The following is a 56,137-nucleotide window of genomic DNA, read 5'->3' as shown; positions in this document are numbered from 1 at the left end:
AGGCCGACCTGGTCACGCACGGCCTCACCTGGTGAGGTTGGCGGCGCCGCCGGACCGCACGGCGTGCAGGGCCGCTCCGATCAGCGGAGCTCGCTCGGAGCCGGCCGCGATCTCGATGCGCGGCAGCCCGTTGCCCAGGGCGCCGGCCCGGAAGGCCGGCTCGAAGAGGTCCCAGGAAGCCGACATCGATCCGCCGATGACCAGCAGGTCGGCGCGGAACCCGGCCGTGCACCGGCCGACCACCCGCCCGAGCGCGGTCATCGCGGCATCCAGCACGCCGCGGGCGAGTCGCGAGCCGGCCCGCGCCTGATCGGCGATTTCGCGCACGTCGGCGGCCGGATCACCGCCCGCGGCGGTGAAGGCGCGGCGCATCGCCCGCCGCGACACGACGTCCTCGAGCGGCTCGCCGCCGATCGAGAGCCGATGGATCCGCCCACCGGGCGGGACACCCGGATCGACCACCTGACCGTCGACCAGCCACGCCGACCCGATGCCGGTGCCCAAGGTGATGCCGACGCACCGCCCGGCGCCGACCGCCGCGCCCGCGGCCCACTCACCGAGCAGGAACGCATCGGCGTCGTTGAGGAATGCCGGCCGGCCGCGCAGCCGGGAGCGCAGCGCGTCACCGACGTCCACCCCGCGCAGCGCCGTGAACTTGCCGACGCCTTCGAACAGGCCGATCCCGCGGGTGTAGTCGAACGGGTCGGGCATGGCGATGCCCCAAGTCGCGCCGGCTCGCGCGCGCAAGGCGTTGCCGGCCCGGAAGAAGCGTTGGATCAGGGCATCGGCCGAGGCATCCGCATCGAGTGAGTACCGGGTGCTGCTCTCGACGCGCCAGTCGCTCGGGTCGACCGCGGCGGCGGTGACGTGCGTGCCGCCGATCTCGAGGACGGGGATCGCGGCGGCCATCGGTCTGTTCTACCCGACCGGCGAACACCGCCCGCGGCCGTGTGTGGCGGCCCAGCGGGCGGACACGCCGCGGCGGCGCCCGCTACGTCGCCACGCACGAGGACGACGCGACGCGCTACTGGCTGAGCTTGTACTCGCGCAGCAGGCCCCGGCTGATGATCGTCTTCTGGATCTCCGACGTGCCCTCGCCGATGAGCAGGAACGGCGCCTCACGCATGAGCCGCTCGATCTCGTACTCCTTGGAGTAGCCGTAGCCGCCGTGGATCCGGAACGACTCCTGCGTGACCTCGGCGCAGTACTCCGACGCGAGGTACTTGGCCATGCCGGCCTCGACGTCGTTGCGTTCCCCGGCGTCCTTCAGACGCGCCGCGTTGACCATCATCAGGTGCGCGGCCTCGACCTTGGTCGCCATCTCGGCCAGCTTGAACGCGATGGCCTGGTGGTCGGCGATCTGCTTGCCGAACGTCTTGCGCTGCTGGGCGTACTGGACGGCCAGTTCGAAGGCGCGGATCGAGATGCCACAGGCGCGGGCGGCGACGTTGACGCGGCCAACCTCGACGCCGTCCATCATTTGATAGAAACCGCGTCCGCGGCCGGGCTCGCCGCCGAGGATCGCGTCAGCGGTCAGCCGGACGCCGTCGAGCACCATCTCGGTCGTCTCGACGCCCTTGTAACCCATCTTGTCGATCTTGCCGGGGATCGTGAGCCCGGGACGGGTCTCGCCGAAGCCCGGCTCCTTCTCGATGAGGAAGGTGGTCATGTTCTTGTAGACCGAATCGCCGCCCAGCTCGTCCTTCACCAGGGTGGCGACGACGCCGGCCCGCGCGCCGTTGGTCAGCCACATCTTCTGGCCGTTCAGGACGTACTCGTCGCCCTCCTTCGTCGCGCGCGACTTGATCGCGGCCACGTCCGAGCCGCACTCCGGCTCGGACATCGAGAAGGCGCCACGGGTCTCGCCCGTCGCCATCTTCGGCAGGAGGCGTTGCTTCTGCTCGTCGGTGCCGTGCTGGGTGATCATGTAGGCGACGATGAAGTGTGTGTTGATCACGCCCGAGATCGACATCCAGCCCCGGGCGATCTGCTCCACGACGAGCGCGTAGGTGAGCAGGGATTCGCCGAGGCCGCCGTACTCCTCGCCGATGGTGAGCCCGAACAGGCCCATCTCCTTCATGCCCTCGACGATCGCCTCGGGGAACTCGTCCTTGTGCTCGAGCTCCGTGGCGTAGGGGATGATCTCCTTGTCCACGAACGTCTTCACCGCGGACAGGATCTCGGTCTGGACGTCGGTCAGTCCGGCGGTCTGGGCGAGGCGAGCCATAGTGGATGTCCTTCTCGACCGGGCACGCGCGGCTACGGGCGCGTGTCGTGGAGGTGTCGTCGCAGCGTCTACGAGTATCCCCCGGCCGCGGGGCCCCTGCCGCGCGGGAGCCGTGAAATGACTCTCAGCACAGCCGCGGCGGACGGCCCGGATTCGCCCGACCCGCACTATGCGTGCCACGCAGGTATCGATATCAGCGGTCTGCTCCGCCCTACCGTTCCGCTCGATGCCCAGAGGAATCGGTGGCAGGATCGCCGGCCATGGACATCGGCGGCCAGGTCGCGGACGGGTTCGAGGCGGTACGCGACACCTTCGCTGCGAACTTCGATCAACAGGACGACATCGGCGCGGCCTGCTGCGTCTACCTCGGCGGTGAAGCGGTGGTCGACATCTGGCGCGGGACGACGCTCCCCAGCGGCGATGTTCCATACGGGCCGCGGACCCTGCAGATGGTGCCCTCGGCGACAAAGGGCGCTACGGCTGGCTCGTCGGGGAGGTCCTCGCCCGGGTTGCCGGCGTCTCCCCCGGTCAGCTGCTCGCCGACGAAGTCGCGAGGCCGCTCGGCCTGGACCTGCACGTGGGCCTGCCGGAGGACGAACACGGCCGGGTCAGCCCGCTGAATCGCGCGCCGCTCCCCGCCGACGGCAGGCCCGACGAACTCACCGCCCGGCTGGTCGACCCGACCAGCCTCGCCCACCGGGCGTTCTTCGTCGATGCCGGCCTGCTGTGGTGGCCCAACGACGCGCGGCTCTGGAGCGCCGAACTGCCCCGGTAACGGCATGGGCACCGCGCATGCGCTCGCCCGTATGTACGCCGCCTGCCCGCAGGAGATCGACGGCGTCCGATGCTCGAGGTGGGGACGCTCGCAGCGGCAACGGCCGAACAGGTGCACGGGGTCGACGCGGTGGCCGGCTACGAGACCAGATACGCGCTCGGGTTCCAGCTGCCGTTCCCGTACCGCCCGATGGCCGGCCGGGGATCGTTCGGCCACTACGGGCTGGGTGGATCGGTCGGCTTCGCGAACACCCGCTACGACTTTGCCTTCGGCTATTCGGTGAACCAGATGGGTCCCGGCGCCCGGCCGACGCCCGGTCGGTGGCCCTGGTCAAAGCCCTGCTCAGCTGCCTGGACTGACGGCGGCCTTCGGAGCAGTCGCGCGGTCGAGGAACTCGCCGACGAACCGCCACGTCGTGTCCCGCGCGTCCGGACCGGTCAGCACCCCGAGGTGGCTACCGGGCGCGGTTTCGAAGCGGATCGACCGCACCCCGGTCAGCACGTCGCAGGCCTTCTGCACACATGCCACCGGCGCGATGACGTCGTTCGTGCCGGCGACGACGAGAACGTCGGGCCGCACGTCGGCAAGCTGCAGCACGCGGCCGCCACCGAGGTCGAGCTCACCGGAGTTCAGCGAATTCTCTTGCACGATCTTGTTGTACAGCTGAGTGTAGAAGCGTCCGGGGTAGCCGGGCATCGCGCCGATGAACCGGTCCACCGCTTCCATCCTGCCCAGACGGTCCTGATCATGCAGGTTGCGCAGAACGAACAGCGGCTTGGTCACCTCTCGCTGCAGCGCAGTCGACCTGAAGCTCGCCCGCACCGCCCACGACGGCAGGCCGCCTGCGGCGCGGAAGGTGGTCGTCAGCAACCGACCGCCGGTGAGCCGGCCGATCGTCCGCAGCGGCGCGAGATACGGGATCTTGCTGTAGTCGATGGGCGTGCCGACCGCGGCGATCGAGCGCAGCGGCAGGTCGTCGTGCGCGGCGGCCGTCAGCAGGGTGAGCGTGCCGCCGAGGCTCCACGTGACAACGTCAACCGGACGGCCGCTGTGGCGCGCGGACACGCGACGGAGCGTGGCCGGCAGGATGCGGTCGATCCAGTCCTCGAAACCCATGGTGCGGTCGGCGAACGTGATCTCACCGAAGTCGACGACGTACACGGGGCGGCCGGTGGCGACGAGGAACGCGGCCAGGCTCTGGTTCTCGCGCAGGTCGAAGCAGGTGATGTGCACCGCGAGAGGCGGCACGAGCAGGATCGGGTCGCCGGCGGGGTCGACAGTGTCGTAGCGGCGCAGCACAGCGTGCGGCTCGTCATGCACCACACGCGACGGCGTCGGCACGTGCGGCTCGACGCCGCCGCCGACATAGTGCGACCACGCGTTGCCGGCAGCGTGCGCGGCCGTGCCGACGACCCGCTGGACGGCTGATACGGGTTGAGTCATCGCCACCACCTCATCGGTCGCCTTCCCACCTGGCGTGGTTGATTTCCGGCGGGGAAATCAACCCCACCGGGGGGAAGCGCAGGAATGTCAGCCTTCGGGGGGTGTGAACTCCGAGGTCCGCTGCATACCCGCAGCGCGGCCCTTGCCCGAGATCACGAGCGCCATCTTGCGCGACGCCTCGTCGATCATCTCGTCGCCGAGCATCGCCGAGCCCTTCGCGCCGCCGGCCTCCGACGTGTAGTACTCGTATGCGTCGAGGATCAGCTCGGCGTGGTCGTAGTCCTCCTGCGACGGCGCGAAGACCTCGTTGGCGATACCCACCTGGTCGGGGTGCAGCACCCACTTGCCGTCGAAGCCGAGTGCGGCACTGCGCGCCGCGACCCGGCGGTAGCCCTCGGAGTCGCGGATCTGCAGGTACGGGCCGTCGATCGCCTGCTTGTCGTTGGCCCGGGCGGCCATCAGGATCGACATCAGGATGTGGTGGTACGCGTCGCCGACGTCGTAGCCCTGCGGCTGCTCGCCGACGACGAGCGACTTCATGTTGATGCTGGCCATGAAGTCGGCCGGGCCGAAGATCAGGGTCTCGACGCGCGGGCTGGCCTTGGCGATGGCGTCGATGGCGATCAGGCCCTGCGCGTTCTCGATCTGCGCCTCGATGCCGATCCGGCCGACCTCGAAGCCCATCGTCTTCTCGATCTGGGTCAGCAGGATGTCGAGCGCGACGACCTGCTCGGGGTTCTGCACCTTGGGCAGCATGATGCAGTCGAGGTTGGGGCCGGCGCCCTCGACGACCTCGATCACGTCGCGGTAGGTCCAGTGCGTAGTCCAGTCGTTCACCCGGACGACCCGGATCTTGTCGCCCCAACCGCCCTCGTTCAGGGCGGCGACGATGTTCTTGCGGGCACCGGGCTTGGCCAGCGGGGCGCAGGCGTCCTCGAGGTCCAGGAACACCTGGTCGGCGTCGAGACCCTTCGCCTTCTCCAGGAAGCGGGGGTTGCTGCCGGGGACGGCCAGACACGAACGGCGGGGGCGCAGGGTTTCCGTCATGCGGGCAGCATGCCCACCGGCCGGACAAAGAGCCAAACCGGTGTCGGAGGATTCACACTGACGCCGTACACACCGTTTACCCTGCTGACGTGAGAGTTGGCGGTTCGAGGTGAGCACCGGGGACCGGGTCTTTCTCGCCCGACTCGCCGGTATCGACGTCTTCGACCCCGGCGGCGACCAGCTGGGCCGGGTGCGCGATGCCGTCACAATGCTGCGCATCGACCGGCAGGCGCCGCGGGTGCTCGGCCTCGTGGTCGAACTGGCGCACCGGCATCGCATCTTCGTGCCGATGGGCCGCGTGGTGCGCATCGAGCCGAAACAGGTCGTGCTGTCGTCCGGCACGGTCAACATGAAGCGCTTCGAGCGGCGCTCGAACGAGGTGTTGGTCCTGGCCGAGCTGCTCGACCGCACGGTCACCGTCCGGGAGAACGGGCAGCGGGTCAACGTGGTCGACGCGGCGATCGAGCAGAACCGCGCCCGCGACTGGGTCATCAGCCGATTGGCCGTGCGCACGCAGGGCGGCGGGCGGCTGCCGCGCCGGCGCGGCCAGCTCTTCCAGGTCGAGTGGAACGAGGTCGACGGTCTCGCCCTGACCGAGCAGCACCAGGGCGCCGAAGCGCTGCTGGCCACCCTGGTCGACCTCCGGGCGGCCGACGTCGCCACCGCCCTGCAGGACATGCCGGCCAAGCGCCGCGCCGAGGTCGCGGCCGCGCTCGACGACGAGCGCCTCGCCGACGTCCTGCAGGAGATGGAGGAGGACGACCAGGTCGAGCTCCTCCGGTCGCTGGCCGACGAGCGGGCCGCCGACGTCCTCGAGGCGATGGACGACGACGACGCGGCCGACCTGCTCGGTGAGATGCCGACCGCCGATCAGGAGCGGCTGCTCGAGCTGATGGAGCCCGAGGAGGCCGCCCCGGTCCGTCGCCTGATGACCTACGCCGACTACACGGCGGGCGGTCTGATGACCTCGGAGCCGGTGATCATGACGCCCGACGCCACGGTGGCCGAGGCGCTCGCGCGGGTGCGCAATCCCGAGCTGTCGCCGGCCGTCGCCGCGCAGGTGTACGTCGTGCGCCCGCCGCAGGCGACGCCGACCGGGCGCTTCCTCGGGACGGCGCACCTGCAGCGCCTCCTGCGCGAGCCGCCGTCCGCACTGGTCAGCGGGCTCTGCGAGAACGACACCGGCACCCTGCGTCCGGATACGCCGATCGACGATGTGACCCGGCACCTGGCCACGTACAACCTCGTGGCCGCTCCGGTGGTGGACGACCACGACCGGTTGCTCGGCGCCGTGTCGGTCGACGACGTGCTCGACCACCTGCTGCCTGAGGGCTGGCGCGACTCGGATCGGTCCGAGGCCAATGGCTGACAACCGCGAGCGCCTGGACCAGCCGCGGGTCGAGCGACGGGGCTTCCGGCCCCGCGTCGACGCCGAGGCCTTCGGTCAGCTGACCGAGAAGATCGCCCGCTTCCTCGGCACCGGTCGCTTCCTCGTCGTCCAGACCACGATCATCGTGGTGTGGGTCGTGGGGAACGAGATCCCCGGCTTCCCCCACCCGGACCAGTACCCGTTCCTGTTCCTGACCCTCGCCCTGTCGTTGCAGGCCTCTTATGCGGCGCCATTGATTCTGCTGGCCCAGAACCGGCAGGACGACCGCGACCGGGTCAACCTCGAGGCCGACCGCGAAGAGGCCCGGGAGTCCAAGGCAGACCTCGACTATCTCGCCCGCGAGATCGCGGCCATCCGGATGGCGCTGGGCGAGGTCGCCACGCGTGACTTCCTGCGCTCCGAACTCGCGCGGGCCGAAGCCGCCCGCGAGAAGGACGCCGCCGACGCCGAGGATGCCGACGCCGGCTGAGCTGCAGGGAGCAGCCGCGGGCGGGCGCGGACGCCGCAGGCGGGGGTGGTGGCGCGGTGGAAAGGCCGCCCTGATCTCCGGCTCCGGTGTGCTGTTCGGACCGGTCGGGGTCTGCTCGCACATTTGCATCACTTCTGCCGGCCGGTCCTGCTGGCCGGTCCAGGCTGGGCGGTCGCGCGGCCGGTCCAGCCCGGGCGGTCGATCAGCCGGCGCGCCACGTCGGATCGCGGCCCAGCAGCAGCAGCGTCTCGTCGAGCGCCGACCTACCCGCGCCGATCGGGAGCGCGTGCGCGAACGCGGCGCCGGGCCGGTCCCGCTCGCCGCCGTCGGGTACCTGTCGGGCCACGACCAGCGCCGCCGCGACGACGTCGTCGTCCACCTCCGGCCGCCGGCCCAGCGACACGGCGACGTCCCACGCGTGCACGACGTTGTCGACCAGCTGGAAGCCGACGGCGAGCTGCGCCGGCACCGGCTCGTCGTGGATCTCGGGCAGGTGCACCGGCGCAGCGGGGTCCTCGACCGCCGCGAAGGCGGTGAGCAACTCGTCGCAGGCACTTGCGTAGGCCTCGACCGGTTTCTCGGCCCGGGTCGGCGCCCAGTCGGCCACCGCGGTCCGCGCCCCCGTCACGGCCCGGGCGAACCCGCACTGCTGCACGGTCATGTGCGCGAGCAGATCAGCAAGGTCCCAGCCGGCGCAGGGCGTTCTGGCCGAAAGGTCGACCCGGCCGTCCAGAGCCGCGAGCGTGGCCTGCACGGCGCGGCGATGCAGGTCGAGCGGGACGGTCATCGTATTAATAGGCATGGGCTTACTATCTGCACATTTAGACAGTCTGTCAAACGGTATCGTTCCCCGCGTGGACGACCGGCCCGATCTCGCCGCCATGGTGGCGCCGCTCAGCCAGCTCCTGCTCGACATGGAGGCGCCGATCCTGCGCGCGCACGGCGTGACGATGTGGGCCTACGTCGTGCTGTCCCGACTCGGGAAGGAACCGCTGCGCGGTCAAGGGGTGCTCGCGGAGGCGATCGGCGCCGACAAGACGCGGATCATCGACATCCTCGACGACCTCCAGGAGCGCGGGCTGATCCGCCGGGAACCCGACCCGGCCGACCGGCGGGCGCGGCTCCTCGCGCTGACCCCGGCCGGCCGCCGCCTGCGCGACCAGGTTCGCCGGGCCATCCGCCGCGAGGAGGAACGAATGCTCAAGTCGCTGCCGGCCGAAGAGCGGGCGGTCTTCCTCCGGGCCCTGCACCGGCTCTCGGACGAGGCCACGAGGGCGCAGCGCCCGTAACTCGAACGGAACCGGCCGCGAGTTTCAGACCAGCGGAAGGACGCGGTGGCGGACCGGATTGGACAGCGCGATCACGGTCGACGTGCGGACGATTTCGGGATACTCGGTCACCCGGTCGAGGACGTGCTGCAGGTCGTCGTTCGACTGCGCCACCACCCGGCACAGCATGTCCCCCGGTCCGGTGATCGTGTGCACCTCGAGCACCTCGGGGATCGAGCGCAGGTGCGCGAGCACCGCCTGTCCCCGTCCCTGCCTGATCTCGAGGGTGGCGAAGGCCGTCACCGTGTACCCGAGCGCCAGCGGATCGAGCGTCGGCGCGAACGTCGCGATCACCCCGCGCTCGACCAGCCGGTCCAGGCGCGCCTGCACCGTCCCGCGCGCCACGCCGAGGCGGCGCGACAGCTCAAGCACGCCGGCTCGCGGCGACTCGTCCAACTCGCGCAGCAGGCGAGCGTCCAGATCGTCCACGCGCCGCGCGTTCTCTGCCCTCGACACCGCATCAGCCTGGCATGCTTTGCGCCGTGATGTCCTCTCCGGGCCCGGCGTTCGCCGGGCTGATCGCGGCCGCCGCTCTGCTCCTCGCCGGCTGCACGTCGACCACGGACGGATCCGGCACGCCGGCATCGTCGGGGTCAGGGAACTCCTCGCACGACTTCCCGAGCGCTTCGGTTTCCGGCCCGACCGCCGCTTCGTCACCGGCCGGCCCGGCGTCGGGCTCCGGCACGCTCTCAGCGAGCACGCATCCCGTCCCGTCGAAACCGTTGAAGACCGTGACGGTGCACGCGCCGTCGGGCACGAACTACGTCCTGAAGATCTGGGCCGACGTCAACGACGCCAGCTGCTTCGACCACGCCTACGGGAAGCCGATGGTCACCTTCCTGATCAAGCACCCCTGCCAAGGCCTCGAGCGGTATCTCGGGACGACGACGGTGAAGGGCAACCCGGTCGGGTTCGCCGAATCGGTGACCGGATTCCCCGGAACCGCGAGCGACCCGTACGCCTACTCCAACGCCTTCACCCGGTTGGAGAACGCCGACGGCACCGGCAGCATCAGCGACCTCATGCGCGAGGGCTACCGGTTGCCGCTCGGGCCGCCGGCCGTCCCCGCCTCCGAGGCCTTCCGCGTCATCAGCCAGGACAACGGCGTCACAGTGTGGGACATGTGGTACCTCGCCGACACGACGCCTCAGAACGATCCCGCGCTGCTCCAGATGGCCGAGGACATCTTCGTGCAGTTCTGATCGGTGGCGGCCAGTTGCGCCCGCGACGTAGCGTCGTCAGCGTGAATCAACCCGCCATCGCCACTCTGGGCGAGCTCCGCGCGTCCGGCTCCGTCCGGCGTTCGGTCAAGACCGAGATCCGCCAGAACCTCATCACCCGCCTCGCCGCCGGTCAGCCCACTCTGCCCGGCATCGTCGGTTTCGACGACACCGTCGTGCCCGAGATCGAGCGCGCGCTGCTCGCCGGCCACGACATCGTCCTGCTGGGTGAGCGTGGCCAGGGCAAAACCCGCCTCATCCGGACCCTCCTGGGGTTGCTGGACGAATGGACGCCGGTCGTGGCCGGCTGCGAGATCAACGACCACCCCTACGCGCCGATCTGCGGCCGCTGCCGTCAGCTCGTCGACCAGGAGGGCGACCGGACCCCGGTCGCGTGGAAGCACCGCACCGACCGGTTCGGTGAGAAGCTCGCCACCCCGGACACCAGCGTGGGCGACCTGATCGGCGACATCGACCCGATCAAGGTCGCGCAGGGCCGCACCCTGGGTGACCCGGAAACCGTCCACTACGGGCTGGTGCCGCGCACGAACCGCGGGATCTTCGCAATCAACGAGCTGCCCGACCTGGCCGAGCGGATCCAGGTGGCGCTGCTCAACGTGCTCGAGGAGCGCGACATCCAGGTGCGCGGCTACCAGCTGCGGCTGCCGCTCGACCTGCTGGTGGTCGCCAGCGCGAACCCCGAGGACTACACCAACCGCGGCCGCATCATCACGCCGCTCAAGGACCGCTTCGGCGCCGAGGTGCGCACGCACTACCCGCTCGAGCTGACCGACGAGCTGGCCCTCATCGCGCAGGAGTCGAGCATCCTGTGGAGCGACACCGACCACGCCGCTCCGCTCGTCCCGTCGCACCTGCTCGAGGTCGTGGCCCGGTTCGCCCGGGCCGTCCGCGACGCTCCGCAGGTCGACCAGCGTTCGGGTGTCTCGGCCCGTTTCGCGATCGCAGCGGTCGAGACGGTCGCCGCGGCCGCCGTTCGCCGCGCCGCCGTCGTGCACGAGGACGCCGCCGTCGCCCGGGTCTGCGACCTGCCGGCGATCGTCCCGGCCTCGCGCGGCAAGGTCGAGTTCGACGACGCCAACGAGGGGCGCGAGTTCGAGGTGCTCGAGCACCTGCTGCGGCGCGCGATCGTCGAGACCTACCGGTCGCGGCTGGCCGGCATGGACCTGCGTCCGCTGCAGGAGCGCTTCGACGGCGGGCTGACCGTCACCACCGGTGACACGGTCGGAGCGCAGGAGCTGCTCACGCAGCTCGGCCCGGTGCCGGTGCTTTCCAACCTGCTCGACCGGCTCGAACCCGACGGTGTCGGCGAGGGGCCGGCCGCAGTCGGCGTCGCGGCGTCGGTCATCGAGTTCGCCCTCGAAGCGCTGTACCTGAACCGGCGGCTGGCCAAGGACTCCGACGGCGCCCGGACCGTGTACGGAGCATGAGCAGATTAAACGCGGCCCGGTCGCCGCTGATCAGTTCCCGCTCGGGCGTGCCGGAGCACGCCTTGGGGGGACTTGATCACGCGGCGGGAGCTGATCAAGCGGTGGGACGGACGCGATGAGCGTCCGTTACGGTGCGTGGCACGGCGGCCCCGACCCGCTCGAGCCGCCCTACGACATCCGCGACGCGCTGGACGAGGTCGGCGACGACGTCCTGGCCGGCATGTCACCGCGCGCGGCGCTGAACCGGCTGCTGCGCCGCGGCGCACCGGGGCGCGAAGGCCTCGACGCACTTCGCCGCAAGGCCCGCGAGCGCGCGCGGGAGCTGCGCCGCAGCGGCCGACTCGACGGCACGCTCGACCAGGTCCGCGAGCTGCTCGACCAGGCCCTGGAAGAGGAGCGAAGGGCGCTTTTCCCGATCCCCGACGACTCGGCCCGCATGGCCGAGGCCGAGCTCGACTCGCTCCCGAACGACACCTCGCGCGCCGTCCGCCAGCTGGCCGATTACCAGTGGCGCTCGCCCGAGGCCAGGCAGACCTACGACAAGATCCAGGACCTCTTGCGCAGCGAGGTGCTCGACGCGCAGTTCAACGGCATGCGCGACGCCCTGCAAAACGCGTCGCCCGAGGACCTCGAGCGCATCCGGCAGATGATGAGCGCCCTCAACGACATGCTCGACGCCGACGCCCGTGGCGAGCACACGCCTGAGGACTTCGCGCAGTTCATGCAGCAGTACGGCGACTTCTTCCCGGAGAACCCGGCCAACCTCGAAGAGCTCATCGACACGCTGGCCCGCCGCGCCGCCGCGGCCCAGCAGCTGATGGACTCGCTGACCGCGGAGCAGCGCGAGGAGCTCGGCAACCTGATGGCCAACGCGCTCGGCCAGGCCGGCCTGGCCGACGAGATGGCGCGCCTGCAGCAGGGGCTGCGCTCGGCCCGTCCCGACCTGCGCTGGGGCGGGCGCAGCCGGATGGACGGCGAGCAGGGCATGGGCTACTCCGACGCCACCGGTGCGCTGGCCGAGCTCGCCGACCTCGACCAGCTCGACGAGCTGCTCGGCCAGGACTACCCCGGAGCCAGCCTCGACGACATCGACGAGGAGTTGATCGAGCGGGCACTGGGCCGCAGCGCCGTCGAGGACATGTCGCAGTTGCGCCGGATCGAACGCGAGCTGCGCGAGCAGGGCTACGTGCAGAAGGGCGGCGACGGGCTGCGGTTGACCCCGCGGGCGCTGCGCCGGCTGGGTAGCACCGCGCTGCGTCGGGTCTTCGATCTGGTCGAGTCGCGCGGCCGCGGTGCGCACGACGTCCGCGACGCCGGCGCGGCCGGCGAGGTCACCGGCGCCAGCCGCGAGTGGCGCTTCGGCGACGAGCAGCCGCTCGACGTCGTCCGTACCGTCCGCAACGCCGTGCTGCGCAGCTCCGGCACGGCGCTGTCGCTCGAGGCGCAGGACTTCGAGGTGGTCGAGACGGAACGCCGGTCGTCGGCCGCGATCGCACTACTCGTCGACATGTCCTACTCGATGGAGCTGCGGGGCACGTGGGGCGAGGCGAAGACGACCGCGCTCGCCCTGCACTCGCTCGTCACGACGAAATACCCGCAGGACGCGATCGAGATCATCGGGTTCAGCGACTACGCCCGTGTGATGTCGCCGAGCGCGCTGGTCGACCACGACTGGGACCGGGTGCAGGGCACCAACCTGCAGCACGGCCTGATGCTCGCCCGGCGCCACCTCGACAAGCACCGCGGCGCCGAGCCGGTGATCCTGGTGATCACCGATGGTGAGCCGACGGCCCACCTCGCCGCCGACGGGTTCGCCGACTTCGCGTGGCCACCGACCCGCGAGACGCTGGCGGCGACGCTGGCCGAGGTCGAGCGCTGCACCCGCACCGGAGCGACCATCAACGTCTTCATGCTCGACGACGACCCGCGGCTCGTCGAGTTCATGCAAGAGGTCGGACGGCGCAACGGCGGCCGGGTGTTCCAGCCGAAACGGGGCGCCCTGGGCGAGTTCGTGGTCGCGGACTACCTGTCCAGCCGGCGGGGTCGTCGCCGTGCGGCCGGCTGACCCCGCGCACCCGGCTCCGGTCCCCGGACCGTCCCGGATCGCCGGCCGTGGACTGTTCGCGAGCGCGTCGATCGGGGCCGGTGCGCCGGTGCTGCGGCTCCCGGCCGCCGAGGTCCCCAAGGAGCTGAACCACAGCTGCGAGCCCACCCTCGGCTGGGGCGACGACGCCACCCTCGTGGCCGTCCGCGATGTCGCCGCCGGCGAAGAGCTCACCGTCGACTACGCCACCGCGATCGACGATCCGGAGTTCGTCATGATGTGCCACTGCGAGACCTACCGGTGCCGCCAGGTCATCGAGGGCACCGACTGGCGGATCCCCCAACTCCAACTGCGCTATGCCGGTTTCTGGCTCCCACGGCTGCAAGGGCGCATCGACGCCGCTCGGTAGCCTTCCGATCATGCTCAAGCTGCTGCTCGCCGCCCATCTCGTCCTCGCGGTCTTCGCGATCGGCCCGCTGGTGCACGCGGCCACCACCGCCGCTCGCGGGATCCGCCAGGGCGACGGCGCCGCCACCGCGTCCTCGTCGCGCGTACTGCGGATCTACTCCTACGTCTCGGTCCTCGTCGTTCTGGCCGGCGGGGCCTTGATGAGCCAGAAGGAGGACGGCGAGAAGGTGGGCGAGATCGACGACACGTGGATCTGGCTGTCGATCCTGCTGTGGGCGGTCGCCGTCGGCCTCGTGCTCGGCGTCGTGGTGCCCACGCTGGACAAGGCCACCAAGGGCATCCGAGAGCAGGCTTCGGTCGTCACGCTGACCGGCCGGGTCGCCGCCGCCGGCGGCATCGTCGCGTTGATCATGCTCGTCATCGTCGTGCTGATGGTCTACCGCCCGGGCGGATGACGGTCGCGGTTCGCGTGGTCGACGGCGCAGCGACCCGGGAGCTGCGCCGGGCCGTGCTGCGTCCGACCTGGCCGGTCGGCTCGTTGATGCACGGCGACGACAACCCGCAGGCGGTGCACCTGGCCGGGGTGGACGAGGACGACCGGGTGATCGGCTCGTGCGTCCTGCTGCCACGGCCCTACCCGGCCCGCCCGGAGCAGGATGCGACCTGGCAGCTGCGCGGGATGGCCACCGTGGCCGATCTGCGCGGCCAGGGGGTCGGCGCGTCCGTCGTCGCGCGAGGCCTCGCCGAGATCGCGCATCGGGGCGGTCGCCTGGTGTGGTGCGAGGCGCGGGTGGGTGCCGTCGCCTTCTACCGCCGGCACGGCTTCGTCGTGGACGGCCCGGAATTCGAGCACGCCGAAACGGGCATCCCGCATTTCCCGATGTCCCGCGCGGTTCCCGGTCGAGTGGGAACCTGAACCCGAGGCCATCGCGTCACACAGGTGCAGGCCGGACGGTCGGGAGGGCGTGTGCGGGACGAGGCCGGCTTCCGCGCGTTCGTCGAGGCGAACGGCGCGACGCTTCTCCACGCCGCCCGCCTGCTGACTGGAGACCACCACCGCGGCGAGGATCTCGTGCAGACAGCACTCATCAAGGTGTATTCGAAGTGGGGACGCATCGACGCTCCGCTGCCCTACGCGCGCAAGGCGCTGGTCAATGCCCACATCGACCAGACCCGCCGCAAGTGGTGGGGCGAGCGGCCGACGGAGGTGCTGCCCGAATCGGCACCGGCCGCGGACCGCAGCGACACGACCGCGTCCGAGTCCCGCGACGAGCTCCGGCGCATGCTCGCCGGCCTCGCACCCAAGGACCGCGCGGTGATCGTTCTGCGCTACTACTGCGACCTGTCCGAGCAGGACACGGCCGCCGCCCTCGGCCTGCCGGTCGGCACCGTCAAGAGCAGCTGCGCCCGGTCGCTGGCGAAGCTGCGCGTCGAGGCGACGAGTGGAGCGGCGTCATGAGCGAGCGTCAGCGAGCGAATCATCAGCACAGTGTCGGCGGAGTCACTCGCCGAGCGAAGCGAGGCCCGACATGAGTCCGACTGAACATGATCTTCGGGCCGCGCTCAGCGACGGCGAGGGCGACGGTCCCGATCCCGACCGCGTGATCGCGCTGGCCCAGGCCCACCAGGCCCGGCGTCGCATGCAGGTCGTGTCCACCGCGGTCGCCGTCGTGGTCGTCGCCGGCGCGGGCACGGGCATCGTGACGCTGGCGCGAAGCGGCAGTGACCACACGACGAGCGCGGGGTCGGCCGCGCGGTCGCACTCCAACGAGCGCTATTCCGACACCGCCGCGGCCGCAGCGGGCAGCGTGGTGGCGCCGTCCGCCGCCAACGGCGGCGCCGGCAAGGCGGTCGCAGCGGTCGGCTGCCCGGCGACAGTGCCCCGCTATGTCCTGCCCGGTGGTGGCAGCCCGGGGCAGTTCGGCGCCAACGAACCCCTCTTCAGCCAACCGGTGACGTCGGTGATCGTCTGCTCCTACGACGTGACGCCCGCCCCGTCGAGCGCCACCTTGGCGCCGGCCCGGATCGCATTGAGCGGCGCCTACGCGCGGCGACTCGCCGCGAGCCTCAACGACGCCGCGGCCTCACCCCCCACCCCCTGCCCGAAGCGGGACCTGACCGCCACGGCCCACGACTACGCGATCATCGGGCTCGCGGCGAACGGCACCCCGCTGCGCACCGTCACCGTGACCCGCTCGGCCAGCGCCTGTGCCGACTCGCAAGTCACCAACGGCACGGCCGTCCGCTACAACTGGGCGCCGCCGAGTGACCTGATGCCGATCCTGGCTCAGCTGAGCCCGACCCCGAAGATGCACGGGTCGCCGAGCTCGTCGTGATGCGCCTCAGAGCCCGCGCAGCCGGCGGGGACCGGTGTCGGCCCGGGCCGTCGGGGGCGCGACCCGCGCGGTGACCTCGGTGACGTGCGCGCCGATCGGGGTGGCCATCGCGGTGAGGCGGCACTCGGCGATCTCCGGCAGCGCGTCCCCCAGGGTGGACAGCCGCAGCGCCAGATCGGCCAACGCCGCCGTGTCGTAGGGCTCGCTGCCCCGGTAGCCGGTCAGCAGCGGGGACGCCCGCGGCGTGCGGATCAGGGCCTCGGCGTCCTCGCCGGTCAACGGCGCGGCGGCGTAGGCGATGTCGCCCAGCAACTCGACGGCCACGCCGGCCACACCGAACGAGACGAGCGCGCCGAACGAGCGCTCGTCGAAGACCGCGAGCTCGACCTCGACGGTGTGGGTCGGCCGTTCGAACGACAGCACGACGCCGAGGGCGGCGAGCAGGCAGCCCGCCTCGTCGGTGGTCAGATCGCGGCCCTCGGGTGCGTCGGCGAGGACGGTGTGCACGACGGAACGGGCCGCCTCGAGGTCGACGTCGGGCACGTGCGGCACGATGCCCAGCGGCGTCGAGCGCCACTTCGCGTAACGCACGGCACGAGCCAGCGCCCGCACCGCCCGCTCGGGCGACGGGTAGGACGGCACCGATCCGCGGGCCGGCGCGTCCGGGCCACCGGCCGCCAGCGCCGCCGGCACGCCTTCGAACCCAAGGAAGGTCGAGAGCACCGGCTTGGCGCTGGTGGCCGCGACCGTGCGCACGGCCAGGGCCACCTCGTCGCCGGCCGCCCGCTGCAAGGGCGGGACGAAGACAACGGTGACCGCGTCGACCTCGGGATCCTCGACCGCGCTGCGCAGCGCCGCCTCGAACTCCGCAGCCCCGCCCTCGACACCGGTGTCGTCCAACCGCGTCAGCCGCAGCCCTTCGGCCGCGCACGCGTTGGCGACCAGCACGCCGATCGCCGTCGAGTTGCCCACTACGGCAACCCGGTCACCGGCCGGCAGCGGCTGGGTCGAGAGCAGCAGCGCGATGTCGAACATGCCGCTCACCGTCTCGACCCGGATGATGCCCGACGCCTCGAACAAGGCCCGGGCGCTCACGTCGGGGACCGCGACCGAGGTCTGTTGCAACCCGGGCACCGGAGCCGCCGCGGTACCGCTCTTGACCGCGATGATCGGTTTGGTGCGGCCGAGCCGGCGGCTCAGCCGGGCGAACTTGCGCGGGTTGCCGAAACTCTCGAGATACATGAGGACGACGTCGGTGCACTCGTCGGTCTCCCAATACTGCAGCAGGTCGTTGCCCGACACGTCGGCCCGGTTGCCGGCCGACACGAACGTCGAGACGCCCAGCCCGCGCCGGGCCGCCTCGCCCAGGATCGTCACACCCAGTGCGCCTGACTGCGAGAAGAACCCGACCCGCCCGGCCAGCGGTGGCAGGGGCGCCAGGGACGCGTTCAACCGCACGCCCGGCTCGGTGTTGACGATGCCGAGGCAGTTCGGCCCGACGACCCGCATGCCGTGTCCGCGAGCCGCGGCGACGAGGTCGCGCTGGGCGGCCCGGCCGGCGTCGCGCTGGCCGGCGGCGCCGCGCTCGCCGAAACCGCCGGAGATGACGATGAGCCCGCGAACACCGCGCTCGCCACACTGCTCGACGACGCCGGGAACCGACGCGGCGGGGACGGCGACCACCACCAGGTCGATCTCATCCGGCACGTCGAGCACGGTCGGGTAGGCCCGCACGCCGCCGATGTGGCGGGCATCCGGGTGGACGGGATACAGGGGGCCGTCGAAGCCCATGCGCAGCAGGTTCACGAAGACCGCGTGGCCGAGCTTGCCCTCGTCGTTGCTGGCACCGACCACCGCGACCGAGCGGGGGTGCAGCAGCCGGGCGATGGACCGGGCCTCGGCCCGCTGCTCGCGCTCGCGCATCACCGTCTCGGTCAGCGCCGTCTCGTCCACGTCGAAGGTCAGGTTCACCTCGCCGTACTCCACATGCCGGGTCACCGCGTATCCGGCGTCGCGGAAGACCCTGATCATCCCGACGTTCTCGGCCAGGACGACGGCCTGGAAGCGGCGGATGCCGATCTCTCGCGCCGCCGCCGCGAGGTGCTCCAAGAGCACCGAACCGATCCCGCGCCCCTGGTGGCGGTCGGCGACGACGAAGGCGACCTCGGCCTCGTCCGTGCCGCGGTGCCGCTCGTACCGGCCGACGGCGATGATCTCGCCGGCGAGCTCGACGACGAACGCGACCCGGTCGTGGTGGTCGACGTGGGTGAACCGGTACAGATCTCGCTCGGGGATGCGCGGGTAGGCCGAGAAGTAGCGCAGATACCTGGTGCGCTGCGACAGGCCGGCGTGGAAGGCGACCAGGGCGTCGGCGTCGCTCGGGCGGATGGGGCGCAGATGGACCGTGCCGCCGTCGGCGGCGACCACGTCGGCCTCCCAGTGTCGGAGCGCCTCGACGTCGGCTACGTCGTCCGTCCCGGTCTCGGCCTCGCTAGTCACGCGGGTCGTCCGGATCGAGGCCGAGCAGCGGGAAGACGGCCCGCCGGGTCGCGCCGATCGCGCCGTCCAGCCAGCCCTCGCCGCCGGGTTCCCAGGCCCGTACCTCGGGCACCGGCCGCTCGCCCATCGTGGCCGGCAGCTCGCCACGGACGCCGCGGCTGCGCAGGTGCTCGATCCAGCCGGGCGGGATCGCGGCATCGGCCGGAACGGTCCGCCCGGTGGCCTCGGCCAGCAGGTGCGTCCAGGTGCGCGGTACGCAACGGATCAGGCCGTACCCGCCGCCGCCGAACGCCACCCACTTGCCGCCGGTGATCTCGTGGGCCAGCCTGTGCAGTTCGGTGATGGCGGTGCGCTGCCCGTCCACGGTGAGCTCGAGGTTGGCGAGCGGGTCCTCGTGGTGGGTGTCGCAGCCGCACTGCGTCACCAGCACGTCGGGCCCGAAGGCGCGAACGGCGCTCGGGACGACGGCCCGGAACGCCCGCAGCCACCCGACGTCGTCGGTACCCGGCGGCAGGGCGACGTTGACCGCGGTGCCCTCCGCGGTGCCGCTGCCGATCTCCGACGCCAGGCCGGTGCCAGGGAACAGCGTGCGCGGATCCTGGTGCAGGCTGATCGTCAGCACCCGAGGATCGTCGTAGAACGCCGCTTGCACGCCGTCGCCGTGGTGGACGTCGATGTCGACGTAAGCGACTTTCTTCGCCCCGGCCGCGAGCAGGGTGCGGATCGCCAGGACGACGTCGTTGAAGATGCAGAACCCGGAGGCATAGCCCTGCATGGCGTGGTGCAGGCCGCCGGCGATGTTGACCGCGTGGTCGACCTCGCCGTTCCACATGCGCAGCGCCGCCTGGGCCGAGCCACCGGCGACCAGGGCCGACGCCTCGTACATGCCGGGGAAGACCGGGTCGTCGCTCGTGCCGAGCCCGAAGCCGCTGAACGTCGGGTCATCGCTCGCCCGGCGCACGGCCGCGAGGTAGTCGGCGTCGTGCACGGTCAGCAGCTGCACCTCGTCCGCCGGAACCGGGGCGGTGACGTCGAGCCGATCGAGGACGCCCAGCTCGCGGGCCAATCGGATCGTCAGGTCGAGTCGCACCGGGTTGAGCGGGTGGTCGCCGAAGTCGTAGGCGAGGTAGCGCTCGTCCCAGATGGCACCGGTGCGGCAATCCATGCCTCGACCGTACTGAGCGAAATGGCGGCGCGCGCGACGCGGCCGGGGCATACCGTGGCGCCGTGTTGAAACCCGACTACCCGATCGAGACCGAGCGGCTGCTGCTGCGCCCGCTCGACCCGGCCAACGACATCGACGCGCTGCACGCCTACCAGTCGCGCGAGGACGTCTGCCGCTACATCCCCTATCCGCCCCTGACCCGCGAGCAGGTGGCCGAGCGCCTCGCCGATCCCAAACGGAGGTCGCAGACCATCGAGGAGCCGGGCCAGTTCGTCAACCTCGCCGTCGTCGTCCGCGAGACCGGGACCGTGGTCGGCGACGTCATTCTCATCTACACCAGCGCCGAGCACCGCACCGCAGAGATCGGCTATGCGTTCAACCCCGCCCACTACGGGCACGGGTACGCGACCGAGAGCGGCCGCGCGCTCCTGCGGCTTGCCTTCGAGGACATGGACCTGCATCGCGTCATCGGCCGGATCGACGTGCGTAACGTCCCCTCGGCGGCCGTGCTGCGCCGGCTCGGCATGCGCCAGGAGGCCGTGCTCGTCGAGAATGAGTGGTTCAAGGGGGAATGGTCGACCGAGGTCGACTTCGCCATCCTCGCCTCCGAGTGGCGTAGAACGGTTGCATGATCTCGGTCGGGTTGGCGCGACGATTGCGCGATGCCGGGCTGCGCTGGGACCCGGTTCCCGGTGACCGTTTCGTCGTAGCCGACCGGGACATGGACGACGAGGTTTTCACCCTGTCGGACATGACCGTCGACGTGCACAAGCATGCAACCGGGTCCGTCATCGGCTTCAACGGAACGGTCGAGTGGGCACTGGACTCGGTCGAGGCGCAGGACACCGTCTGGCTGCCCAGCGAGACCCAACTGCGGGAACGGCTCGGCGCGACGTTTCGCCGGCTGAGCCCGGGCCCTGCTGGCTGGCGGGTCGACCTCGAGGTCGTCGGCCGGGCGACGCACACCGAGCACCCGGACGCGGCCGAGGCCTACGGGCTGGCGCTGCTGAGGTTGATCACCGGCGACTGAACACCGGCCGCTCGCGCATAAGATCGCCGTTAGCGCGGCGTGGGGTCCGGGTAGGAAATCGGCATCGCCGCCGTCAGGGTGGCGCGCTGGAGGAGGTCCCCGTGATCGCTCTCGGTGTCATCTTGTTGCTGATCGGCTTCATCGCCAAGATCGCAATCCTGTGGACGCTCGGGATCATCGTTCTGGTGGTCGGTCTGATCCTCGTCCTGCTCGGCTCGACCGGGCGGGCCGTGGGCGGCCGACGGCACTGGTACTAGGCCGATATCTGCCCTATGACCCTCGCTTCCCACCGTCCCACGCCGAGCCGCGAGAACGGCTCGGCGTCGGACGGCCGACCCGTCAGCGACTTCCACCTCGTCGAGGCGCGGACGGCTGGCGGCTCACCGTCAACGTCACCGACCGGTTGCGGCAACTCTTGTGCGCTGCGCCGCGCCGCACCGCGCCGCGCCGGACGGCGCGGGCGCGGCGCCGGCCGACTTCACGGTGCACGTCGAGGCCAACCCGCTGCCCGGTGACCCGTTCGCCGTCACCATCGCGGCGTTGTCTGACCATGGCTGAGTCTCGGGACGGCTGAATCGCCGCAGTCAGAAATCGGCAGCGAGTCGATCGGCCTCGTCGAGCTGATCGCGGGAGCCCAGCACCTCCCACCGCTGCAGCACGAGCGGCACATTGCCCTCGCGCCAGAGCCGGTCGTGCAGCGGCTGCAGGTCGAAGCCAGGTCGCAGCCGGGCGGCCGCGATCAGGTCCAGGATCTGCAGCTTGCCGATCTGGTAGCTCGACCCCTGGCCCGGATTGCCGGCGAAGAACGGCGCTTCCTGTTCGGCCGTACCGCGGTCCATTGGCACCATGTCGGCGAGCGTGTCGGCGGCCTCGTCCAGCGTCTGCTCTCCGATCCCCAGCGCAACGTCGACCTCGACGCGCAACGCCCGTAGGCGCATGGCATTGGCCACGAACTCGGCCGCCGCAGGAGCACCGTCGAAGAGCCCCGACACCAGCATCAACTCCTCGTTGTAGAAGGCGAGGCCCTCCATCGGGGTGGAGTCGTAGTAGCGGCGCCGCACCGGATCGGGGTGTGCCCAGCCGAGCGCCAGTTGCTGCGCGTGCACCCCCTCGTGCACGATGCTCGCCCGCGGGTCGCCCATCTCGGCCCGCCGGAAGTAGGAGTCGTCGGTACCGAGCGCCGGCACGTAGTGCACCGCGTCGTGATGACGGCGGCCCTCGTCCGCCGCGTAATGCGTGACGCCGAGCCGGTGCAGCGGCACGAGGTAGGGCGGCAGAGCCGCGAACCGGTAGTGCCGCAGGTCGTCGGGCTGGCTCAGCAACCCGTGCTCGACGTAGAACCGGCGCACCGCCAGTTCGTCCCGCTCGGCGCCGGCCAGGAAGTCGGCGAGGTCGCTCGGCAACGGCGGCGCGGCCGGCGTACGCAGCTGCAACGCCGCCTCGGTCGCCACGGCCCGGTTCCATTCCTGCGCGGCCATCGTCCGCAGCTGCGCCGCGCCATAGGGCAGCAGCGCCACCCGGTGCAGGAAGTACCCGAACGCGTCGGCGCCCACGGCGGCCGGAGCCACGAAGGTGGCCATCGCGGTCTGCAGCCAATGCCGGTAGTCGGCGACGGCTTCGGCGGCCGGCGCGGTGGCCGCCGCCAGCTCCGTCGCCGGTTCGGCGGGTAGGTACGGCTGCAGCGCGGCCATCGCGGTATCGAGATCGGTGGCCAGCCCGTCGAGCACCCTGACGGCATACGTCGCGAACGCCTTTGCCGCCGTGGCGGCCAGGTTCGCCCGCGCCTGCGCAAGGATCGCCGGTACCCGGCGCAGGTGCGCGACGATCGCGGCGGCTCGCGCCTCGTCGAACGGCGGCGGTTCGAGCAAGAGGTTGAAGATCGGGACGAGGCTCTGGTCGAGGTAGAACCGCGGGTCCCGGGCCCAGCCGCGCACCAGTTCCAGCTCCCACCGGGCTCGGGCGACCGCGCTGCCGAGCAGCCGTCCGTTCACCTGCAGGTGAACCGGCTGCGTCGACAGGTCGAGCGCGGCGTACTCGTCGGCGAACGCGGCGGCGACCGCGCGCCGTTGGGCGACCGACTCCGGCGACCAATCCGCCGTCCATCCGAGCGGGCGGATCACCCGGGTGATGTCGTCGTAGGAGTCCGGCTGGTTCGCCGTCCGCCACGTCCAGAATCGTTCCGCCAGTTCCTCGAGCGCCATACCGCTCAGCGTGCCGTGTCAGGCGAGAACTTATGCCAGCGCCGAGGTCAGGTCGTCGATGAGGTCCTCGACGTTCTCGATGCCGACCGAAAGGCGCACGAGGTCGTTGGGCACCTCCAGCGGTGAGCCGGCGACGCTCGAGTGCGTCATCCGGCCCGGGTGCTCGATCAGCGACTCCACGCCGCCCAGCGATTCGCCGAGCGTGAAGACCGACACCAAGCCGCACACCTTGAGCGCGGTCTCCTCGCCGCCGCGCAGCGTGAATGACACCATGCCACCGAAGCCGCGCATCTGGCGGGCCGCGAGGTCGTGACCCGGGTGCGACGGCAGGCCCGGATAAAGGACGCGGTCGACGGCCGGATGCCCGACCAGGAACTCGGCGATGCGTTCGGCGTTGGCGCAGTGCCGATCCATCCGCACGCCGAGGGTCTTGATGCCGCGCAGGACCAGCCAGGCGTCGAACGGGCCGGCCACCGCACCCATCGCGTTCTGGTGGAACGCGAGTTGCTCGCCCAGCTCGGCGTCGGCGGCGACGAGCGCGCCGCCGACGACGTCGGAGTGCCCGCCGAGGTACTTCGTCGTCGAGTGCACGACGACGTCGGCGCCGAGCGCGATCGGCTGCTGCAGATAGGGCGAGGCGAAGGTGTTGTCGACGACGAGGTGCGCGCCGGCCCCGTGCGCGATGTCGGCCAGCCCGGCGATGTCGGCGATGCCGAGCAGCGGGTTCGTCGGGGTTTCGCACCAGACGACCTTGGTGTTCGGACGGACGGCCGACCGCACCGCGTCCAGATCGTCCAGCGGGACCGACGTGTACTCGACGCCCCAGTTGGCCAGCACCCGGGCGACGAGGCGGAACGTGCCGCCGTAGGCATCGCCCGGCAGCAGCACATGGTCCCCCGGCCGGCAGGCGGTGCGGAAATAGGCGTCCTCGGCGGCCAGGCCGCTGGCGAACGCGCGCCCGCGGGCGCCAACCTCCAGCGCCGCCATCGCCTCCTCCAGAGCGGCGCGCGTCGGGTTGGCGCTGCGGCTGTACTCGTAGCCGCTGCGCAGGCCCCCGACGCCGTCCTGCTTGTAGGTCGAGGTCTGATAGATGGGGATGGCCACCGCTCCCGTGCGCGGATCCGGATCCTGGCCGGCGTGGATGGCGAGCGTGTCGAAGCCTGTCATGGTCCCGACGCTACCGAGGGAAGGCTCAGCCGGTGTCGCGGATGCGCAGCATCCCGGTCAGCGTGGCGATGTAGGCCGAGCCGTCCGGGCCGAGGTAGATCGCCGCGTAGTGGTTGTTGTAACCGGGGCCGGTGCCGGCGAGCCGGCTGAACGCCGTCCGGCCCGTCCGGAGATCGATCGCGGTGAAGTACCAGGCGTCGACCAGCAGCGCGGCCGGCTTGGTGTAGACGTAGAGCAGCCCGGTCGCGAGCGACGCCTTGGGCACCGACGTGGGCGCGACCTCGGTGCTCGTCCACGCCGTGCTGCAGTGACCGTCGGTGACGTCGACGCGGGCGACGCCGGGCGAGGTCGTGGCGCCGAGCAGCGTCGACGTCGGGTCCTTGTAGCCGTAGTTGTTCTCGACGATCAGCGACGAGCCGACCGCCACGAGCGAGTTCTCGGTGTCGCTGGCGCCGGCCGCGAAGACGGGCTGCCCGCAGACGAGCGCGCCGCCGCTCATCTTGCCGCGCTGGTAGACGAGCACGTTCATCCGCGGGTCGGCATTGTCGGTGATGGCCACCAGGTCCGGCCCCACGAGCGTCGGTGTCGTGCCCGAGCCTTGAGCCAGTTGGCCGGTCTTCTGTTGCGAGCCGCGGTCGTAGGGCCGGCGCCAGGTGATGACCGGCGCACCGTTCGCGTCGGCGTCGAGGCGGTACAGCGCGTGGTCGGACACGACGAAGACGCCGCCCGTCTCGTCCACCGCGAAGGAGTTGTCGATGATCTCCCCCGGGAAGCTGACCGTCCGCACCACACCGGTGTCCGGGTCGACCGCGCCGACCGTGCCGCCGCCGGTCTCGAACCAGATCCGCCCGCTCCAGTCGGGCATGAGGGCGATCAGGCAGTCGTCGGACGGCACGGCGGCGGTGAGGTCGTAGGACCGCTGCTGGACGAACGCCGCGCCGGTGTCAGCGACGACGTCGATGTGCCGGTCGGTGGTCGTGACGACGGCGCGGTCCTGCTCGTCGAGGTAGAAGTACGTGCCGCCGCACAGGTCGCTGAGCGGGCTGACGCCGAGCCTGAGCTGGCGGCCGGGCAGGCTCTGGGTGGCGATCACGTCCAGCGTGGTCGGGTCGAGCAGACGCAGCACCGGGCCGCCGAGATTGCCGCAGAGCGCGACGATGCGCCCCGCGCGGTCGAAGGCCTCGGTCGCGCACTCCTCGACGCCGTAGAACGCCGACGTCACGACCGGGCGGCGGCCAACTGGACCAGGCCCGGCGTAGGCGTCGCTCGCGTAGGCGTCGTCGTGCATGTTGCTGCGCCCGTTGGGCGCCAGGTGGGGGTGCTGCGGAACCGCGAACGACGCGATGGGTTGGGCCGTCGCGGGGCACCGACGTAGGTGGGCAGCAGCAATGGGCCGGGCACCGACGGGATCGGGATCGCCGCGCCGGCCGACGCCGCGGCCGCCGCCGTTCCCGCTGACAACCCGAGCAGGGCTGCGAAGAATGCGAGCAGGACCCGACTGCGCCTGTAACCCATTGGTTACATGTAGTCGCTTGACTACAGTCCGTCAAATGGGAGCGAGGTCGATCGCGCCACGCGGCCGCGAGGCAGTGATGGCCGCGGTCCAGGCGGCCGCGGTCGACCTGCTGGCCGAGCGCGGCCCGCGGGACATGACCGTCCGCGAGGTGGCCGGCCGGGCCGGCGTCAACCACGCCCTCGTCCACCGGCACTTCGGAACCAAGGACGCGCTGATCCGGACCGTCGTCGCCGAGCAGTCGCGTGAGCTGGCCACCCGCGCGGCCGCCCTGCCGCGGCCCGACGAGACAGCGGTCCTCGCGCTGCTGTCCGAGCACGCGGCGTACTGGCGGGTGCTCGCCCGCATCGTCCTCGACGCCCCGGCCATGCTCGCCGACCTGGAGCTACCGGCCGCGGCCGCCACGCTCGGACTGGTCACCGGCGGCGCCGCAGCGGACGAGGAGACCAGGGTCGGGGCTGCGGTCGCCGCGTCCACGACGCTGGGCTGGCTCGTCTTCGGGCCGCATCTGGCCACCGTGCTCGGCCTGACTGAGCCGAGCGCGTACGACGAGCGGATCGGCCAGGCGGTACGCGCGGCAGTGTCCCGCCCTCGCTCACGTTGATCAGTTCCCGCTCCGGCGTGCCTCAGCACGCCCACGCGGGAACTGATCAGGCCGCGCCGGTCACGACGCGGCGAGGTGCCCCAACAGGTCCTGGCGGGTCAGCACGCCGGCCGGCTTGCCGTCGACGTGCACGAGCAGCGCATCCGCCGCACCCAGGGCCGCGACCGCCTGCGACACCGGCTCACCGGACCCGATGATCGGCAGCGGCTCCGACATGTGCGGCTCGACGGCATCGGCGAGCGAGGCCGTCCCCGCGAACAGCTCGTCGAGCAGCAACCGCTCCGACACCGAGCCGACGACCTCGCCGGCGGTCACCGGCGGCTCGGCCCGCACGATGGGCATCTGCGAGACGCCGTACTCGCGCAGGATGTTGATCGCCTCGCGGATCGTCTCGTTCGGGTGGCCGTGGACGAGCGACGGCGTTTCGCCCGACTTCGAGCGCAGCACGTCGCCCACCGTCGTCTCGGCCGAACCGCCGACGAAGCCGTAGTCGGCCATCCAGGTGTCGTTGAAGATCTTGGACAGGTAGCCGCGGCCGCCGTCGGGCAACAGCACGACGATGACGTCGTCCGGGCCGCCGCGGCGGGCAACGTCCAGCGCGGCGACGACGGCCATCCCGCACGAACCGCCGACGAGCAGTCCCTCCTCGCGGGCCAGGCGGCGGGTCATCTCGAACGACGCGGCGTCGGACACCGGGATGACCTCGTCGCAGATCTGCGGGTCGTAGGTGGTCGGCCAGAAGTCCTCGCCGACGCCCTCGACGAGGTAGGGACGGCCCGTCCCACCGGAGTAGACCGAGCCCTCGGGGTCGGCGCCGATGATCCGCACCGGCCCGCGCTCCTTGAGGTAGCGGCCGGTGCCGCTGATCGTGCCGCCGGTGCCGACGCCGGCGACGAAGTGCGTGATCCGGCCGTCGGTCTGGTCCCAGAGCTCGGGGCCGGTCGTCTCGTAGTGCGAGCGCGGATTGTTCTCATTGGCGTACTGGTTGGGCTTCCAGCCACCGGGCCGTTCGCGGGCCAGCCGGTCGGACACGTTGTAGTAGGAGCGGGGGTCCTCGGGCGCGACCGCGGTCGGGCAGACCACCACCTCGGCGCCATAGGCGCGCAGGGTGTCGATCTTGTCGCCGCTCACCTTGTCCGGACAGACGAACACGCAGTGGTAACCGCGTTGCTGGGCCACGATGGCCAGGCCGACGCCGGTGTTGCCCGACGTGGGTTCGACGATCGTCCCGCCCGATTTCAACTCGCCGGACGCCTCGGCGGCCTCGATCATCCGGACGGCGATGCGGTCCTTCACCGAACCGCCCGGGTTGAAGTACTCGATCTTGGCGAGGACGGTCGGGGCCAGGCCCTCGGTCACTCGGTTCAACCGGACCAGCGGGGTGTTGCCGATCAGGTCGACCAGGGATTCGCTGTAGCGCATGCCGCGACCCTATCCAGGGTGCGCCCCGATAACCTCACGCCGTGACCCTGCGCTGGCCCCATCGCATCGCGTTGTACGCGGGCGGCGGGCTGGGCGGGCTGGCCGTCGCGGGATTCGCCGGCCTGGCCGGGCTGCTGTGGGGCGAGACCAAGTTGGCGCACCGGCGCATCCCGGTCGCGAAGGACCCGCCGCCGGCGTCCAACGACACGATCTGGGCTGCCGCCGGAGTCAGCCGCACCCGACCACCGATCCGCATCGCGCTGCTCGGGGACTCGACCGCCGCCGGCTACGGCGTCTACCGCGACCGCGACACCCCGGGCGCCCAGCTGGCCATCGGCATCTCCGAGGCGGCGCGCCGGCCGGTGCACCTGACCAACGTGGCCGTCGTCGGCGCCGAGTCGCCCGACCTGGCGGCGCAGGTCGACGCGCTCGGGCGCGTCCGTCCCGAACTGGCCGTCGTCATCATCGGAGCGAACGACGTCACCGAGGGGACGAAGCCGGCGGTGGCCGCGCGTCACCTCGAGCGCACGGTCGAGCGGTTGCGCGCGTTGGGCGCCGACGTCGTCGTGGGTACCTGCCCCGACCTCGGCACGATCCGCCCGCTGGCGCAGCCGCTGCGGGCCTACGCCCGCCGCCAGTCGCGCAACATGGCCAAGGCCCAGACCATCGCCGTGGTGCGCGCCGGAGGCCGGACGGTGTCGCTCGGCGACCTGCTCGGGCCGCTGTTCATGTCGAACCTGCACTTCTTCTCCGAGGACCGCTTCCATCCGTCCGCGGCCGGTTACGCCGAGGCGGCCGCCGCCATCCTGCCGTCGTGTCTGGACGAGCTGGGGATTCGCACCCGGGTCCGGTCGGCCAGCACGTTCACCACCCGGCGGGTCAAGACGGTCCAGAAGGCGGCGGCCCAGGCCGTCACCCGGCCCGGAACCGAAGTCGCCGGGGCCGAACGCTTCGGTCGGCGCGAGGGGCCGCGCGGGCCGTTCGCCCGGCTGCGCCGCCGCCGTCCCCGCAACGCGCCGGCCACGTCGCCCGAGCAAGCGGTGCCCACCAGCCCCGTGCCCGCCGCGTGACGTTGCCCGCGCCCGCCTGACAGGCCGACGGGCGCGGTGGCAACATCGAGGAAACATCCGTCGAAGGAGTTCCCCATGCCCGAAGCCGTCATCGTCTCCGTCGCCCGTTCGCCGATCGGACGGGCCGGCAAGGGCTCGATGGTCAGCATCCGTCCCGACGACCTCGCCGCCCAGATCGTGCAGGCGGCACTCGACAAGGTGCCCGCGCTCGACCCCCGCCAGATCGACGACCTGATGATGGGCTGCGGCCAGCCCGCCGGCGAAGCGGGCAGCAACATCGGTCGCACGGTCGCCGTCCAGCTCGGTTACGACTTCCTGCCGGGCACGACGGTGAACCGGTACTGCTCGTCGTCCCTGCAGACGTCGCGGATGGCCTTCCACGCGATCAAGGCCGGCGAGGGCGACGTCTTCGTGTCGGCCGGTGTCGAGACGGTGTCCCGTTTCGTCAACGGCAGCGCCGACGGCTGGCCGAACACGCACAACGAGAAGTACGCCGACGCCGAGCAGCGCACCGCCAAGACGGCCGAGTCGGGCGCGTCCGAGTGGCACGACCCGCGCGAGGACGGCCTGCTGCCCGACGTCTACATCGCCATGGGCCAGACGGCGGAGAACCTCGCGCTGTACAAGGACGTCAGCCGCGAGGACATGGACCACTTCGGGGTCCGGTCCCAGAACCTCACCGAAGCCGCGCTGGCCAACGGCTTCTGGGCCAGCGACATCACCCCGATCACCCTGCCCGACGGCACCGTCGTGTCGAAGGACGACGGTCCCCGGGCCGGCGTCACCTACGAGGCGGTCTCCGGCCTCAAGCCGGTTTTCCGGCCGGACGGACGGGTCACCGCGGGCAACTGCTGCCCGCTGAACGACGGCGCGGCGGCGGTCGTGATCATGAGGGACACGAAGGCGGCCGAACTCGGCCTGACGCCACTGGCCCGGATCGTGTCCACCGGCGTCACCGGCCTGTCACCGGAGATCATGGGCTACGGACCGGTTGAGGCGTCGCGCAAGGCGCTGGCGCTCGCCGGTCTGAGCATCGGCGACATCGACCTCGTCGAGATCAACGAGGCGTTCGCGGCGCAGGTCATCCCGTCCTACCGCGACCTGGGGATCGACATCGACCGGCTCAACGTCAACGGCGGGGCGATCGCGATCGGCCACCCGTTCGGGATGACCGGCGCCCGCATCACGTCCACGCTCATCAACTCGCTGCGCTTCCACGACAAGCAGTTCGGGCTGGAGACCATGTGCGTGGGCGGCGGCCAGGGTATGGCGATGGTTCTCGAGCGGCTGTCCTAGCCGTTGTTCCCGCCCGGTGTGGTTGATTTCCGGCCGGAAGTGCGGCGCCGATTGGCAACCGGGCCAGGTGGGAAGGCCCAAGAGACGGGCGCAACCTTTTCGGCGGTGCGGTCGTTGAACAGGTATCAGCCGCTGCGGAGGTATCCGTGGGGGAGTCACCGGAGCAGCTGAGCCGGCGATAGGGCGGACGAGACAGGGGTGTCCCGATCCGCCCTTCGCGATTTAAGCCCGCGGTTGTCCCGGCTTCCTCCTGCGGTACGCGGAGGAAGCCGGGACAAGCCGAGGGGTTAGCGGCGGGCGTAGCCCAGCAGGCGCAGGATCTCGATGTAGAGCCAGATCAGCGTCACGGTCAGGCCGAACGCGGCGTACCAGGCGAACTTCTGCGGCGCGCCCTGCCGGATGCCCCGCTCGATCATGTCGAAGTCGAGCACCAGGTTGAACGCCGCGATCACGATGCAGACCAGGCTGAAAATGACCGCGAACGGGCCACCCGAGCGCAGGCCCAGCCCGTCGGAGGTGAACAGGTACGCGATCAGGTTGACCACCATCAGCCCGAACACGCCGATCGTGGCGCCGACGACCACGCGGGTGAGCTTGGGCGTGACCCGGATGGCGCCGATCTTGTAGACGAAGAGCATGCCGCCGGCCACCATCACGGTGCCGGCCACCGCCTGCACGACGATTCCGGGGTAGCGCTGGTTGAACACATGGCTGATGGCGCCGAGCAGCACGCCTTCGAACGCCGAGTAGACGATTGCGGTGACCGCGTTCACCCGCTGGGTGAACGACATGTACAGGCCGAGGCCCAGACCGCCCATCAGCGAGATGATCAGCGCCGGCGTGAACAGCCGGTCAGGCAGCGCGACCCACGCGATGGCACCGGCGACGAGGATCGTCCCCAGCATGGCGGCCGTGCGCTGCACCACGTCGTCCAGGGTCATGTACCGGTCATTGGGCCGCGGACCGGTGTACGCGGGCTTGTCGAACATTCCCTGCAGATCCGCCGCCGACGGCCCGTGGTTACCTCCGCCCGCGGCGCGGCCGAACTGGTTGATCACCGGGTTGGGCACGGCTACCTACCTTTCGTTCCTCTGGCCGCGTCTGTGCTTGTGCGGCTACAGATGGTCAACGAATCGTAGATCTACCCCGTTCCCTGGGGCGTCGGTCACTCGCCCTTGCCTCAGCCCTACTCCCGAGTAGATTTATCTGGAACTAGCTGTACCACTGACTTTTGCCGATCCTCCAGGAGTGCCAATGGCAGGCCGCAACCGGCGCGGACGCGACGCGATGGGCGTCGGGCTCTCGGCGCTGAACCGACTCGCGGGCGTCGCCGTCATCGACAAGCTCAAACTGCGCAAGCCGATCGAGCGGGCCGTCTACGAGGGCAGCAAGGCGGGCTTCCGCGGCGTGGGGGTCGCCAACCGGACTTTCGCCGCCGTGCAGAAGCGCACCAAGCCCGAGCGTCCGGGCCGCCCGTCCGGCCGCGACCTGTTCGACCTGACGCCCACCGACGAGCAGAAGATGATCGTGGACGCGACGCGCGAGTTCGCCGCCGAACAACTGCGCCCGATCGCCGCGCAGGCCGACGCCGACCTGGCCGCTCCCCCGGAGCTGCTCAAGCGGGTGAACGCCGAGCTCGGAGTGACCCTGGTGGGCGTTCCCGAGACACTGGGCGGCATGGGCTCGGAGCGCTCGGCGACCACCGGCGCGCTCGTCGCCGAGGCGCTGGCCCACGGGGACATGGGACTCGCCGTCGCCTGTCTCGCCCCGGCCGCCGTCAGCAACGCGCTGACGCTGTGGGGCGACCAAACGCAGCAGGCGACCTACCTGCCGTCCTTCGTCGGGGACGACGTGCCGGCCGCCGCGCTCGCCGTGCTGGAACCGCGCCCGCTGTTCGACCCGTTCACCCTCGACACCACCGCGCGCCGCACGCCCGGCGGCTACACACTCAACGGCGTGAAGTCGCTGGTGCCGCGCGCGGCCACGGCTGAGCTGTTCATCGTCGCCGCCAACCTCGAGGGCGCACCGGCACTGTTCCTCGTCGAGTCGGGGACGGCCGGCGTGCAGATCGAGGGCGAACCGGCGATGGGCCTGCGGGCCGCGTCCACGGGACGGCTCGTGCTCGACGACGTGGCGCTGCCGGCCGGCGCCCTCCTCGGCGACGCAGCGGCGGACGTCTACGCCGACTGCATCCGGCTCGCCCGGATCGGCTGGGCCGCGCTCGCGTGCGGCACCGGGAAGGCCGTGCTCGACTACGTGATCCCCTACGTCAACGAGCGCAAGGCGTTCGGCGAGCCGATCAGCCACCGTCAGGCGGTGGCGTTCATGGTCGCCAACATCGGCATCGAGCTCGAGGGCGCGCGGCTGGTCACATTGCGCGCCGCGAGCCGGGCCGAGCAGGGCAAGCCGTTCGCCCGCGAGGCCGGCCTCGCCCGCCGGCTGACCAGTGAGTACGGCATGCAGATCGGCAGCAACGGCGTGCAGCTGCTCGGTGGTCACGGCTACGTCAAGGAGCACCCGGTCGAGCGCTGGTACCGGGACCTCCGCGCGGCGGGCGTCATGGAAGGAGTCGTACTCGTATGAGTATCAATCTGGAGATGCCGAAGAAGTTCGACATGGTCGTCAACCAGGCGCACCAGGTGTCGACCGAGATCTTCCGCCCCATCTCGCGCAAGTACGACCGCGCCGAGCACGAGTACCCCAAGGAACTCGACATGCTCGCCTCGCTGATCGACGGCATGAACGCCTCCGGTGAGACCAACACCGGCGCGCGCGGGGTCCGTCGCAAGACCGGTGACGGCGGCAACGCCAACGGCAGCAACATGTCCGGCGTGCTGTCGATCATGGAGGCGTGCTGGGGCGACGTGGCCATGGTGCTGTCCATGCCGCGGCAGGGACTCGGCAACGCCGCCATCGCATCGGTCGCCAACGACGAACAGCTGGCCCGCTTCGACAAGTTGTGGGCCTCGATGGCGATCACCGAACCGGGCTTCGGGTCGGACTCCGCCGCCGTCACCGCGACCGCCGTGCTCGACGGCGACTCCTACGTGATCAACGGCGAGAAGATCTTCGTGACGGCCGGCGGCCGCTGCGACGCGGTCGTCGTGTGGGCGTCCATCGACCGGTCGAAGGGACGGGCCGCGATCAAGTCCTTCGTCGTCGAGAAGGGGACGCCGGGGATGGAGGTCGAGCGGCTCGAGCACAAGCTCGGCATCCGCGCGTCCGACACCGCGACGATCCGGTTCACCGACTGCCGCGTGCCGAAGCAGAACCTCCTCGGGTCGGCCGAGGTCGAGGACGAGCAGGGCTTCGCCGGCGTCATGCAGACCTTCGACAACACCCGTCCGCTCGTCGCCGGCATGGCCGTCGGGTGTGCGCGCGCCGCCCTGGACGAGATGGAGGACCTGCTCAAGCAGGCCGGCGTCACCGTCGACTACGACAAGCCGGCGTACGCACAGCAGGCGGCCGCCGCGGCCTACCTCCAGATGGAGGCCGACTGGGAGGCCGCCTACCTGCTGACGATGGAAGCGACCTGGATGGCCGACAACAACAAGCCGAACTCGCTGCAGGCCTCGATGGCCAAGGCGAAGGCCGGCCGCGCCGGAGTCGACATCACCCTGCGTTGCGTCGAGCTGGCCGGGGCTCTCGGCTACAGCGAGAACTCGCTGCTGGAGAAGTGGGGACGCGACTCGAAGATCCTCGACATCTTCGAGGGCACCCAGCAGATCCAGCAGCTGATCGTCGCCCGCCGCCTGCTGAACAAGACGTCCGCCGAGCTGAAGTAATCCGGCGAGCGGCACAGTAGTCGCTCATCGGGTGGCGCCTACAGTGCCCGCGTGCGCGTACTGGTGGTCGAGGACGACGCCCGCATGGCCAGCATGCTGCGGCGTGGGCTGACCGAGGACGGGTACTCCGTCGACGTCGCCAGTGACGGCTTCGATGCGCTCTGGCGGGCGAGCGAGGTCGAGTACGACAGCGTGGTGCTCGATCTGATGCTGCCCGGCATCGACGGGTTGGAGGTGTGCCGGCGCCTCCGCGAAGCCGGCCGGTGGGCACCCGTGCTCATGTTGACGGCCCGCTCCGGCATCGAGGACCGCGTTTCCGGCCTCGACAGCGGAGCCGACGACTACCTGGCCAAGCCGTTCAGCTTCGCCGAGCTGTCCGCCCGCTTGCGCGCCCTGGTGCGGCGCGGCAGCACCGCCCGACCGGCTGTCCTCGCCGCAGGTGACCTCGGCCTCGATCCCAGCACCCGGCAGGCCTGGCGCGGCAAGGTGTCGCTCGACCTGTCGGGCAAGGAGTTCGCCCTGCTCGAGCTGTTCCTCCGCCGCCTCGACGAGGTCCTGAGCCGCCCGGTCATCCTCGAGCACGTGTGGGACTTCGCCTACGACGGCGTCAGCAATGTCGTCGACCAGCACGTCGCATCGCTTCGGCGAAAGATCGACCGGCCCTTCGGCGTCCAGCAGCTGGAGACGATCCGCGGCGCCGGCTACCGTCTCCGCGCCCAACCGCTGTCGCTGCCGACGTGACGATCCGCTCGCGCCTGGCGCTGATCTTCAGTGCCGTGACACTGGCGATCCTGATCGGCGGCAGCGTCCTGTTCATCAGCCACCTCGAAGGAGGTCTGGAGCAGAGCCTCACCTCTACCGCGGCCACCCACGCCGACACGTTGGCCGGTGTCATCGGCCCGAACCCACCGATCGATCCGCGCGCCTGGGCCCGCCAGCGCGGCTTGTTCACCAGCCGGGGCGGAAGCTTCGATCAACTGCTCACGACGCGAGGTCAGATCCTCGGCAGCTCGCGCGCCCTCGCCCAATCGCCGCTGCTAACGTCGAACCAGGCGCGGGCAGCGGCGAAACACGCGCTGGTCTTCGATGCCACCGTCAGGCTCACGGTGCCGACCGACTCGGGGCCGGAACCGATGCGCATCTTCGCCGAACGCGTCGGCCGATCGCCGGTCATCGTCGCGGTCGCCAACAGCCGGGAGGTACTCGACCGCGCAGTGACCAGTGCCCGCCGCGAGTTGGAGATCCTGGACCTGGTCGTCTTCGTGCTCGGCGCCACCGGCTCCTGGCTGCTGACGCGTGCGGCGTTGCTGCCGGTCGAACGCATGCGACTGCAGGCCGCCGACCTCGATGCCCGCAATGCCGGCGCCGGTCTGCGGGTGCCCGACTCGCACGACGAGATCGCCCGGCTCGGCCACACCTTCAACCGGCTGCTCAGCCGGGTGCACGCGCTCGTGGCCCGCGAGCAGGCGCTGGTGGCCGACGCCGGTCACGAGCTGCGGACGCCGTTGACGGTCTTGAAGGGCGAGCTCGAGCTGGCCCGCCGCCCCGGGCGCAGCGTGGATGAGCTGTCCCGAACGGTCGACGTGGTCGCGGAGGAGACCAATCGCCTCGTCCGGCTGACCGAGGACCTGCTGTTCCTGTCGGCCGAGGACGACGCCGGCCAGCCGGTGTCCGACAGCTTCGACCTGTCCGACGCCGTCGCCGACGCGGTTCGCGCAGCGTCGGCTACGGAGTGGGCGCGGGAGGTGACGATCATCGTGGCCGGCGAGGCCCCGGTGTTCGCGAGTGGGCGGCCGGAGTGGATTCGTCGCGCGGTCGACAACCTGCTGCTCAACGCGATCCGCTATGCGCCGGCCGGCAGCACCATCACCCTGACGATTCGCCGGGACCCACAGTGCACCGAGGTAGCGGTCGCCGACGAGGGTCCGGGCTTCCCTCCGGAGTTCCTGCCGATCGCGTTCAACCGCTTCACCCGCGCGGACGGATCCCGCGCCCGCGCCGACGGGGCAAGCACCAAGTGGGAAGGCAGCGGACTCGGCCTGGCGATCGTCCAGTCGATCATGGGCCGCCACGGCGGTACGGCGGTCGCGGCGAACCGGGTAGGCGGCGGCGCGCAGGTAGTTCTCCGCTGGCCACGGTGACGCGGTCGGCGTCCTGCTCATCACGGACGAGCACGTAACCGCAACGATCCGCGCATCGCTCACGGTGGCTTGGTCACGGCGGTCCCGGGAGGTGCCTGCTCAGCCAGCTGAGGGCGGCAGGCAAGTCGTTACGAGCTGGGTCACCAGGCTGCGCGGTGTCCTGCACGATCACCTGCATGGGTGGACGGGCGAGGGCGGCGAAGGCTTGATCGCTGGTGACACCAGGAGACTGCAGCACCAGCAATCGGGCTGGCGGCGCCGGCAGGTGCCTCAGCCGCCATGTCAGGTCGTCGAGGCGGCGTTGCACGGCCGATCCTGCCCACAGGTCGCCGGTGGCCGCAGTGCGCAGCGGGGTGTAATACCCCGCGATCGAGGCGCCGGAGTAGAACACGTCGGACTGCAGCATCGCCAGCTTTGCCGCGCAGTAGCCGCCCTCGCCGATGCCCCCGATCCCCCAGCCGACCGTAGCGACACGGTAGGTGTGCGAGATCGCGAGGGGAATGTCGACTCCCAGGAACGTCGCCGCTTGGGGTCCGGCCGGGACGTCGACGCATTCTGTGTCACGTCCTACGCCAGGTGCGGCGCTCGTGATCACCAGGACGGCGGGCGGCACCGCTCCGCGGCGGATCAGGCGCAGTAGGACGTCCGGGGCGGCACCCCGCCCGGCGAGTTGGCTGACGGGGTGGCCGTAGCCGGTGAGCAGCTCGATCGCTGGGAAGCTCGTCTTGGCATAGCGCGGTTGAAAGTACTGGGGCGGCAGATAGACGAAGGCGACCGCGCGGAGCTGCGACACCCGACCGGACACGGTGATCGACACCAAACGACCTCGAAGAGGCCATTGACCGCGGGCGGCGAAACCGGTGTCGTTGGAAGTCAACACTCCTGCCCGCGGCGTCGCTTGGGTCCGCACGTGCGACCTCGCCAGCGCTCCGGAACCGCCACTGCCGAACAGATCTGACCAGGACGAGTAGAAGTTGCCCGCGTCGTTGGCGATAACGCCCACAAGCAGGACCGCCGCGAGTTGATTGCCGACCAGAAGCAGGAGCCGCAACCCGTGCCGCATCCACACTGAACCCGGGACGCGGGACCAGCCGAGGAAGGCACCGACCATGGCGGCGATGGTCGCTACGGTGACCATGATCGCGAGGGCGGGACCTGTGAGTGTCACGGTGCTCCCGCTAGGCGGCCGGACAACCAGGCCATGGCCGCGGGCAGAACCCGGCGCCACGTCACGAAATTGTGACCGCCCTGGCTCGCGACCAGCATCTGGACCTTCATCGGCGGCCGGACCAGGCGGTAGAACGCCTGCGCCTCACTGTAACCGTCAGCGCCGCCCTCGGTGACTGATGTCGTGATGAGCAACGACACTGGCGGCGCCGGCATATGAGTCAGTCGCCACTTGAGATCATTGAGATGCCGGACGACGACCGATCCGTTCCACAGATCTCCGGTGGTTGGATTGTGCGCCGCGAAGTAGTAGCCGGACAGGGCCGCGCCCGCGCGAAAGACGAGCGGATGCGTCATCGTGATCTTGGCCGCGCAATAACCGCCCGTTGAGTCCCCGACAGCACCCCAGCCGACCGACCGGACGCGATAGGCCTGAGCAATTTCCGCTGGCAGGTCGGCGGCGAAGAAGGTCAGCGTCTGCGGGCCGTTGGGCACGTCGGTGCATTCGGTGTCGCGGGGGAACGTGATGGTGGGGCGCAGCAGCACCAGCACCATCGGCCGAGCGCGATGCTGACGTACGAGCCGCGCCTGCAAGTCCGGGTATCGCAGCCGGCGTACCAGCGCGACGTCGTCGCCCGGGTAGCCGGTCATGACCTCGGCGGCCGGAAAACGGTAGTGCGCGTAGGCCCGCTGGAAATATTGCGGTGGCAGGTACACGAACGCGTGTGAACGCAAGCCGGAAGCGGCGCCGACGATCGTCACCGACACCACGCGGCCGTGCGTGGGCCATCGCCTCGCGGCCGTCGATCCGGCGTCACCAAGAACTTTGACCGTGCCCGCGGACGCGGGAGCCACGCCGATCGCGGCACTGCGGGCATGCACCCGGAATTGTTGACTGCCCGGCGACAGCGCCTGCCCGGCGATCCCCCTCAACTCGGCCCAGGACGTGAAGAAGTAGCCGTAGTCGTTTACTCCGGCGCCGATGAACAGCAACGCAGCGAACTGGCAAGCGAGCACGATGCCCAAACGCTGCATCGAGCGGACCAAGCGCGGCCCGCGGCAACGCTGCCACGCGAGGACCCCAAGCACGGGCAATACGACGGCCACCAAGCCCAGCATGACCAGGAGCGGTCTGCCCAGCAGTCTCAAGCTCGCCACGTCCCAACGATTGGAGCTCCGTTGAATTGCGCTCGGGACGTTGGACACGAGCCGTCGCGCCGAGCGGGCGGCACGTGAAGGTTTGGCCTCGACGCCCTGCGACACACGGTGACAGACCGCGGCTGTGGGGCCGCCGTGATCTACATCTTCGCTACATGATCAACCGCGACGCTTGAACCGGTACAGACACGGTTCGAATGAGAAGGCGATCGTTGACACTCGAGCTTCACACCACCGCAGCGCGCCTCGACCGCGCCGCTCCCGCCGGACCCCAGCGGGACACGGCCCGTTATGCGCGGTTGGCCGAGCGGTACGGCCGGACCGGGGTGGCGCCGTTCATCGCCAACCCGGACGTCGAGGTGGTCGAGCTGCTGGGCGGGGCGGGCGCGAGCGGGTACGCCCGGGTGCGCCGCTGGGCCGTCACGCCGGGTGACGTCATCGCGCCGACGGGCGCGGAGGATCTCGCCCTGTCGGAGTACCTCGATGTCCTCGCCGCCCGCCGGCTGCGTCCGGCGTTCCTCGCGGTCAGCGACGAGACGCCCTTCTGCCGACGCGGGTTCGACGTCAGCGCGATTGCCGACGAAGCCGTGATCGACCTGCCGACGTTCACACTGGCCGGCTCGAAGCGGGCCAACCTGCGGCACTCGACGACGTCGGCCCGGCGGGCCGGTCTCGCGGTGCTGCCCTACGCCCCGTGGCAGGACGGCCAGATCCAGGAGATCTCGAGCGAATGGCTCCGCACAAAACGAGGCGGAGAGCTGGGCTTCACCCTCTCCCGGCACGATGAGGTCGCCGGCCAGCTGCAGGACCGCGAGACGGACCTGTGGGTCATCGTCGACGGGGCCGGCAGGGTTCAGGCCTGGTGCACCTGGCGGCACTACCTGGCCGGGCAGGGCCGGGTCGTCGACGTCATGCGACGGAGGATGGACGCGCCCAACCCGGCGATGGACTGCTTGCTGGCCACCGTCGTCGAGACGTATCGGGATGCCGGCTTGGCCGAGGCCAGCCTGGCCAGCGTGCCGCGCGACCACGGCGCCATGGCCGACCGCGTCTACCCATCGCGCAGCCTGCGCGCGTACAAGCAGAAGTTCAACCCGCGCTGGGAGCCCCGCTGGCTGGCAGTCCCCGCTGCGCGACACCGGCCTTTCGCGCTGGCGGCCGTGGCGGCCGCGTACTGTCCCGGTGGCCTGCGGCGCGCGGTCTTTCGCAACAAGTGACCGGGCACCGCGCAACGCGGGCGTGGCGATCCGGGCCGATGAGGCGAGTGGCTGCTGTGGTGGCCACTGGTGTGCTGCTGGCCGCGTGCTCGAGCAGCCCGGCCGCCTCCGGCGTTCAACGGTCGACCGCCGCAGCCGGGGAGCCCATAGGCCGCGTCGTCGTTCGGGCCATCGCCGGCGTCAGCGGCTTCCACGCCCGTCCGGCGTACGTCTATCTGCCGCCGGCCTACCTCGACCACCCAAGCCGCCCACTGCCCGCGCTGGAGATACTGCACGGCACGCCGGGAGCCCCGAGCGACTGGGCGATCCGCGGTCAGCTGCTCGCCGCAGCCGATTCCTTCGCGGCCGGGCACGGCGGGCGCGCACCGATCATCGTGATGCCGGACATCAACGGATCTTGGCGGGCTGATTCGGAATGCATCCGCACCGCGGCCGGCGCTGACGTAGAGGCCTATCTGACCAGCGACGTCGTGACCTACGTCCGCACGGCGTTCCGGGCAGCAGTCGGCCGGACCCGCTGGTGGCTCGCCGGAGTGTCCGAGGGCGGCTTGTGCGCCGCGATGCTCGCGCTACGGCACCCCACGACCTATTCCGACTTCGGCGACATGTCGGGGCTCTCCCGCCCGAGAGTCGAAGGAGCGTCGGTGGCGGCCTCGGTCCGCCAACTCTTCGGCACCGACCTGAAAGCACAACGAGAACACGACGTCATATGGCTGCTGCAACACCATCGCTACCCGACGCTGCGCGGCTGGTTCGAATGCGGGGCCTCCGACACCGAGGTCCGGCGCGACCAGGCGGCGATCGTCGCGGCCGCCGCGCCCGCAGGTCTGCCCACACACGCCTCCGTGCACCCGGGCAAGCACGGCTGGACGATCTGGCGCGGCTCGCTGCGGCGGCTGTTGCCGTGGCTGTGGGAGCGCGCCCCGTCCTAGCCGAGGACACCACCGCCAAAAGAACCCAATGAGGAGCCTCACGTGGAACCGGATTCGACCGTCCTGGTCGTCCTGCTGCTGTTGCTAGCGGGCGGTTCGATCGCGGCCGCCATCCGGTACCGGCCGCTCGCGGTCAAGATCGCCGCCGGCGTGCTCGCCGTCGTCCTGTCCGCCGTGTCCGGGATCCTGGTCGTCAACATCTACTACGGCTACTACCAGACGTGGTCGCAGCTGTCGGCGGACCTCTCCGGCAGCTACTCGAAGTTCGCACCGGCGAACGCGCCGGTCCCGGTGGCGGTCCGATCGACGACCAAGGGACGCCTGGAGAGCATCGCGCTGGCCGGCTCGGCGAGCGGCATCTCGCGAACCGGCCTCGTGTACCTGCCGCCGCAGTACTTCGAGCCGCGCTACGCCCACACGCGGTTCCCCGTGGTCGAGTTGCTGCACGGCTCCCCGGGCAACCCCGGCAACTGGGAAGTGCAACTGCACACCGCCGAGATCATGGACAAGCTGATGTCTGAGCGTGTGCTCGGCCCGATGGTGCTCGTCATGCCGGCGTTCGACGCCGGCAACAAGTTCGAGGAATGTGTGGACGCCCGAGATGCGCTCGATGACACCTACATCAGCCACGACGTGCCGAAGGATGTCCGCACCCGTTTCCGGGTCTCGGCCGTGCCGGCCGAGTGGGGCATCGCCGGCTTCTCGTCCGGTGGCTACTGCGCGGCGAACCTCGCCCTGCGCCACCGACGTTCGTTCGGCGCCACCGGTGTGATCGACGGGTACTTCCGACCGACAGACGGGCCGGCCGCGGCTGCCCTGCATTTCCAAGCACAGGCCGAGGCGGACAACAACCCGCTGCTGCTCGCTGGGAGGTTGCGACCAGGTGTCGGCCCCGTGCCGGCGGTGTGGGTCCTGGCCGGCACCGGCGGATCGAAGTACGACAAGGGCGCCCGCGCCTTCATCGCGGCCGTCCGCACTGCGGAGCGGGTGAGCTTCGTCCGCGAGCCGGGATCAGGCCACAACTTCTACCGGTGGCGACCTGCAGTACCGAAGCTGCTCGCATGGATGTGGGGGCAGCTCGCGCCGCCCGACCTGCGGGTGCAGTTCCCGGTCGCCGGCCCGGTCAACGACTCGACGGTCGTCTCCGGCCGCGCACCATGAGCTCGCCGATAGGCACCTCGTGGCCCGCCGCGCAGGTGACAGTGGCGCTCACGGCGGCGCCGCAATCGTGGTGCAGCCACTGCAGCGGCGGCCCGGCCTCGCCGGTGAGGTACTCGTCGCCCCACCTGGCCAGGGCGAGCAACGCCGGGAAGAGGTCGGACCCCATCTGCGTGAGCCGGTACTCGTGCCGAGTGCGCTGCCCGGGCTGCTGGTAGGGCACGCGGCGCAGCACCCCGGCGTCGGTCAACTCGCGTAGCCGCGCCGCGGCCACCGCCTCGGTGACGCCGACCCGCTCGACGAAGTCGTCGAAGCGGCGGGTTCCGTAGAAGGCCTCGCGCAGGATGAGCATCGCCGACCGGGTGCTCACCACCGAGAGCGCGGCGTCGATCGTGCACCGCTCCGCCGTCCAGGCGCTGCGATCGGCGAGCGCACCCTCGAGCATGACTGTGTCCTGGCTCATGCTTGTCATACTAGCTTGTGTTGACCAAAGTCAGCCCGTACGGTCTTGGCTATGGTCAAGCCAAGTCAGCCGCCCCGAGCCGGGCTCGTGCTCGCTGTGCTCTCGGTCGCGGCCTTCATGGCCTCGCTGGACGTGTTCATCGTCAACGTCGCGTTCGACTCGATCGGCGCCGACTTCCCCGGGACGTCACTGTCGGCGCTGTCGTGGGTGCTCAACGCCTACGCGGTGGTGTTCGCCGCCCTGCTCGTTCCGGCCGGACGACTGGCCGACCGGTACGGCCGCCGCACCGGCTTCGTGCTGGGTCTGGCCGTGTTCACCGCCGCGAGCGCGGCCTGTGCCGCCAGCGACGGGATTTGGACGCTTGTCGCCTTCCGCGCTGTCCAGGCCGTCGGGGCGGCGCTGCTGACGCCGGCCAGCCTCGGGCTCGTCCTCGCCTCATCCGCGCCTGAGCACCGGGCTCGCTCGGTGAAGATCTGGGCGGCATCCGGCGCGGTCGCTGCGGCTCTCGGCCCGGTGTTCGGTGGCCTGCTCGTCGACGCCGACTGGCGGTGGGTCTTCCTGGTCAACGTGCCTGTGGGCATCGTCGCCATCGGCGGCGCGCTGCGCTGGGCGCCGCGCTCCCGCGACGAGTCGGTGACGACGCTGCCCGACCTGCTCGGCGCGGCGCTGCTCGCCGTCAGTGTGGGCGTGCTGTCCCTCGGCCTGGTCAAGGGACCGGACTGGGGTTGGGGCGCAGGCCGGACCGAGATCACGTGGCTGATCGCCGTCGTCTCGTTCCTGCTGTTCGTCGGCCGATCGCGGCAGCATCCCTCGCCGGTCGTGTCACCGGCGTTGCTGCGCGTGCGGGCCTTCGCCTGGTCGAACGCCACCGCCCTGCTGTTCGCGATCGCCTTCGCCGCCGCGCTGCTGTCCGTCGTCCTCTATCTGCAGCAGGTCTGGCACTACTCGCCCATCCGGACCGGACTGGCTGTCGCCCCCGGGCCGATGATGGTTCCGGTCGTCGCCGCCCTCGCTCACCGATTGGCCGCCCGGGTGCCGATCGGCGTGGTGGTCGCTGCGGGTTGTCTGGCGCTGGGCGGCGGTTCCCTGATGATCGCGGCGAGCGTCGGCCGCGACCCGGCGTACGCGTCGGCCCTGCTGCCCGGCTGGCTGGTCGGCGGCGTCGGCGTCGGCCTGGCGCTGCCCAGCATCCTGTCGGCGGCCACGAGCGACCTGCCGCCGGCCGAAGCGGCCACGGGCAGCGGCGTGATCAGCATGAACCGCCAGATCGGGACGGCCATCGGCGTCAGCCTGATCGTGGCCGTCCTCGGAACGCCGGCCGACTTCGCGGCCGCGCACACGGCTTTCCGGCACGCGTGGTGGGCCCTCGCCTCCGTCACCGTCGTCGCGGCAGTGGCCGCGATCGGGATGACGCCTCGAGGGCCGCGCTCAGGCGAGCCGGGAACGCGAGCACCCGCCTGGGTAGGCCCACCTGCATGACCAACGAAACGCCTGATCTGCGGCCGCACGGCGACCCGATGCGCGAGCATCTGCCGACCGACGCCGACACCGACACCGACACCGGCACCGGCACCGACACCGGACGGGCGGGTCCGGACACCTCGCCGGCCGACCTCCCCGCTCCCGAGCCGGTCGACGACGTCGACACCGATCAGGATCCGGGCGCCGGCGCCGACTGATCGCCGGCGCCGTCGACCGAACTCGCCCCGGTGGCCCGCTGCCCCCGGTGCTCGGCCGGCAGCACGACCTGCGTGCACCGGCTACTGGCTAGCAGTGTCCCGGCGTCGTCGTGCAGGTCGCCGGCGCAGAACACCACTCGCGGTGTCGCGCGCACGACCCAGCCTGTGGCGATCAGCCGACCCGCCGGTGCGCTGCGCAGGAACTCCACCCGCAGGTCGGCGGTCAAGAATGCCTGCGCGGTGAGCACCGTCCAGCACGCCCCACCCATCGCCGCATCGAGCAGGGCGGTGACCAGACCGCCCTGCACGACGTAGCCGCCGCCTGTCGCGAAGCCGTAGTCCGCGGTGGCGTCCCACGACACGACGGACCGGCCGGCCGCCCAGCTGTCAAGCCGGTAACCGAGGGTGCGCCACAGCCCGACCTGCTCGCCTCGGACGGCGCGCATCTCTCCCAGGTCGCGTACCGGCTGGTCGGTCATGGTGGGCAGCTTCGCATGCGCAGGTCCGCGCCACCTGCTCGGCGCCGGGCGTAGGTTGGTTGCGTGAGCAATCTCGACCGGACGCCGGCGTTGAGCTCGTGCGGCGGGCTGACCGAAGTGGCCCCCCGGCCCGTGCACCAGGTGTACGCCGGAAAGGAAGTGGCGCTCGGCGAATCGACCGTCGTCCGCCGGTTGCTGCCCAATCTCGGCCGCCGCCTGGTCGGGCCCTGGTGCTTCGTCGACCACTACGGTCCTGACGACATCGCGACGGGCGACGGGATGCAGGTGCCGCCGCATCCGCACATCGGCTTGCAGACCGTGAGCTGGCTGCTGGACGGCGAGGTCCACCATCGCGACAGCCTCGGCAGCGACCAGGTGATCCGTCCGGGGCAGCTCGGGCTGATGACCGCCGGTCGGGCGATCACCCACGCGGAGCAATCCCCGGTGCCGCATCCGGCGTTGTTGCACGGCGTCCAGCTCTGGGTGGCGCTGCCTGACGCGGCGCGCGGCGTCGCGCCCGCGTGGCAGCACGAGACGGCGCTGCCCGTCCTTCGGGATCGTGGCGCCACCGCGACCGTGATCCTCGGCTCGCTCGTCGGCGAGCGTTCGCCGGCGAAGACCTACTCCCCGTCCGTCGGCATCGACGTGGCACTGGATGCCGGATCGGATCTGTTGCTGCCGCTCGAGCCCGACTTCGAGCACGCCGTACTGGTGATGTCCGGCTCGGTCGACGTGGACGGCGCGGCCCTGACGCCCGGGGCGATGATCTACCTCGGCTGCGCCCGCCGCGGCCTGCGGCTGGCCTCGACCGACGGCGCCCGCGTGCTGCTGCTCGGCGGGGCGCCGTTCGAGGAGCAGATCGTCATGTGGTGGAACTTCGTCGGGCGCAGCAACGACGAGATCGCGGCCGCACGCAGGGAGTGGATGGCCAGCGAGCGGTTCGGCGACGTCGCCGGCTACGACGGCTTCCGGTTGCCCGCCCCCGAGCTGCCGGCCGGGCGCCTCAAGCCCGGCGGCGCTACCCGCTGACGCCGCGCCTCAGGCCGGAACGGAGATCTCGGCCTCGCCCGACCGGCCGGCGCCGGCGAGGTACTCGGCCTGGTCGAGCAATGCATGCGCGAGGTGATACGGACTCGCCACGGCACGTAGTTCGGCGACCGCGGCCTCGAGTGCGGTGTCGGCATCGGACTGCCTGGCGGCGACGCGTTGCCGGGCACGGGCCAGCGCGCGCTCGGCCCGCAGCAGCGGCGGGATGTGGCCGGAGGGGTAGCCGTCCAGCAGCACGAGCAACTCCTCGACCGCCGCGTCGTCGCCCAGTTCGAAGGCGGCGCGCACCCCGAGCGGCCACGCCCAGTTCGGGTATTCGCTCGCGATGCCCAGGGCCGAGGCATACCCGAGGATGGAGCGGACGTGGCGAAGGACGTCCTCCTGGCGACCCCGGCCGGCGGCCTGGAGCGCATCCACGAACGCAGCCGCGGCCAGGTCCTGCGGGTCCTCGCTGGCCCGCATGTCGGTGAACGCGGAGTGCGTCGCGTCGATGGCCGCTCGGTCTCCCCGCAGACAGGCTAGCGCGGCTGCCGCCATGGCGACGTAGCCCGAGATCAGCGAGTCGTCGTCGAAGCCGTCTGCCTCTATTGCCTCTGCCAGGACCCGCTCCGCTTCGACCCAGTCACCGGAGAACATCAGCGCCATGGCCAGGTTCGGTATAGCGACCGCCAGCTGGAAGCGGTTGCCCAGTTGCCGCGCTCCGTCGATCGCCGACCGACTGGCGGCCGCTGCGGCTGAGGCGTCAATAGTCACGAGGATCGAGGCCAGATTCGACATGGCTCGGTTCCACGACGCGGTGTCGCCGGCTCGCTCAGCCAACCGGGCGCCATGCTCCATGTCCCCCGCCGCCTCCGCGTAGCGGTTGAGGAAGCCCGCGGCCATGACTCGCTGGCGGCCGTCGGTGTGCCGCCCGGACCGCCGCAGCGCTGCCGCCGCGGTCACGCGCAGTGCCGCATTCGCCGCAGAACGCCGCGTGCGGTTCGACCGGTGACGCGCATGTGGGGCAGGTGCGCGAGATCGCGGCGCCGCAGGCGATGCAGAACTTCTTACCTGGCGCGTTCTCCGCGCCGCAATTCGCGCACTCGATCACGCGCGTTCCCCCGCGACGGCGTTAATCGCCGGCTCGGCCCGAGTGAGCAGCCCCGGCGCCCGGAGCCACTCACCGATGGAGCGGACTTCGGCGCGCACCTCGTCAGCTTCGTCGACCCGGTCCTGCGCGATCAAGTAGTCCGCGCGATCGGCCAGCCCGTGCGCGAGGTGGTACGGGCTGCCGACCGCGCGCAGCTCGCTGATGGCCGCCGCGAGCGCGTCATCGGCATCGGGATCGCCGGCCGCGGCACGCCGCTTCGCCCGCGCCAGGCTCCGCTCGGCACGCAGAAGCGGTGGAACGTGTCCGACCGGATATCCGTCGAGGTGCGCGAGCAACTGGTCCACGGTGGCTGCGTCATTGATCGCGAAAGCACTTCGAACCGCGATCGGCCATGCCCAGCCCACAGACTCGCTCGCGATTCCCAATTTTTCGGCGGTGGCCAGCACCGCCTGCGCGCGATCCAGCGCTGCGCGCGCGTCTCCCCGCCCGACGGCTTGGAACGCGTCGACGACCAGCGCGATTGAGAAGTCCTGCAGATCCTCGCTGGTCCGCGCGCCGTCGATGTCCGCAGTGGAGTCGTACATCGCGTCGCGATCGCCCCGCAGCGCCGGCAACACGATGCGGTACATCGCCGTGTAGGCAAACTCGACGGAACCGGGCTCGAGGCCATCCGACTCCGCGGAGTGGCCGAGCACCCGTTCCGCCTCGTCCCAGTCACCCGTCAGCAGGAGTGCGACCGCCAGGTTGGAGACCGCGGCGCTCAGGTCGTACCGATTCCCCAACTGCCGGGCGCGGTCGACGGCCGCGCGCGCCGCCACCCCGGAAGCGGCGGGATCGCTGGTGCGCAAGGCGTTGGCGAGGTTCAACATCGCGATCGCCCACCGGTCACTCTCGCCGATTCGTTCCGCGAGCCGGGCGGCGTACTCGAAGTCGGCGACGGCCTCGGCGTGCCGATTCAGGACCTCGGCGGCGATCCCACGGGTGATGAAGTTTTCGAGGAGCACTGCATTGGGCACGTCGAGCGCTTGGGCCAGGGTCAGGGCCTCGGACGCCATCACGTGACTATGCGCTCCACCGCGGAAAGTCTCCAAGGACGCGAGTTCGGTCATCGCTCGGACGGTGTCGTGATCCGGATCGACGCGCAGCACCGCGAGTGCCTCGTCGAGGCGCTGCTTGGCCTCGCCGTGCCGTCCGGAGCGACGCAGCGAACGGCCGGCCAAGACATCCGCATGGGCCACGGCGCGCGTCTCGCCGTTCGCGGCGTAAATGGCGCGAGCCCGACCTGCGTAAGCGATCGCTGCGTCGAAGTCGGCGCCGCGGCCCACCGTCTCAGCGGCCCGCTCCCACCAGCCAGCGGCGGCCAGGACATCGTGCTCGGATTGCTCGCCAAGTTCAGCTGCTTCGGCGTAGACCTCGCTGGCCCGCGCCGGCGCACCCGAACGTTCAGCACGTTCGGCAGCCCGCAGCAATGCGGCAATCGCGTCAGCGCGGATTGCCGGGGCGTCCGCGTCGTCTGGCACCGCATCGAGCGCGTCGAGGTAGTGGCGCGCGATGACTTCGGAAATCTCCTCACCCTCATTGGCGAAGGTGTTGCGCAGGTGCGCGGCCACGGCGAGGTGGCGCGCCTTCCGGTCACGCCGGGAAAGCGTGTCGTACGCGACCTGGCGCAACAGGTTCTGGCTGAAGTGATAGTCCCCGCGTTGCGGGGACAGCGGATCGGCCGAGATGTCGAAGACCTCGCGGCGCAGCAGTTCGGCGAGCCCGGCCTCGACGGCAGCCGCGTCGCGGCCGGAGACGGCGACGAGCGCCTCCGCGGGGAAGCTGCTGCCCAGCACCGCGGCGTCGGCCACAAGGGTGCGCAGTTGCGGGTCGAGCCCGTCCAGCCGCGCGGCGAGCAGCGCGTGCAGGCTCTCCGGGACCGACAGCTCGCCGACGTCGCCGACCAGTCGGTAGACACCCTCGACCGGGATGACGGCGTCGCGGTCGATCAACGACCGCACCGTCTCGACCGCGAACAACGGATTGCCCTGCGCCTGCGCGGCGATGGCGGCAACAGCGGTCGCGGGCATGCCCGGCACGAGCGCGTCGACGAGCGTGTCCATGGAGCGTTCGTCGAGCGGATCGAGGGTCAGCGCGGTGCGGTTGCGGCCCGACGCCCAGCCGGGCCGATGTTCGTCGAGTTCGGGCCTGGCGAACACGAGGACATAGATCGGCGAGGTACGGGCCCAGTCGACGAGGTGATCGAGGAAGTCGAGCAGGGATGGGTCCGCATGCTGCGCATCCTCGATCAACAGGGTGACCGGGCTGACGTCGGCGAGCCGCTCGAAGAACAGCCGCCACCCGGCGAACAGCTCTTCGCGGGTCAGCGTCGCGTCCGTGCCGCTGGGGTAGCTCACCCCGAGCAGGCGGGCGACGCGCGGGCCGACGTAGGCCTGCTCGGCCTCGTCCGGGACGAACTCCGGCAGGCGCTGCACGAGCTTGCCGCCGGCGATGTCGGCCGCGTCTTCCTCCGCTATGCCGAAGCGCTGCCGCACGATCTCGGCGAGCGCCCAGAACGCGACGCCCTCGCCATAGGAGAGGCACCGGCCCTGGTGCCAGAAGATCGTCTCGGCCAGCCCATCCACGTACTTGCGGAACTCCCAACCCATGCGCGACTTGCCGACGCCGGCCGGTCCGGACACCAGCACGAGCCGCGGCGTGCGCCGCTCGGCGCTCGCGTGCAGCAACTCCTTGACCGTGCGCAGCTCGGCGTCGCGGCCGACGAAAGGCGCCTCGAGGCCGTCCACACGCTGCGAGCCACCCACCCCGGACAACACACGGATCGCGCGCCACAGTCGAGCCGGCTCCGCCTTGCCCTTCAGGACATGGTCGCCGGCGTCGTCGAAGCCGACCGACGCCTCGGCCAGCCGCTGGGTGGCGTCGTCGACGAGGACGGTGCCGGGCTGGGCCGCCGACTGCACCCGCGCCGCGGTATTGACCGCGTCGCCCGCGACCATGCCCTCGCCGGTCGCACCGAGCGTGACGGCGACCTCACCCGTGACGACACCCGCGCGAGCCGCCAGCCCGGTAGCGCCGATCCGGTGGCCAAGTTCGCCAACTGCGGCGACGACCTCAAGCGCCGCGCGCACCGCGCGTTCGGCGTCGCCCTCGGTAGCGGTGGGCGTGCCCCAGACCGCCATCACGGCGTCACCGATGAACTTCTCGACGGTTCCGCCGTAGCGGGCGATGACGGTGCGGGCGGCGGCGAAATACTCCGACAGCAGTTCCCGGACCTGCTCAGGGTCGCGTGTCTCCGACAGCGGCGTGAAGCCGACCAGGTCGGCGAACAGCACCGAGCACACCCGCCGTTCGGCCACCGGCACACTGCTCGGACCGGCGTGCGCCGCAGGTGGGCTGCCGCCGACAGCGCCACCGCACTCGCCGCAGAAGGCCGAGTCCGGTTCGACCGGAGAGGAACACGAGGGGCAGGCGCGGGCGATCGCGGCACCGCAGCGCCGGCAGAACTTCTTACCGGCGGCGTTCTCGGTTCCACAGACCGCACACTCGATCACCGCGCCGCTCCCTCTTCAGGCTCGATCACAATAGGTCACTGACCGGGCAAGAACGCCGACTTGTCCGCGCTTCCTCGGCATATGGGCCGGTAGAGCGCGGACAACTCGGGAGGGAGCGGGAGAACTTAGGCGGCGGTCTCCTTCTGTAGTTCGACGGCCGGCTCGAGCGCGTAGGCGAGGATCTCGGCCACGTCGCCCACGGGCCGGACGTCGAGCTCTTTGAGCACTTCGGCCGGGACGTCGTCCAGGTCGGGCTCGTTGCGCAGCGGGATGAACACCGTCTTCAACCCGGCCCGCTGGGCGGCGAGGAGCTTCTGCTTCACGCCACCGATCGGCAGCACCCGTCCGTTCAGGGTGACCTCGCCGGTCATGCCGACGTCCGAGCGCACCGGGCGCCCGGTGGCCAGTGACGCCAGCGCGGTCACCATCGTGACGCCGGCCGACGGGCCGTCCTTCGGCACGGCGCCTGCGGGGACGTGCAAGTGCACGACGCGGTCGAAGGCGGCGGCGTCCAGACCGTGCTGATCGCCGTGCGAGCGCAGGTAGCTCAGCGCGATGTGCGCGGACTCCTTCATCACGTCACCGAGCTGACCGGTCAGGGTCAGCCGCGACTCGCCCGCCATCGCTGTCGCCTCGATGAAGAGGACGTCGCCGCCGACACCGGTGACGGCCAGGCCGGTCGCGACACCGGGCACGGACGTCCGCTCGGCGGACTCGGGCAAGAACCGTGGGCGGCCGAGGAAGTCGCCCAGGTTGTCCTCGTCCACCGCGATCGGGCCGGGTTCGGTCGCGAGCTTCGTCGCGACCTTGCGCAGCACCCGGGCGAGGGAGCGCTCGAGCTGACGGACGCCGGCCTCACGGGTGTACTCGCCGGCGATCCGGCGCAGCGCACCGTCGCTCACGGTGACTTCGTTCTCGTCCAGCGCGGCGCGGGTCAGCTGCCGGGGCAGCAAGTGGGTCCGCGCGATCGAGACCTTGTCCTCCTCGGTGTAGCCGTCGAGCGTGACGACCTCCATCCGGTCGTAGAGTGCCGGCGGGATCGTGTCGGCGACGTTGGCCGTGGCGAGGAACAGCACGTCGGACAGGTCGAGGTCGACCTCGAGGTAGTGGTCGCGGAACGTGTGGTTCTGCGCCGGGTCGAGCACCTCGAGCAGGGCGGCCGCCGGGTCACCGCGGAAGTCCGAGCCGACCTTGTCGATCTCGTCGAGCAGCACGACCGGATTCATCGAACCGGCCTCGGTGATCGCGCGGACGATGCGGCCGGGCAGCGCGCCGACGTAGGTGCGCCGGTGGCCACGGATCTCGGCCTCGTCGGGCACACCGCCGAGGGCGACGCGGACGAACTTGCGACCGAGCGCCCGCGCGACGGATTCGCCGAGCGACGTCTTACCGACGCCGGGCGGGCCGACGAGCGCGAGGACGGCGCCGGAGCCACGTCCGCCGACGACCTCCATGCCGCGCTCGGCGCGCCGCGCGCGCACCGCCAGGTACTCGGTGATCCGGTCCTTCACGTCGTCGAGCCCGTGGTGGTCGGCGTCCAACACCGCACGCGCCGCGACGACGTCAGTGACGTCGGTCGTGCGCTCGGACCACGGGAGGTCGAGGACGGTGTCGAGCCACGTGCGGATCCACCCGGCCTCGGGGCTCTGGTCACTGGACCGCTCGAGCTTGCCGACCTCACGCAGCGCGGCCTCGCGGACCTTGTCGGGCAGGTCAGCCGCTTCGACGCGGGTGCGGTAGTCGTCGGCGCCGTCCGGTTCATCCTCGCCCAGTTCCTTGCGGATGGCGGCGAGCTGCTCGCGGAGCAGGAACTCGCGCTGGCGCTTGTCCATGCCCTCGCGGACGTCGTCGCGGATCTTCTCGCTGACCTCGAGCTCGGCCAGGTGTTCGCGGGCCCATTCCGAGACGAGGGCGAGTCGCGCGGTGACGTCGGGCGTCTCGAGCAACTCGCGCTTCTGCTCGTTGGACAGATAGGGGGCGTAGCCGGCCAGGTCGGCCAGTTCGGACGGGTCGCTGATCTTCTGGACGGAGTCGATGACCTGCCACGCGTTGCGGCGCTGAAGGATCGCGATGACGACCTGCTTGTAGACGTCGGCCAGGTCGCGGACGGCGTCAGTGACCGGCTGGTCCTCGACGGGCTCGGCCTCGACCCACAGGGCGGCGCCGGGGCCGGGAACGCCCGAGCCGAGTCGGGCACGACGGCCGGCGCGCAGCACGGCCGCCTGTTCACCACCGGGCAGCCGGCCGACCTGCTCGATCTCGGCGACGACGCCGTAGACCGGGTAGCGGTCGGCCAGGCGGGGGGCCAGCAGCAGCTGGCCGTCCGAGCCGGCCCGCGCGGCGTCGATGACGGCGCGGGCGTCGCTGTCGAGCTCGACCGGCACGACCATGCCGGGCAGGACGACCAGGTCGGGCAGCGACAGGATCGGAAGGGTAAGGACGTCGGACATGAATGCCTCGATTCTTGAGCGTTACTGACTCAAGTCCGAGACCGAAACAGATGTTCCAGCGCGCGTACGCCGAGAGCGAACGCCGTTTACGCGAGTTGTCCGTGCTTCCCCACGTCATAGCGTGGGGAAGCACGGACAAGTTGGGAAGGACGCGGGGGCCTCAGCTGCCGCTGTACACGTGGGGCATGATCGCGTCCGGCGGGATGATGCCGAGGCGGCCGGCCTGGTAGTCCTCCAGCGCGGTCTGCAGCTCGTCGCGGGTGTTCATCACGAACGGGCCGTAGTGCACCATCGGCTCGTTGATCGGCTCGCCGCCGAGCAGGATGACCTCGAGCGAGCTCGTGCGGCTGTCGTGCTTGGCGTCGGCGCTCAGCGTGATGCGGTCACCCGCACCGAAGACGGCCAGCTGGCCCGCCGAGATCGGCTCGCGCTTCGCTCCGACCGTGCCGGATCCGGCATAGACGTAGGCGAGCGCGTTGTAGGTCGGCTGCCACGGCAGGGAGAGCTGCGCCCCGGGAGCGATGGAGGCGTGCAGCAGGGTGATCGGCGTGTGCGTCGAGCCGGGGCCGACGTAGCCGTCGACCTCGCCGGCGATCACGCGCAGCAGTGCACCGCCGTCGGCACTGGCCAACAGCAGCAGATCGGACGCCTCGACGGGCTGGTAGGCCGGCTTCAAGAACTTGTCCTTGGCCGGCAGGTTCACCCAGAGCTGGAATCCGTTGAACAGACCGCCGGCCTCGACGAGCTTCTCCGGCGGGGTCTCGATGTGCAGCAGCCCGGCGCCCGCGGTCATCCATTGGGTGGATCCTTCGCGGATGACGCCACCGCCACCGTGGGTGTCCTGGTGGATGAACTCACCGTCGATCAGGTAGGTGACGGTCTCGAATCCACGGTGGGGGTGCCAGTTGGTGCCCTTGGGCTCCCCGGCGGCGTAGTCCACCTCACCCATCTGGTCCATCATGATGAACGGGTCGAGGTACTTGTAGGGGACGCCGGCCATCGTCCGGCGGACCGGGAAGCCCTCCCCTTCGTAGCCGGTCGGCCCGGTGGAGATCGCAAGTACGGGACGCTCGGTGTCCCCGAGACCGGCGTTCTTGACTCGAGGCAGAACCAGCGTGTCGGCCGTCACGGCAGCCATGGAAACCACTCCTTCAAGATGGTTGCGAGTGCAACTGCGTGGAGAACCCCGCTTCCGGACAGGCTATTCCGGGGGCGGACGAACACCGGGTCGGACGAGGCCGGTCTCGTAGGCCGTCACCACGGCCTGCACGCGATCGCGCAGCTGCAACTTGGCGAGAACCCGCGTCACGTGCGTCTTGACGGTCGCCTCGGACAGGAACAGCGCCCGGCCGATCTCGACGTTCGACCGACCGGCGGCGAGCACGGCCGCCTCGCACTTCCTGTGGCCCGCGCACTCCGAAGGCACCCAACGGCAGCAGCTCGCGGCGGCCGGCGCCCATAGCGGTGCCTGGTTGGCGGCCACCGTCGTCGAGACAATCGGATGGTTGCTGCTCGTCCCGGCATTGATCGAGATCTGGACAGCCGTCCGCGACCGCGGCCGGGTGTTGACGGGGATCGGCGCCTGGCTGTGCCTCGCCGGGGTGTTCGGCTACTTCGGGGCCGGCTTGATGAACCTCGTCACCATCCAACTCGGCCGGCGCCACGACCCGGCCGCGATGGTTGCCCTGATGCGCTCCCTGAAGCATGACGGGGCCCTGTTCTGGATGCTCGTCGCCCCGCTCCTGCTCGGCACCCTGGCGTTGGTGCTGCTGTTCGCGGGGCTTGCCCGGGCCGGGCTGGTCGGATGGTGGACGCCGGTGGCCGCATTCGTATCGATCGCGGTGAGCCAGGTGCTCTCCGAATCCGACAACGCCGTCCTGCTCGCGGCGGCGTTCGTCCCGCTCATCGCCGCAGCAGCCGCGACTAGCGCCACCTTGACGGCCGCCCCTACGTCCGCCGCCGCTGAGCCGCGACCGGCGTACGCCGGCGCCTGATCGGTGCCGCCACCCGGCATCGTCACGTGCTCGGCCGCTGGACCCCGCGGGAATGACCGATCGCGGACGGGTATTCAGCAGATGTCACCCCACGAGAGGACCCGATACTTATGGCGCAGGTGCTGTACGGCAAGGAACACGTCGAGCGTTACCAGGAGACCGACGGCAAAGAGGGTTACATCTGGCGCAACGACACCACGATCCTGCTACTCCACACCACCGGACGGAAGTCCGGCGAGGAGCGGATCCAGCCGTTGATCTTCCGTGAGTGGGAAAACAACGCCTATCTCGTCGTCGCCTCCAAGGGCGGCAGCCCGACGCCGCCGGAGTGGTACCTGAACCTGCGGGAGAACCCCGAGGTCGTCGTCCAGATCAAGTGCGAGAAGTTCAAGGCGACGGCCCGGACGGCCACTCCGGCCGAGAAACCGGCCATGTGGCAGCACATGATCGAGGTCTGGCCGGACTACTCGAACTACCAGAAGAAGACCGATCGCAACATCCCGGTCGTCGTTATCGAGAGGTCATGACAAGCTGAGCCCATGGCTTCGGAGAAGAGCAGCTCGGGCGACGCCGCCAAGGACAAGTTCCGCGAGGCTCTGGAACGCAAGCGGAGCAAGCAGCATCCGCACGAGTCGGCGTCGCAGAACGACCCCAAGGTGCACGACGAGCGCGGCGCCGTAGGCGGCAAGCGCACCTTCCGCCGCAAGAGCGGGTCCAGCTGATCAAGGGATGAGCGGCCAGGCCTGCCAATGCTCGCTGGGCGCGTAGTGACCCCGGTAGAAGATCAGCGGATGCCGCTGCGGGTCGGAGTGGAGCGCTCGTACCGCGCCGACGACGATCGTGTGGTCGCCGCCCTCGTGCTCGTCGGCGAGCTCGCAGTCGATCCAGGCCGAGACGCCGGCGATCACCGGTGATCCCATCGGACTGGGCGACCAGTCGACACCGGCGAACCGGTCGATGCCCGGTTGCGCGAATTGCTCGCTGAGCTGCGCCTGGTCGTGGGCCAGCACGTTGATGCAGAACCGGCCGAGCGAGCGGATCTGCGGCCAGGTGGTCGAGGTCCGCGCCGGACTGAAGCTGATCAGCGGCGGCTCGAGTGAGAGTGACGTAAACGCCTGGCAGGTGAAGCCGATCGGCCGGTCGGCCATGGCCGAGACGACGACGATGCCGCTGCTGAACGTGCCGAGCACGGCGCGCATGCTGTTCGGGGTGACAGTCTGCGGCGTCACGTCGCCCGCCTCGTTCTGCTTCACTCGGACCGACCCTACCGAGTCGCCCCTCCGGCCGTCTGCCAAGCTGTCCCGGTAGAACACGTTCTCGTTTTCGGGAGGAGCGGGTGCCATGACGGGTATCTGCGACGGTCGGGTGGTCATCGTCACCGGTGCCGGCCGAGGCATCGGCGCGGAGCACGCGCTCGAGTTCGCCCGCCAGGGCGCTCGCGTGGTCGTCAACGACGTCGGCGGCGCGCTCGACGGCAGCGGCGCGGACGCCACGCCGGCGCAGGAGATCGTCGACCGCATCCGCCAGGCCGGCGGTGAGGCCGTCGCAAGCTACGACGACGTCGCCGACTGGGACGCCGCGGCCGCGCTCGTCCGCACCGCCCTCGACACCTTCGGACGCCTCGACACGCTCGTGAACAACGCGGGCGCCGTCCGTGACCGAATGTTCGTCACCATGTCCGCGGACGAGTGGGATGCCTCGGTCAGGATCAACATGCGTGGGCA

Annotated in this window: 55 protein-coding genes and 4 pseudogenes (1 of these 59 cut by a window edge); 34 read left to right on the top strand and 25 right to left on the bottom strand. The window is 70.8% G+C overall.

The annotated features are described in order from the left end of the window. Positions 1 to 35: the 3' portion of a hypothetical protein gene (locus ABR571_RS05040; RefSeq protein WP_409452091.1), read on the top strand. The gene continues 328 nt to the left of window position 1, outside the view; only the last 35 of its 363 coding nucleotides appear in the window; its start codon lies beyond the left edge, outside the window; its stop codon occupies positions 33 to 35. Here ABR571_RS05040 and ABR571_RS05035 read toward each other — a convergent pair. Together ABR571_RS05035 and ABR571_RS05030 are read right to left on the bottom strand one after the other, a co-directional pair. After that, the gene (locus ABR571_RS05035) at positions 25 to 909 is read right to left on the bottom strand and encodes an ROK family protein (protein ID WP_409452090.1); all 885 of its coding nucleotides are present in this window, start codon (positions 907 to 909) and stop codon (positions 25 to 27) included. The genes ABR571_RS05040 and ABR571_RS05035 overlap by 11 nt on opposite strands. 115 nt (positions 910 to 1,024) lie before the next feature. Continuing rightward, positions 1,025 to 2,227, bottom strand: a complete 1,203-nt coding sequence (locus ABR571_RS05030) for an acyl-CoA dehydrogenase family protein (RefSeq protein ID WP_409452089.1) — start codon at positions 2,225 to 2,227, stop codon at positions 1,025 to 1,027. Positions 2,228 to 2,804: 577 nt separating this feature from the next. Between ABR571_RS05030 and ABR571_RS05025 the strand changes: the two genes are divergently transcribed. Then, a complete protein-coding gene (locus tag ABR571_RS05025) occupies positions 2,805 to 3,002 on the top strand; it encodes a hypothetical protein (protein WP_409452088.1) in 198 nt (65 codons plus the stop codon). Positions 3,003 to 3,344: 342 nt separating this feature from the next. On the opposite strand, the gene ABR571_RS05020 is transcribed toward ABR571_RS05025, so the two are convergent. Together ABR571_RS05020 and ABR571_RS05015 are read right to left on the bottom strand one after the other, a co-directional pair. Next, entirely contained in the window at positions 3,345 to 4,445 is a 1,101-nt protein-coding gene (locus tag ABR571_RS05020) for an alpha/beta hydrolase (RefSeq protein ID WP_409452087.1), read from the bottom strand. Positions 4,446 to 4,532: 87 nt separating this feature from the next. After that, on the bottom strand, positions 4,533 to 5,492 hold the full coding sequence (locus ABR571_RS05015) for an HpcH/HpaI aldolase/citrate lyase family protein (protein WP_409452086.1): 960 nt from the start codon (positions 5,490 to 5,492) through the stop codon (positions 4,533 to 4,535). Positions 5,493 to 5,601: 109 nt separating this feature from the next. Here ABR571_RS05015 and ABR571_RS05010 point away from each other — a divergent pair, with 109 nt between their 5' ends. Continuing rightward, complete coding sequence (locus ABR571_RS05010; protein WP_409452085.1) at positions 5,602 to 6,861, top strand: magnesium transporter MgtE N-terminal domain-containing protein; 1,260 nt, start codon at positions 5,602 to 5,604, stop codon at positions 6,859 to 6,861. Then, positions 6,854 to 7,351 (top strand): DUF1003 domain-containing protein, encoded by a 498-nt coding sequence (locus ABR571_RS05005; protein ID WP_409452084.1) that lies wholly within the window; start codon positions 6,854 to 6,856, stop codon positions 7,349 to 7,351. Before ABR571_RS05010 ends, ABR571_RS05005 begins: the two co-directional genes overlap by 8 nt. A gap of 202 nt (positions 7,352 to 7,553) precedes the next feature. Here the strand turns inward: ABR571_RS05005 and ABR571_RS05000 are convergent, their stop codons facing one another. Beyond that, positions 7,554 to 8,153 carry a TIGR03086 family metal-binding protein gene (locus ABR571_RS05000; RefSeq protein ID WP_409452083.1) on the bottom strand — a complete coding sequence of 200 codons (600 nt, stop codon included), beginning with the start codon at positions 8,151 to 8,153 and terminating at the stop codon, positions 7,554 to 7,556. Between the two features lie 79 nt (positions 8,154 to 8,232). Here ABR571_RS05000 and ABR571_RS04995 point away from each other — a divergent pair, with 79 nt between their 5' ends. Next, positions 8,233 to 8,640 carry a MarR family winged helix-turn-helix transcriptional regulator gene (locus ABR571_RS04995; protein WP_409452107.1) on the top strand — a complete coding sequence of 136 codons (408 nt, stop codon included), beginning with the start codon at positions 8,233 to 8,235 and terminating at the stop codon, positions 8,638 to 8,640. 24 nt (positions 8,641 to 8,664) lie between these two features. Here the strand turns inward: ABR571_RS04995 and ABR571_RS04990 are convergent, their stop codons facing one another. Next, positions 8,665 to 9,135, bottom strand: coding sequence for an Lrp/AsnC family transcriptional regulator (locus ABR571_RS04990; protein WP_409452082.1), 471 nt, complete (start codon positions 9,133 to 9,135; stop codon positions 8,665 to 8,667). A 26-nt stretch (positions 9,136 to 9,161) separates the two neighbouring features. On the opposite strand from ABR571_RS04990, the gene ABR571_RS04985 reads away from it, so the two are divergent. The 8 genes from ABR571_RS04985 to ABR571_RS04950 all read left to right on the top strand — a co-directional run bounded on the left by ABR571_RS04985 (position 9,162) and on the right by ABR571_RS04950 (position 16,135). Beyond that, complete coding sequence (locus ABR571_RS04985) at positions 9,162 to 9,881, top strand: hypothetical protein (protein ID WP_409452081.1); 720 nt, start codon at positions 9,162 to 9,164, stop codon at positions 9,879 to 9,881. A gap of 41 nt (positions 9,882 to 9,922) precedes the next feature. Further along, positions 9,923 to 11,347: a sigma 54-interacting transcriptional regulator gene (locus ABR571_RS04980; RefSeq protein WP_409452080.1), complete on the top strand. Its 1,425-nt coding sequence runs from the start codon at positions 9,923 to 9,925 to the stop codon at positions 11,345 to 11,347. Positions 11,348 to 11,462: 115 nt separating this feature from the next. Next, complete coding sequence (locus ABR571_RS04975; protein ID WP_409452079.1) at positions 11,463 to 13,412, top strand: vWA domain-containing protein; 1,950 nt, start codon at positions 11,463 to 11,465, stop codon at positions 13,410 to 13,412. Further along, positions 13,399 to 13,800: an SET domain-containing protein-lysine N-methyltransferase gene (locus ABR571_RS04970; protein ID WP_409452078.1), complete on the top strand. Its 402-nt coding sequence runs from the start codon at positions 13,399 to 13,401 to the stop codon at positions 13,798 to 13,800. Before ABR571_RS04975 ends, ABR571_RS04970 begins: the two co-directional genes overlap by 14 nt. A 10-nt stretch (positions 13,801 to 13,810) precedes the next feature. Beyond that, positions 13,811 to 14,254 (top strand): DUF2269 family protein, encoded by a 444-nt coding sequence (locus ABR571_RS04965; protein ID WP_409452077.1) that lies wholly within the window; start codon positions 13,811 to 13,813, stop codon positions 14,252 to 14,254. Next, positions 14,251 to 14,715: a GNAT family N-acetyltransferase gene (locus tag ABR571_RS04960; RefSeq protein ID WP_409452076.1), complete on the top strand. Its 465-nt coding sequence runs from the start codon at positions 14,251 to 14,253 to the stop codon at positions 14,713 to 14,715. Before ABR571_RS04965 ends, ABR571_RS04960 begins: the two co-directional genes overlap by 4 nt. Before the next feature lie 51 nt (positions 14,716 to 14,766). Continuing rightward, a complete protein-coding gene (locus tag ABR571_RS04955) occupies positions 14,767 to 15,258 on the top strand; it encodes a SigE family RNA polymerase sigma factor (protein ID WP_409452075.1) in 492 nt (163 codons plus the stop codon). A gap of 70 nt (positions 15,259 to 15,328) precedes the next feature. Further along, on the top strand, positions 15,329 to 16,135 hold the full coding sequence (locus ABR571_RS04950; RefSeq protein ID WP_409452074.1) for a hypothetical protein: 807 nt from the start codon (positions 15,329 to 15,331) through the stop codon (positions 16,133 to 16,135). Between the two features lie 6 nt (positions 16,136 to 16,141). On the opposite strand, the gene ABR571_RS04945 is transcribed toward ABR571_RS04950, so the two are convergent. Both ABR571_RS04945 and ABR571_RS04940 read right to left on the bottom strand, forming a co-directional pair. Beyond that, positions 16,142 to 18,634, bottom strand: coding sequence for a GNAT family N-acetyltransferase (locus ABR571_RS04945; protein ID WP_409452073.1), 2,493 nt, complete (start codon positions 18,632 to 18,634; stop codon positions 16,142 to 16,144). After that, positions 18,627 to 19,799, bottom strand: coding sequence for an acetoin utilization protein AcuC (locus tag ABR571_RS04940; protein WP_409452072.1), 1,173 nt, complete (start codon positions 19,797 to 19,799; stop codon positions 18,627 to 18,629). Before ABR571_RS04940 ends, ABR571_RS04945 begins: the two co-directional genes overlap by 8 nt. 62 nt (positions 19,800 to 19,861) lie before the next feature. On the opposite strand from ABR571_RS04940, the gene ABR571_RS04935 reads away from it, so the two are divergent. From ABR571_RS04935 to ABR571_RS04920, 4 genes are all read left to right on the top strand, one after another. After that, a complete protein-coding gene (locus ABR571_RS04935; protein WP_409452071.1) occupies positions 19,862 to 20,431 on the top strand; it encodes a GNAT family N-acetyltransferase in 570 nt (189 codons plus the stop codon). Continuing rightward, entirely contained in the window at positions 20,428 to 20,829 is a 402-nt protein-coding gene (locus ABR571_RS04930; RefSeq protein WP_409452070.1) for a pilus assembly protein CpaE, read from the top strand. Before ABR571_RS04935 ends, ABR571_RS04930 begins: the two co-directional genes overlap by 4 nt. A 101-nt stretch (positions 20,830 to 20,930) precedes the next feature. Next, positions 20,931 to 21,086 (top strand): DUF6131 family protein, encoded by a 156-nt coding sequence (locus ABR571_RS04925; RefSeq protein ID WP_409452069.1) that lies wholly within the window; start codon positions 20,931 to 20,933, stop codon positions 21,084 to 21,086. 160 nt (positions 21,087 to 21,246) lie between these two features. Continuing rightward, positions 21,247 to 21,387 carry a hypothetical protein gene (locus tag ABR571_RS04920; protein ID WP_409452068.1) on the top strand — a complete coding sequence of 47 codons (141 nt, stop codon included), beginning with the start codon at positions 21,247 to 21,249 and terminating at the stop codon, positions 21,385 to 21,387. A gap of 26 nt (positions 21,388 to 21,413) precedes the next feature. Here the strand turns inward: ABR571_RS04920 and ABR571_RS04915 are convergent, their stop codons facing one another. From ABR571_RS04915 to ABR571_RS04905, 3 genes and pseudogenes are all read right to left on the bottom strand, one after another. Continuing rightward, positions 21,414 to 23,030 (bottom strand): DUF885 family protein, encoded by a 1,617-nt coding sequence (locus ABR571_RS04915; RefSeq protein ID WP_409452067.1) that lies wholly within the window; start codon positions 23,028 to 23,030, stop codon positions 21,414 to 21,416. Between the two features lie 30 nt (positions 23,031 to 23,060). Beyond that, positions 23,061 to 24,197 (bottom strand): cystathionine gamma-synthase, encoded by a 1,137-nt coding sequence (locus ABR571_RS04910; protein ID WP_409452066.1) that lies wholly within the window; start codon positions 24,195 to 24,197, stop codon positions 23,061 to 23,063. Positions 24,198 to 24,222: 25 nt separating this feature from the next. After that, positions 24,223 to 25,712 (bottom strand): annotated as a pseudogene (locus tag ABR571_RS04905) (hypothetical protein). 35 nt (positions 25,713 to 25,747) lie between these two features. Between ABR571_RS04905 and ABR571_RS04900 the strand changes: the two are divergent. Then, complete coding sequence (locus ABR571_RS04900; RefSeq protein ID WP_409452065.1) at positions 25,748 to 26,314, top strand: TetR/AcrR family transcriptional regulator; 567 nt, start codon at positions 25,748 to 25,750, stop codon at positions 26,312 to 26,314. A gap of 60 nt (positions 26,315 to 26,374) precedes the next feature. Here the strand turns inward: ABR571_RS04900 and ABR571_RS04895 are convergent, their stop codons facing one another. Then, positions 26,375 to 27,736 carry a cystathionine beta-synthase gene (locus ABR571_RS04895; RefSeq protein WP_409452064.1) on the bottom strand — a complete coding sequence of 454 codons (1,362 nt, stop codon included), beginning with the start codon at positions 27,734 to 27,736 and terminating at the stop codon, positions 26,375 to 26,377. A 41-nt stretch (positions 27,737 to 27,777) separates the two neighbouring features. On the opposite strand from ABR571_RS04895, the gene ABR571_RS04890 reads away from it, so the two are divergent. After that, a complete protein-coding gene (locus ABR571_RS04890) occupies positions 27,778 to 28,806 on the top strand; it encodes an SGNH/GDSL hydrolase family protein (RefSeq protein WP_409452063.1) in 1,029 nt (342 codons plus the stop codon). A gap of 75 nt (positions 28,807 to 28,881) precedes the next feature. Next, complete coding sequence (locus tag ABR571_RS04885; RefSeq protein WP_409452062.1) at positions 28,882 to 30,102, top strand: acetyl-CoA C-acetyltransferase; 1,221 nt, start codon at positions 28,882 to 28,884, stop codon at positions 30,100 to 30,102. Between the two features lie 287 nt (positions 30,103 to 30,389). Here the strand turns inward: ABR571_RS04885 and ABR571_RS04880 are convergent, their stop codons facing one another. After that, positions 30,390 to 31,172, bottom strand: a complete 783-nt coding sequence (locus tag ABR571_RS04880; RefSeq protein WP_409452061.1) for a Bax inhibitor-1/YccA family protein — start codon at positions 31,170 to 31,172, stop codon at positions 30,390 to 30,392. A gap of 184 nt (positions 31,173 to 31,356) precedes the next feature. On the opposite strand from ABR571_RS04880, the gene ABR571_RS04875 reads away from it, so the two are divergent. From ABR571_RS04875 to ABR571_RS04860, 4 genes are read left to right on the top strand one after another with little or no spacing between them, the layout of a single operon-like run. Beyond that, complete coding sequence (locus tag ABR571_RS04875) at positions 31,357 to 32,685, top strand: acyl-CoA dehydrogenase family protein (protein ID WP_409452060.1); 1,329 nt, start codon at positions 31,357 to 31,359, stop codon at positions 32,683 to 32,685. Then, positions 32,682 to 33,887, top strand: a complete 1,206-nt coding sequence (locus tag ABR571_RS04870; protein ID WP_409452059.1) for an acyl-CoA dehydrogenase family protein — start codon at positions 32,682 to 32,684, stop codon at positions 33,885 to 33,887. Before ABR571_RS04875 ends, ABR571_RS04870 begins: the two co-directional genes overlap by 4 nt. 51 nt (positions 33,888 to 33,938) lie before the next feature. Further along, a complete protein-coding gene (locus ABR571_RS04865) occupies positions 33,939 to 34,628 on the top strand; it encodes a response regulator transcription factor (RefSeq protein WP_409452058.1) in 690 nt (229 codons plus the stop codon). Then, positions 34,625 to 36,028, top strand: coding sequence for an ATP-binding protein (locus ABR571_RS04860; RefSeq protein WP_409452057.1), 1,404 nt, complete (start codon positions 34,625 to 34,627; stop codon positions 36,026 to 36,028). Before ABR571_RS04865 ends, ABR571_RS04860 begins: the two co-directional genes overlap by 4 nt. A gap of 73 nt (positions 36,029 to 36,101) precedes the next feature. Here the strand turns inward: ABR571_RS04860 and ABR571_RS04855 are convergent, their stop codons facing one another. After that, the gene (locus ABR571_RS04855) at positions 36,102 to 37,196 is read right to left on the bottom strand and encodes an alpha/beta hydrolase-fold protein (RefSeq protein ID WP_409452056.1); all 1,095 of its coding nucleotides are present in this window, start codon (positions 37,194 to 37,196) and stop codon (positions 36,102 to 36,104) included. Beyond that, on the bottom strand, positions 37,193 to 38,314 hold the full coding sequence (locus tag ABR571_RS04850) for an alpha/beta hydrolase (protein ID WP_409452055.1): 1,122 nt from the start codon (positions 38,312 to 38,314) through the stop codon (positions 37,193 to 37,195). Before ABR571_RS04850 ends, ABR571_RS04855 begins: the two co-directional genes overlap by 4 nt. A 251-nt stretch (positions 38,315 to 38,565) precedes the next feature. Between ABR571_RS04850 and ABR571_RS04845 the strand changes: the two genes are divergently transcribed. The 3 genes from ABR571_RS04845 to ABR571_RS04835 are packed head-to-tail and all read left to right on the top strand — an operon-like array spanning position 38,566 to position 41,663. Next, the gene (locus tag ABR571_RS04845) at positions 38,566 to 39,570 is read left to right on the top strand and encodes a phosphatidylglycerol lysyltransferase domain-containing protein (RefSeq protein WP_409452054.1); all 1,005 of its coding nucleotides are present in this window, start codon (positions 38,566 to 38,568) and stop codon (positions 39,568 to 39,570) included. Positions 39,571 to 39,617: 47 nt separating this feature from the next. Then, entirely contained in the window at positions 39,618 to 40,502 is an 885-nt protein-coding gene (locus tag ABR571_RS04840; RefSeq protein WP_409452053.1) for an alpha/beta hydrolase, read from the top strand. A gap of 42 nt (positions 40,503 to 40,544) precedes the next feature. Further along, positions 40,545 to 41,663: an alpha/beta hydrolase gene (locus ABR571_RS04835; RefSeq protein ID WP_409452052.1), complete on the top strand. Its 1,119-nt coding sequence runs from the start codon at positions 40,545 to 40,547 to the stop codon at positions 41,661 to 41,663. Here ABR571_RS04835 and ABR571_RS04830 read toward each other — a convergent pair. Continuing rightward, positions 41,626 to 42,123: a winged helix-turn-helix transcriptional regulator gene (locus ABR571_RS04830; protein ID WP_409452051.1), complete on the bottom strand. Its 498-nt coding sequence runs from the start codon at positions 42,121 to 42,123 to the stop codon at positions 41,626 to 41,628. The genes ABR571_RS04835 and ABR571_RS04830 overlap by 38 nt on opposite strands. A 51-nt stretch (positions 42,124 to 42,174) precedes the next feature. On the opposite strand from ABR571_RS04830, the gene ABR571_RS04825 reads away from it, so the two are divergent. Together ABR571_RS04825 and ABR571_RS04820 are read left to right on the top strand one after the other, a co-directional pair. Then, a complete protein-coding gene (locus tag ABR571_RS04825) occupies positions 42,175 to 43,602 on the top strand; it encodes a DHA2 family efflux MFS transporter permease subunit (protein ID WP_409452050.1) in 1,428 nt (475 codons plus the stop codon). Further along, on the top strand, positions 43,599 to 43,802 hold the full coding sequence (locus ABR571_RS04820) for a hypothetical protein (protein ID WP_409452049.1): 204 nt from the start codon (positions 43,599 to 43,601) through the stop codon (positions 43,800 to 43,802). The genes ABR571_RS04825 and ABR571_RS04820 overlap by 4 nt, the downstream gene beginning before the upstream one ends. Here the strand turns inward: ABR571_RS04820 and ABR571_RS04815 are convergent. Beyond that, positions 43,775 to 44,281, bottom strand: coding sequence for a PaaI family thioesterase (locus tag ABR571_RS04815; protein WP_409452048.1), 507 nt, complete (start codon positions 44,279 to 44,281; stop codon positions 43,775 to 43,777). The two genes, ABR571_RS04820 and ABR571_RS04815, sit on opposite strands and share 28 nt — an antisense overlap. Positions 44,282 to 44,344: 63 nt before the next feature. Between ABR571_RS04815 and ABR571_RS04810 the strand changes: the two genes are divergently transcribed. Continuing rightward, positions 44,345 to 45,310, top strand: a complete 966-nt coding sequence (locus tag ABR571_RS04810; RefSeq protein WP_409452047.1) for a pirin family protein — start codon at positions 44,345 to 44,347, stop codon at positions 45,308 to 45,310. A gap of 9 nt (positions 45,311 to 45,319) precedes the next feature. On the opposite strand, the gene ABR571_RS04805 is transcribed toward ABR571_RS04810, so the two are convergent. The 7 genes and pseudogenes from ABR571_RS04805 to ABR571_RS04775 form a co-directional block, all read right to left on the bottom strand. Then, on the bottom strand, positions 45,320 to 46,270 hold the full coding sequence (locus tag ABR571_RS04805; protein ID WP_409452108.1) for a hypothetical protein: 951 nt from the start codon (positions 46,268 to 46,270) through the stop codon (positions 45,320 to 45,322). Positions 46,271 to 46,289: 19 nt separating this feature from the next. After that, positions 46,290 to 46,418 (bottom strand): annotated as a pseudogene (locus ABR571_RS04800) (double zinc ribbon domain-containing protein); the annotation flags it as partial. After that, positions 46,415 to 49,774, bottom strand: coding sequence for an adenylate/guanylate cyclase domain-containing protein (locus ABR571_RS04795; RefSeq protein WP_409452106.1), 3,360 nt, complete (start codon positions 49,772 to 49,774; stop codon positions 46,415 to 46,417). The pseudogene ABR571_RS04800 and the gene ABR571_RS04795, both read right to left, overlap by 4 nt. Positions 49,775 to 49,840: 66 nt before the next feature. Next, a pseudogene (locus ABR571_RS04790) lies at positions 49,841 to 49,969 on the bottom strand (double zinc ribbon domain-containing protein); the annotation flags it as partial. A 125-nt stretch (positions 49,970 to 50,094) separates the two neighbouring features. Beyond that, positions 50,095 to 52,419: an endopeptidase La gene (gene lon, locus ABR571_RS04785; protein ID WP_409452046.1), complete on the bottom strand. Its 2,325-nt coding sequence runs from the start codon at positions 52,417 to 52,419 to the stop codon at positions 50,095 to 50,097. A gap of 160 nt (positions 52,420 to 52,579) precedes the next feature. Then, the gene (locus ABR571_RS04780; RefSeq protein WP_409452045.1) at positions 52,580 to 53,557 is read right to left on the bottom strand and encodes a pirin family protein; all 978 of its coding nucleotides are present in this window, start codon (positions 53,555 to 53,557) and stop codon (positions 52,580 to 52,582) included. A gap of 63 nt (positions 53,558 to 53,620) precedes the next feature. Beyond that, a pseudogene (locus tag ABR571_RS04775) lies at positions 53,621 to 53,800 on the bottom strand (response regulator transcription factor); the annotation flags it as partial. 91 nt (positions 53,801 to 53,891) lie between these two features. Here ABR571_RS04775 and ABR571_RS04770 point away from each other — a divergent pair. The 3 genes from ABR571_RS04770 to ABR571_RS04760 all read left to right on the top strand — a co-directional run bounded on the left by ABR571_RS04770 (position 53,892) and on the right by ABR571_RS04760 (position 55,135). Next, complete coding sequence (locus ABR571_RS04770; protein WP_409452044.1) at positions 53,892 to 54,413, top strand: hypothetical protein; 522 nt, start codon at positions 53,892 to 53,894, stop codon at positions 54,411 to 54,413. 110 nt (positions 54,414 to 54,523) lie between these two features. Further along, positions 54,524 to 54,940, top strand: a complete 417-nt coding sequence (locus ABR571_RS04765) for a nitroreductase family deazaflavin-dependent oxidoreductase (RefSeq protein WP_409452043.1) — start codon at positions 54,524 to 54,526, stop codon at positions 54,938 to 54,940. A 12-nt stretch (positions 54,941 to 54,952) separates the two neighbouring features. After that, positions 54,953 to 55,135, top strand: a complete 183-nt coding sequence (locus ABR571_RS04760; RefSeq protein WP_409452042.1) for a DUF5302 domain-containing protein — start codon at positions 54,953 to 54,955, stop codon at positions 55,133 to 55,135. On the opposite strand, the gene ABR571_RS04755 is transcribed toward ABR571_RS04760, so the two are convergent. Further along, positions 55,136 to 55,666, bottom strand: a complete 531-nt coding sequence (locus tag ABR571_RS04755; RefSeq protein ID WP_409452041.1) for a flavin reductase family protein — start codon at positions 55,664 to 55,666, stop codon at positions 55,136 to 55,138. It abuts the gene before it with no gap. A gap of 88 nt (positions 55,667 to 55,754) precedes the next feature. On the opposite strand from ABR571_RS04755, the gene ABR571_RS04750 reads away from it, so the two are divergent. Next, positions 55,755 to 56,137, top strand: a 383-nt coding sequence (locus ABR571_RS04750) for an SDR family NAD(P)-dependent oxidoreductase (protein ID WP_409452040.1), incomplete at its 3' end; no start/stop codon positions are given.

This window comes from Jatrophihabitans sp. (assembly GCF_046262535.1).
Taxonomy (GTDB): domain Bacteria; phylum Actinomycetota; class Actinomycetes; order Mycobacteriales; family Jatrophihabitantaceae; genus Jatrophihabitans.
This window is presented reverse-complemented; position numbering and strand designations above follow the sequence as displayed.

Excerpts from the sequence above, each read along its gene's own strand:
- ABR571_RS05035 (WP_409452090.1), bottom strand. The coding sequence starts at position 909 with ATGGCCGCCGCGATCCCCGTCCTCGAGATCGGCGGCACGCACGTCACC.
- ABR571_RS05030 (WP_409452089.1), bottom strand. The coding sequence starts at position 2,227 with ATGGCTCGCCTCGCCCAGACCGCCGGACTGACCGACGTCCAGACCGAG.
- ABR571_RS05020 (WP_409452087.1), bottom strand. The coding sequence starts at position 4,445 with ATGACTCAACCCGTATCAGCCGTCCAGCGGGTCGTCGGCACGGCCGCG.
- ABR571_RS05015 (WP_409452086.1), bottom strand. The coding sequence starts at position 5,492 with ATGACGGAAACCCTGCGCCCCCGCCGTTCGTGTCTGGCCGTCCCCGGC.
- ABR571_RS05005 (WP_409452084.1), top strand. The coding sequence starts at position 6,854 with ATGGCTGACAACCGCGAGCGCCTGGACCAGCCGCGGGTCGAGCGACGG.
- ABR571_RS05000 (WP_409452083.1), bottom strand. The coding sequence starts at position 8,153 with ATGCCTATTAATACGATGACCGTCCCGCTCGACCTGCATCGCCGCGCC.
- ABR571_RS04995 (WP_409452107.1), top strand. The coding sequence starts at position 8,233 with ATGGTGGCGCCGCTCAGCCAGCTCCTGCTCGACATGGAGGCGCCGATC.
- ABR571_RS04975 (WP_409452079.1), top strand. The coding sequence starts at position 11,463 with ATGAGCGTCCGTTACGGTGCGTGGCACGGCGGCCCCGACCCGCTCGAG.
- ABR571_RS04965 (WP_409452077.1), top strand. The coding sequence starts at position 13,811 with ATGCTCAAGCTGCTGCTCGCCGCCCATCTCGTCCTCGCGGTCTTCGCG.
- ABR571_RS04960 (WP_409452076.1), top strand. The coding sequence starts at position 14,251 with ATGACGGTCGCGGTTCGCGTGGTCGACGGCGCAGCGACCCGGGAGCTG.
- ABR571_RS04950 (WP_409452074.1), top strand. The coding sequence starts at position 15,329 with ATGAGTCCGACTGAACATGATCTTCGGGCCGCGCTCAGCGACGGCGAG.
- ABR571_RS04940 (WP_409452072.1), bottom strand. The coding sequence starts at position 19,799 with ATGGATTGCCGCACCGGTGCCATCTGGGACGAGCGCTACCTCGCCTAC.
- ABR571_RS04930 (WP_409452070.1), top strand. The coding sequence starts at position 20,428 with ATGATCTCGGTCGGGTTGGCGCGACGATTGCGCGATGCCGGGCTGCGC.
- ABR571_RS04915 (WP_409452067.1), bottom strand. The coding sequence starts at position 23,030 with ATGGCGCTCGAGGAACTGGCGGAACGATTCTGGACGTGGCGGACGGCG.
- ABR571_RS04910 (WP_409452066.1), bottom strand. The coding sequence starts at position 24,197 with ATGACAGGCTTCGACACGCTCGCCATCCACGCCGGCCAGGATCCGGAT.
- ABR571_RS04900 (WP_409452065.1), top strand. The coding sequence starts at position 25,748 with ATGGGAGCGAGGTCGATCGCGCCACGCGGCCGCGAGGCAGTGATGGCC.
- ABR571_RS04895 (WP_409452064.1), bottom strand. The coding sequence starts at position 27,736 with ATGCGCTACAGCGAATCCCTGGTCGACCTGATCGGCAACACCCCGCTG.
- ABR571_RS04885 (WP_409452062.1), top strand. The coding sequence starts at position 28,882 with ATGCCCGAAGCCGTCATCGTCTCCGTCGCCCGTTCGCCGATCGGACGG.
- ABR571_RS04875 (WP_409452060.1), top strand. The coding sequence starts at position 31,357 with ATGGCAGGCCGCAACCGGCGCGGACGCGACGCGATGGGCGTCGGGCTC.
- ABR571_RS04870 (WP_409452059.1), top strand. The coding sequence starts at position 32,682 with ATGAGTATCAATCTGGAGATGCCGAAGAAGTTCGACATGGTCGTCAAC.
- ABR571_RS04850 (WP_409452055.1), bottom strand. The coding sequence starts at position 38,314 with ATGCTGGGCTTGGTGGCCGTCGTATTGCCCGTGCTTGGGGTCCTCGCG.
- ABR571_RS04830 (WP_409452051.1), bottom strand. The coding sequence starts at position 42,123 with ATGAGCCAGGACACAGTCATGCTCGAGGGTGCGCTCGCCGATCGCAGC.
- ABR571_RS04825 (WP_409452050.1), top strand. The coding sequence starts at position 42,175 with ATGGTCAAGCCAAGTCAGCCGCCCCGAGCCGGGCTCGTGCTCGCTGTG.
- ABR571_RS04820 (WP_409452049.1), top strand. The coding sequence starts at position 43,599 with ATGACCAACGAAACGCCTGATCTGCGGCCGCACGGCGACCCGATGCGC.
- ABR571_RS04815 (WP_409452048.1), bottom strand. The coding sequence starts at position 44,281 with ATGACCGACCAGCCGGTACGCGACCTGGGAGAGATGCGCGCCGTCCGA.
- lon (WP_409452046.1), bottom strand. The coding sequence starts at position 52,419 with ATGTCCGACGTCCTTACCCTTCCGATCCTGTCGCTGCCCGACCTGGTC.
- ABR571_RS04780 (WP_409452045.1), bottom strand. The coding sequence starts at position 53,557 with ATGGCTGCCGTGACGGCCGACACGCTGGTTCTGCCTCGAGTCAAGAAC.
- ABR571_RS04765 (WP_409452043.1), top strand. The coding sequence starts at position 54,524 with ATGGCGCAGGTGCTGTACGGCAAGGAACACGTCGAGCGTTACCAGGAG.
- ABR571_RS04760 (WP_409452042.1), top strand. The coding sequence starts at position 54,953 with ATGGCTTCGGAGAAGAGCAGCTCGGGCGACGCCGCCAAGGACAAGTTC.